Below are 57,174 nucleotides of genomic sequence, written 5' to 3'. Positions count from 1 at the left end.
GGCTCGGCGCGCACCCGGGCTCGCCGAGCGTCGTCGTGGCCCCGGCGGTGGTGGGCGGCGCCGACACCCTCGCCGACTGGTTCGCCGCCGAGCCGGCCCGGGCCCTCGGGCGCGACCGGGACCACCTGCCGTTCCTGCTGAAGCTGCTCGCGGCCGACGGCCCGCTTTCCATCCAGGCGCACCCGACCCCCGAGCAGGCCCGGGAGGGCTTCGCTCGCGAGGACGCCGCCGGCATCCCGCTCGACGCCCCCGAACGCAACTACAAGGACTCGTCGGCCAAACCCGAGATCATCGTGGCACTCAGCGACACCTTCGACGCCCTCTGCGGGTTCCGCGAGCCGGCCGAGACCCTGGCCGACGTCGACCTCCTCGACGACGGCTCGGGGCGCCTCGACCGGCTCCGTCGGCACCTGGGCGAGTCCCTGCGGTCGACCCTCGCGTTCCTCTTCCAGGCCGACGACGACTCGGCCGCGACCATCGCCGCGGTCAGCGAGCTCGCCGCCGCCCACCGGGCCGGCGGCGCGAGCGTCGCGACGGTCGTCGACCTGGCCGAGCGCTACCCGGGCGACCCCGGGGTCGTCCTCTCGCTGTTGCTCAACCGGGTGACGCTGCGGGCCGGCGAGGCCCTGTTCCTGCCCGCCGGCAACGTCCACGCCTACCTGGGTGGCTTCGGCGTCGAGCTCATGGCCCCCTCCGACAACGTGCTGCGCGGCGGGTTGACGCCCAAGCACGTCGACGTCCCCGAACTGCTGAAGGTCCTCGACTTCGAACCGCTGCCCGTGCCCCGCCTCGAGCCCACCACGGTCGCCCGGGGGGTCGAGCGCTTCGCGCCGTCCGGCACGGGGTTCGCCATGCTCAGGGTCGACGCCTCGGGACCGGGGGCCGTCGTCGAGATCGGCGGTCCGAGCATCGTCCTGGTCACCGACGGCGAGGTCCACGTCAAGGGGCAGGACGGCACCATCCGGCTCGGTCGTGGGGAGTCCGCGTTCGTGACGCCCGACGAGGTCCGGCTCGCGATGACCGGCGACGGCACCGCGTACGTGGCCACGCCGGCCTGAGCCGGGGGCGGGGCCGCCGACCGCCGCCGCGCGCCACGTGCCGGGCCCGCCACCACCCGCCGGGCACCCGGTAGGTTGGCCCCATGTCATGGTTGGTCACCGGCGGTGCCGGGTACATCGGTTCTCACGTCGTCCGCGAGTTCACGGGGGCGGGCATCGACGCGGTGGTCCTCGACGACCTCTCGTCAGGCCTCGAGGGCTTCGTGCCCGCCGACGTGCCGTTCGTCCGGGGCTCGATCCTCGATCGCGAGCTGATCGAGCAGACCATCGACCGTCACGGCGTCACGGGCGTCGTCCACGTCGCGGGCTACAAGTACGCCGGGGTCTCGGTCCAGCGTCCGCTGCACACCTACGACCAGAACGTCACGGGGACCGCCCGCCTCCTCGAGGCCATGTCGAGCCGGGGCGTCGACCGGATCGTGTTCTCGTCGAGCGCGGCCGTCTACGGCACGCCGCCGACCGAACTCGTCACCGAGGACACCCCCAAGGCGCCCGCGTCGCCGTACGGCGAGAGCAAGCTGATCGGCGAGTGGCTGCTGCGCGACCAGGCCGTGGCCGAGGGGCTGCGACACACGAGCCTGCGCTACTTCAACGTCGTGGGCTCGGGTCGACCCGACCTCTGGGACGCCAGCCCGCACAACCTCTTCCCGCTCGTCTTCGCGGCTCTCGTCGAAGGACGCGTCCCGCGCATCAACGGCGACGACTACGCCACCCCCGACGGCACATGCGTCCGGGATTACGTCCACGTCGCCGACCTGGCGGTCTCGCACGTCGCCGCGGCCCGCCGACTGGACGCGGGCGAGCCCGTCGAGCCCGCCTACAACCTCGGTTCGGGCGGGGGCGTCTCGGTCGCCGAGATCATGGCCGCGATGCGCGAGGGCACCGGCATCGACTTCACGCCCGAGATCGCTCCGCGTCGCCCCGGCGACCCGGACCGCATCGTCGCGGACGGCAGCCTGGCGGCCCGGGACCTCGACTGGGAGATGCGGCACACGCTCCTCGAGATGGTCACGAGCGCCTGGGAGGCCGCACCTCGCGGCTGACGGACGTCACCGCGCTCGACATCACCCGTTCCGCTCGAAACGTCCCCCGACACGCCGGGGCTCCCTTGCCCCTGATCGGGGGGTGGAGGGTTTATTGGCCCTCGACTTGACGGATGGGTAATGACACCGGTGTAATTACCTTGTCGCGTACATTCACGGGCGATCGACACGAGGGGAGATGCGCTGTGGGCATCCACGAGAACCGCGCCGGCGTCCCGGACGACTGGCACGTCGACCCGATCCAGCTGGGTGTCCCCGGCGTCGGATCGTCGGCGTCGCGAACCACCGTCGCCGACGACGAGAACCAGCTGGCCTGGCAGGCGGATTCGCTCTGCGCCCAGACCGACCCCGAGGCCTTCTTCCCCGAGAAGGGCGGCTCCACGCGGGACGCCAAGAAGATCTGCGCCTCCTGCGACGTCCGGGCCCAATGCCTCGAGTACGCCCTGCAGAACGACGAGCGATTCGGCATCTGGGGCGGGCTGTCCGAGCGCGAGCGTCGCAAGCTCCGCAAGCGGGCCTGACCCGCGCCTCCTCGGCTTCCGACGGCATCGACCCCTCCGGGTCGGTGCCGTTCCGTCGTCCCGGACGGGGGCGAGGGGCCGGGAGGCGCGGGTCGCCACGTCTCGCTCGTCGCGTCGGCGCGCCGAGCCGGTGCCCGCGTCGGTGCGACCTAGGCTGCACGAGTCATGCAGCCGAGAGTCACAGCGATCCTCGTCGCCCCTGGTGGAGCGACCTACCTCGACCGAACCCTCGACGGGCTGTCGCGTCAGACGCGGCCCCCGGAGGCCCTGGTGGTGGTCGACACCGGCGGCAAGGACTCGGCCGCGGGCCGGCTCTCGCTCAGCGGTGCCGCCCAGCTGGCCTCGCTGCCCGACGCCAAGACCTTCGGTGCCGCCGCCGCGCACGGCGTCCGGCTCTCCGACCCGGGCGACGGCGACCCCGACGAATGGGTCTGGCTGCTCGGCCACGACAACGCGCCCGCGCCCGAGGCGCTCGAGCACCTCATGACGACCGTCGAGGTGTCGCCGTCCGTCGCGGTCGCGGGGCCCAAGCTGATGCGGTGGGGTCAGCCCGGTGTCATCGCCGAGTTCGGCGAGACCGTCACCCGGTACGGCGCCTCGCTCGCCCGTGTCGAGAACGAGCTCGACCAGGGCCAGCACGACGTCACCGACGACGTGCTCGGCGTCGCGGCGGGCGGCATGCTCGTCCGTCGCACCGTCTGGACCGCGCTGGGCGGCTTCGATCCCGCGCTGCCGCACGTGGACGCGGCGCTCGACTTCTCCATCCGTGCCCGTCTCGCCGGTCACCGTGTGGTGCTCGTGCCCGATGCGAAGGTCGACAGCGCCGGACCGCCGGAGGAGTTCGGCCACGGACCCGTCGGTCACGCCCGTCGAGCGCGCCTCCACCGTGCGGCACAACTGCACCGGCGCCTCGTCTACTCGGCCGCCGTCCTGTTGCCGCTGCACTGGCTCAGCCTCGTGCCGTTGGCGGTCGTGCGCAGCGTGTGGCACCTGCTGACCAAGAACCCCGGAGCCGTGGTGGGCGAGTTCGCCACCGCGTTCCGGGCTGCCTTCGGCGGCTCGCACGTGCGGTCCGCCCGTCGGGCACTCGCCCGCACCAAGAGCGTCGGCTGGAGTTCGGTCGAGCCCCTGCGGGCGTCACGCGCGTTGCTGCGTGAACGTCGCGTCACCGAACGCGATGCGCAGGTCGCCGTCGTCGAGGACGCGCCCGATCCCCGGGCCAGCTTCGTCCACTCGGGCGGTCTCTGGGTCGTCCTGGTCGCCGCCGTCGTCGGCGTGGTCGCGTTCCTGCCGCTGCTCGGCAACCCGGCCGTGACGGGTGGCGGGCTCCTGCCGCTCAGCACCTCGGTGGGTCAGCTGTGGTCGTCGGTCGGCTACGGCTGGCGCGAGATCGGCACCGGGTTCCTCGGTCCCTCCGACCCGTTCGCCGCACTCGTCGCCGTCCTGGGCAGCCTGACGCCCTGGTCGCCGTCCACCGCGGTCGTCGGCGTCTACGTCGTGGCCCTGCCGCTCTCGGCGCTGGGGGCCTGGTTCGCCACCCGCCGCGTGACCCGTCGCACCTGGGTGCCGGCCGTCGCCGCCGCGCTCTACGCCCTCTCGTCGCCCCTGCTCTCGGGGCTGCAGTCCGGACACCTGGGCGCCGTCCTCGCGCACGTGGCGCTCCCGTTCCTGGTCTGGGCCATGATCGGCGCCGCGAGGTCGTGGACGGCCGGGGCCACCGCATCCTTGCTCTTCGCCGTCGTCGCCGCCGCTGCTCCGTCGCTCGTCCCGGCGCTGCTCGTCGGCTGGCTCGGGTCGATCGTCAGCCGCCCGCGCGGCACCCACCGGCTCGTCGCGGTGCCCCTGCCCGCGCTGGCCCTCTTCGCCCCGCTCGTCGTCGCCCAGCTGCAGCGGGGCACCTGGTGGGCCGTGTTCGCCGACCCCGGCGTCCCGACGAGGTCGGACCCCGCGTCGCCGCTGCAGCTGCTGCTCACGTCGCCCGAGACGGGCCTCAACGGCTGGACGGCCCTGATCGCCGGAACGGGCTTCTCGTCCGCCACGCTCGCCGTGCTGGTGGCCGTCGCGATCGCCCCGCTGGCGCTGCTCGCCGTGGCCTCGCCGTTCGTCGGCTCGCAGCGCCGCGCGGTCCCCGCCCTCGCGCTCGCCCTGCTCGGCTACCTCACGGCCGTCGCCGCGACCCACGTGTCCGTCACGGGCGTCGGCAGCGACACGACCACGATCTGGGCCGGCAGTGGGCTGAGCCTGTACCTGCTGGGACTCGTCGGTGCCGCGGCCGTGACCCTCGACCGGTTGCCGAGGATCGCCCCGCCGGCCGGTGCCCTGGTCGCCGTGCTCGCGGTGGCGGCCGCGGCCCCCACCGTCATCGCGTCGTTCGGCCCCGTGGCCGACGTCCGTCCGAGCTCGGGCCGCATCCTGTCGGCCTACGTCACGGCGGAGGCCGAGGCGACGCCCGACGTCGGGACGCTCGTCCTCACGCCTCAGCCGGACGGCTCGCTCGCCGTGTCGCTCGAGCACGGGCAGGGAGCGACGCTCGACGACCAGTCGACGCTCGACTCGACCGCCCAACGCCTCACCTCGGTCAACGAAGACCTCACCGTCCTGGCCGGGAACCTCGTCAGCCGCAGTGGTTTCGACCCGACCGACGACCTGCGTCGACTCGGTGTCGGGTTCGTGCTGCTGACGGCCACCGACGACGACGGCGACGCCGACCGGCTCGGCCAGCGCGCGGGCGAGGCCCTCGACGCCGACGCCGACTTCCTGCCCGTCGGCGACACGTCCAACGGCCTGCTCTGGCGCTACGTGGAGGCGCAGGACGAGCGCGACGCGCGTCCGGCTGCCGGACCCTTGCGTCCGATCGTCTTGATCAGCTGGGGGCTCGTCTTCGGTTCCGCCCTGCTGCTCGCCATCCCGACGTCGCCGCGGCGACGTCGATCCCGGGCCGGGACGCCCGAGGCCGAGCAGCCCGCCACGACCTTCGACGAGGAGCGAGATGAATAAGCGATCGGTCTTCTCCACGACGGGACGAGTGGCGGTCGGCGTCGTCGGCCTCGCCGTCGCCGCGGCGGTCGTCGGGGGTGCCGCGGTCGTGCGCCTTCCCTCGTTCGAGACGGTGCCGGCGGGCCAGCTCGTGACCCCGGTGCCCGTGGACCAGCAGCGGGTCTGCACCGGTGCGCTGTTGCAGCTCTCGGACGCCGAGGGTCAGCAGGCCACGACCGCGAGTTCGGTCGGTCGGGCCGCCGTCGCCCGGCAGTCGAGCGAGGGCGACGTCGACGTCGAGGAACTCGCCGGTGCCGACGGCAGCGACTCGCGGCCGTCCGTGGTCACCGCGCCCGTCGAGGGCAGCGACGTGCCCCTCGTCGCGGCGGCCCAGAGCCAGTCGGTCGACGAGGGCGACCTGCGTGGCTTCGCCTCGGCGCCGTGCACCGAGCCCACGAGCTCGACGTGGCTGATCGGCGGCTCGACCGAGACGGGGCGCGTGTCGCTCATCAGCCTCGTGAACCCCAGCGAGGTGAACGCCACCGTCGACCTCGACATCCGGTCCGAGACCGGCGAGGTGCAGGGCCCCGGCATCGACGGCATCGTCGTCGCGCCACGCAGCCAGAAGGTGGTGCCGCTCTCGGGCTTCGCGACCGGACTCGTCTCGCCGGCCGTCCACGTGTCGAGTCGTGGTGGGCAGATCGTCGCCACCCTCCAGCAGAGCGTCGTCCGGACCCTCGAACCGGGCGGCGTGGACATCGTGACCGGGTCCGCCGCACCCTCGCGCGAGTCGGTCGTCACGGGGATCGTCGTCCGCGATTCGGCGAACCTCGAGGGTGCGCTGGCCGATCCGTCGTCCTCCGACTTCCAGTCCGTGCTGCGCGTCCTCGTTCCGGGCCAGGATCCCGCTCAGGTGAGCGTCTCCTTGGCCACCGACGACGGTACCGGCACCACGTTCGAGACCCGGGTCGAGGGGGGTCGCGTGACCGACGTGCCGATCGACGGGCTCGAGGACGGTGTCTACACCGCCACCGTGCGGTCGTCCACGGCCGTGGCCGTCGCCGCCCGCACCTCCACCGTCGCCGCCGACGCAGGAGGCGTGGACCTGAGCTGGGCCGCCTCGTCGCCGCGCCTCTCGGGTGACACCGAGGCCGTCGTGCCCGACGGTGAGGGCGGACGCCTCTGGCTCGCGAACCCCGGTCAGGACGCCGTGACGGCCGAGGTCACGGTGGGTGACGGCGACGAGCGGGTCGTCGAGGTGCCCGGTGGGTCGACGGTCGGCGTCGACGTGGCCTCGGGCGACGCCGTCCGGCTCGAGGACGCCGACGGCCTGCGGGCGGGTGTCAGCTTCTCGGCACCCGCAGCCATCGCCGCCTGGCCGGTGACCTCGCCGTTCCCGGCGTCGACGCCCGTGACCGTCTACCCCTGACGGCCTGACGGCCTGACCGCCTGAAAGCCCGACGGCCTGACGGCCCGGCCTCCCCGACCGTCGGCGCGACCCCGACGGCAGACACGGCCCCGACGCTCGAGTGGGTCAGCCGTCGCGCCAGCGGTCGGGCGCGAGCTCCCACGGGTCCTTGCCGAGCAGATCGGCCACGGCGCGGAACACGTACCCCTCGACGAGCACACGGTGGTTCCACTCGTCCTCGGCGGCACCCCGTCGGTCGTGCGACGGTGCGAGCCGTTCGATCGGCAGGCGGTACAGCACCACCCGGCCGGCGGTCCGGTCGACCGACCAGCGTTCGACGCGGGTGCGGTCGGGTTCGGCGGGGAGGCCGGCGACCTCGAACGACGTGTCGGCGAGTTCGTCGGGCCATGCCTCGCGCAGGTAGTCGGCGGTGGCGGCCACGATGTCGTCGAAGAGATCGACCCGCGTGCGCAGGAAGGGCAGGTGGGGCCCGGCGGCCGACGACCGCAACCCGCGCCCGTGGCGGTCGCGCCGACGGGACCGGTCGGTGACGCGTGCGGGGCGGGCCTTGCTCATCCGCCCATCGTAGGCCCGGCGAGGAGGCGCGGGTCGGTCCCCGGGGGACCTCGCGATAGTCTGTCCGCCAGATGAACGGTCGACCCTGCAGCAAGGTGACGTGCCACGACGAGGCCGTCGCGACGCTGACGTACGTGTACGCCGACTCGATGGTCGTCGTCGGGCCCCTGAGCGACCGCGTCGAGCCGCACGGTTACGACCTCTGCGACCGCCACGCGGGCTCGTTGTCGGTCCCGCAGGGCTGGCAGGTCCTGCGCCGGGTAGTTTTGGGCCATGACCTCTGAGAACACCCCCGTCGACCTGACCGCCTTCGTCAAGACCTACGACGTCCGTGGGCTGGTCGGCAGCCAGCTCACCGACGAGGTGGTCGAGGCGTTCGGTGCGGCGTTCGCCGACGAGATCGACGGCGCCGGCCGCGACCTGGTCGTCGGCCACGACATGCGCGACTCCTCGCCGGGCTTCGCCGACGCCTTCGCCCGCGGCGCGCGCGCCCGGGGTGCGAACGTCGTCGCGCTGGGCCTGTGCTCGACCGACGAGTCGTACTTCGCCTCCGGCTCGCTCGACGCCCCGGCGGCCATGTTCACCGCGAGCCACAACCCGGCCACCTACAACGGCATCAAGATGAGCCGGGCCGGCGCCCAGGGCATCAGCCTCGACACGGGGCTGTCCTCGATCCGTGACCGCGCCTCCTCGTTCCTGGCCGACGGCATCGAGGCCGTCGCCGAGCCCGGCACCGTCCGAGAGCACGACGCGCTACCCGACTACGCCGCCTACTTGCGCGGACTGGTCGACCTCTCCGGCATCCGGCCCATCACGGTCGTCGTCGACGCGGGCAACGGCATGGGCGGCCTGACGGTCCCGGCGGTGCTGGGCGAGGCCGCGGGCCTGCCGAAGCTGCCGATCGAGATCATCCCGCTGTACTTCGAACTCGACGGAACCTTCCCCAACCACGAGGCCAACCCCCTCGACCCGGCGAACATCGTCGACCTGCAGAAAGCCGTCCTCGAGCACGGGGCCGACCTGGGGCTGGCGTTCGACGGTGATGCCGACCGCTGCTTCGTCGTCGACGAGAAGGGCGACGCCGTGACCCCGTCGGCCGTGGCCGCGATCGTCGCCGTCCGCGAGATCGCGCGCGTCCGTGCCGCCGAGCCCGACGCCGAGATCTCGGTGATCCACAACCTGATCACGTCGCGCGCGGTGCCCGAGGCCATCGAGGCCGCCGGGGCGACCCCGGTGCGCACCCGCGTCGGCCACTCGCTGATCAAGGACGAGATGCGGTCGACCGGCGCGATCTTCGGCGGTGAGCACTCGGCGCACTACTACTTCCGCGACTTCTGGAGCGCCGACAACGGCATGTTGGCCGCCATGCACGTCCTGGCCGAGTTCGGGGCGCAGGCGGAGCCGCTCTCGACCCTGACCGACCGCTACACGCCCTACGCGGCGAGCGGCGAGATCAACTCGACCGTCACCGACGTGCCGGCGGCGTACGCGCGCATCGTCGAGGCCTATGCCGGGGTCGGCGACTTCGACGAGCTCGACGGGCTCACGGTCAGCGGGACGTCCGACGACGGGTTCTGGTGGTTCAACGTCCGGCCGTCGAACACCGAGCCGTTGCTGCGCCTCAACGCCGAGGCGGCGACGCCCGCCGGCATGGAGCGCGTCCGTGACGACGTCCTCGGGCTGATCCGCGGCTGACGGCCGACCGAGCTCCGGCCGTGGGCGGGGCCGTTACCCCCTGGGGGTATCCTGGCGATCAGATGACACGGGCAGGAGGCGCGGGTGGCGCAGCAGGGTGAGCACACGACGACGAGGCACGTCGGCTACAGCGGCGACAAGGAGCAGATCGTCAAGCGTCTGCGCCGGGCCGAGGGTCAGGTGCGGGGCATCCAGCGCATGGTCGAGGACGACACGTACTGCATCGACGTGCTGACCCAGGTGAGCGCGGCCACGCGGGCCCTCGAGACCGTGGCGCTCCAGTTGCTCGAGGACCACCTCGCCCACTGCGTCGCCCAGGCCGCCCGCGAAGGAGGCGACGTCGCGGACGCCAAGGTCCGCGAGGCGTCGGCGGCGATCGCGAGGCTCGTCCGGTCGTGAACCCGAGTCGCGCGGCCGGCCACGACGGCGACGGTCAGCGGCGGGGGAAGCCCGGGACGGTCTCGGTCAGTGCCGGGGTCAGGCGGTCGAGCAGTGCGGACTCGCGGGCCAGGGCGGCGGACTCGCGCTGACGACGGAGCGCCGAGACGCCGGCCAGGAGGAACTCGGGTTCGCCGGACGGCACGGGCGAGACGTACGGCGTCGCCTCGGCCGCCAGCTCGTCGGCGACACGTCGTCGGCTGGCGGGGGAGAGCTGCGGTGCCTGCTGCAGGAACGACGCGATGCGACGGGCCAGGCCGTCGGGCAGGCGCCCGACGTCCGCGATCTCGGCCCAGCCCTGCAGGTGCGACGGCACGCCGTAGACCACGTGGGCGGCCTTGGACACACGCTCGTTGCGACTGTAGGTGCCGGCCATCAGGTCGCCCAGGCGGCGGGACGAGCCGTTCAGCAGGGCGACGACGACGGCCAGGCCGCCACTGGTCGAGACGATCTCGAGCAGCCCCACGAGTGCCCGGGTGAGGGCGTGGCGCAGGCCGATCGCGCCTCCATCGGTGCGGACGATGCGCGCACCGACGGCGAGCTTGCCCAGGGACCGACCGTGGCTCGCGGTCTCGACCACCGTCGGCACGACGATGAAGCAGATCGCGATCGACGCGACGAGGAAGGCCTGCGACAGGGCGTCGTCCAGCACCCCTCCCTCGTTGAGGAGCGAGACGAGCAGCAACGCGCCGACGAGCAGGAGGGCGTAGGCCAGGTAGTCGATGAGCACGCCGGCGGCCCGCAGCACGAAGCTCGTCGGCCGGAGGTCGAGAGCCACCGCCTCGCCCGTGACGAGCTCGTCCCCGCCCGCCGTGAAGGCGTCGACCTGGTCGGGGCGCAGCACCACAGGGGAGGCGCCTCGTGCCTTCGTGCGGGACATGCCTAGTATCTAAGCAGAATGGACATCGACGCCTACGCCGCCGCCCACGGCCACGACTGGGCCGAGCTCGACCGCCTCGCCCGGCACGGCCGACTGAGCGGGCCCGAAGCCGACGAGCTCGTGCGCCTGTACCAGTCCGGGGCCGGTCAGCTGTCGGCGCTGAAGACGGCGACCGGCGACTCGGTGGTGGCCGACCGGCTCTCGATGTCCCTGTCGCGAGCACGACTCCGCTTCACGGGTGCCGGCCGCAACCTGTTCAGCCAGCTGCCCACCTTCTTCGTCGCGCAGCTGCCGGCCGCCCTCTACCGGGTGCGCTGGCTGTCGCTCGTGCTGACGCTCGTGACGGTCGTCGTCGCGGCGGTGTTCGCGATCTGGGCGGCGAACACGCCGGCCTTGTTGGCCTCGTTCGGCAGCGACGAGTTCCGCCGGCAGTTCGCCGAGCAGGACTTCGTGAACTACTACTCCGAGAGCGCCTCGACCTCGTTCACCGGCCAGGTGTGGACGAACAACGCGTACATCGCGGCCCAGTGCGTGGCCTTCGGGATCACCGGGGTCTGGGTGCCTTACGCGATCCTCAGCAACGCCATGAACGTCGGCATCTCGGCCGGGCTCATGGCCGATCAGGGGCGGCTCGACCAGTTCTTCCTGTACATCGCTCCCCACGGCCAGCTCGAGCTCTACAGCATCTTCGTCGCCGGGGCGGCCGGTCTGATGATCTTCTGGTCCTGGGTGGCGCCCGGTGCCCGCACCCGGGGGCAGGCGTTGGCACAGGACGGCCGCGCACTCGTGACCATCGCCGTCGGGCTGATGCTCTCGTTGCTGGTCTCGGGCGTCATCGAGGGGTTCGTCACCCGGCAGGCGTGGCCGTGGCCGATCAAGATCGGCATCGGCACCGTGGCCTTGCTCGGCTTCCTGGCCTACCAGTGGTTGCTCGGCGGGCGGGCCCACCGGGCCGGGCAGACCGGCGACCTCGACGAGTTCGAAGCCGGGGCGACGCAGCTCGTCGCCGACTGATCCTGCGTCGCCGCCCCGCCCCGTGCCTCCGTCAGAGGCGACCGGCCGCCTTGAGCGCGAGGTAGCGGTCGGCCAGGGCGGGGGGCAGGTCGGCCGGCGCCCCGGTCACGACGTCGGCGCTGACCTGACGCAGGGCGGCGGCGACACGGCCCTGGTCGAGCCGGGCACGCTCGGCGGAGGCCGCCCGGTAGACCTCGTCGCGGGTGCCGCGTCGCGAGACCGTCTCGTCGAGGGCCGGATCGGTGACCGACGCCACGACGACGAGGTGCTGGCGGGTCAGCTGGGGGATCGCGGCGAGCAGCGATCGGGAAGCGCCGGGGCTGTCGACCGTCGTCGCCAGGACGACCAGCGCCCGGCGGGACGTCACCGAGCGGACGAGAGCAGGCACTGCGGACCAGTCGGTCTCGACGAGTTCGGGCTCGATCGGAGCCATGGTCTCGACCATCGACGACAGCAGGGCGGGTCCGGTCGCGCCCTGGACGCGGCCCCGGACCCGACGGTCGAACAGGACGACGTCGACCCGGTCGCCGGCCCTCGAGGCCAACGCCCCGAGCAGCAGGGCCGACTCGAAAGCGGTGTCGAGCCGGGGTTCGTCGTCGATGCGAGCCGCCGACGTGCGCCCCGTGTCGACCACGACGACCACCCGACGGTCGCGCTCGGGTCGCCAGGTGCGCACGACGAGGTCGTCGCGGCGTGCGGTCGCCCGCCAGTCGATGGAGCGGACGTCGTCCCCTCGCACGTACTCGCGCAGGCTGTCGAACTCGGTGCCCTGGCCGCGGATCATCACGCTCGTGCGGCCGTCGAGCTCGCGCAGCCGGGCCAGGCGGGAGGGCAGGTGCTTGCGCGACGAGAACCGCGGCAGCACGCGCACCGCGCCGGGCACCTCGTGCGTCGCCTGTCGACCGGCGAGCCGCAGCGGGCCGACGGTCCGGACGGTGACGCCTCCGGCGCGGCGCTCGCCCCGACGGAACGGGGTCAGCGTCACGGTGAGGGTCGCGGCCCGTCCCGGCCGCAGGGAGAGACGGCGGCGGGTGGGGGTGGCGCCGGCCGACGGCTGCCAGGCGTCCCGCAGGAGTCCGCGCAGGGTGCGTGGACCGTCGTTCACCACGGTCAGCCGGGCGGGTGCGCTCTCGCCGAGACGGATCGCCCCGGGCAACTCGCGCCGGATCGTGAGCGACCGGGGCGAGGCCGCGAGAGCCACGTCGACCACGGTCAGCGCCGTGACGACGCCGAGCCAGCCGACGATCGCCCAGCCGCTGCCCGTGACGACGACGGGCACGACGCCGAATGCGACGAGCACGACGAACCAACCGGTGATCGCCATGGCTAGAGCGGCACCCGGACCTGCTGCAGGACCGAGCGGACGATGCCGTCGGCGTCGACGCCCTCGAGCTCGGCCTCGGGTCGCAGCTGCAGGCGGTGTCGCAGCACGGGCAGGGCCATGGCCTGGACGTGGTCGGGCGTGACGTGGTCGAAGCCGGTCAGCCACGCCCACGCCTTCGAGGCGGAGAGCAGGGCCGTCGACCCGCGGGGGCTCACGCCGATCTTCACCGACGGGCTCTCGCGCGTGGCCCGGGCCAGGTCGACCATGTAGGCGAGCACGTCGGGGGAGGCGCCGACGCGGGCCACCTCGGCCTGGGCGCGGGCGAGGTCGTCGGGGCCGAGCACCGGGGTGACGCCGGCGGCCCGCAGGTCGCGGGGCGAGAAGCCCGCGGCGTGGCGGCTCAGCACCTCGACCTCGGCCTCGCGCGGCGGCAGGTCGAGGGTGAGCTTCATCAGGAACCGGTCGAGCTGGGCCTCGGGCAGCGTGTAGGTGCCCTCGTACTCGACGGGGTTCATGGTCGCCGCGACCAGGAACGGCGTCGGCAGTGCGCGGCTGACCCCGTCGACCGAGACCTGGCGCTCCTCCATCGCCTCGAGCAGCGCGGACTGGGTCTTGGGCGGCGTGCGGTTGATCTCGTCGGCGAGCAGCACGTTGGTGAACACCGGGCCGGCCCGGAAGTCGAACTCGCCCGACTTCGCGTCGTAGACGAGCGACCCGGTGATGTCGCCGGGCATCAGGTCGGGCGTGAACTGCACCCGGGCGGTGTCGAGCGACAGCGAGTGGCTGAGGGCGCGCACGAGCAGCGTCTTGGCCACGCCGGGGACGCCCTCGAGCAGGGCGTGCCCCTGCGCCAGCAGGGTGACGATCAGGCCCGTCACGGCACCGTCCTGGGCCACGACGGCCTTGCCGACCTCGGTTCGGACTCGGGCGAAGGTCTGCTGCAGTTCTGAGCTCATCTGGTGGGGTCCTCCGGGGTGGGGATCGGTGCGGGGGCGAGCGGACGAGGCGCAGGAGGCGCGGGTCGGGTCACGACGGAGCCACCGCCCGTCGCACCGCGCGCTCGAGGTCGAGCAGGCTGTCGCTCAGCGAGACGAGTTCGCGGTCGTCGGCCGGGTCGGCGTCCACGAGGACGTGCCGGAGGCCCCGGGGGTCGGCCGAGGTGAGAGCGGCCACCCGGGCGACGACCTCGTCGACCGAGGCGGTCGACGACAGGCCCGTCGCTCGCGCGAGTCGCCCGAACGTGCCGATGCGGAGCTGGTCGAGGGCGTGGCGGCGCTGCCCGGACCGTTCGTACAGCCGGGCGCGACCCTCGGTGGTCTCGGACGCCTTGACGGTCACCGGCAGTCGCTCGACGACGAGGGAGCCGAGGCGTCGACCCCGCCACACCATGGCAGCCACTCCGGCCAGGAGGAGCACCACCAGCGACGGCGTCACCCACGGGGGCGTGAGGGTGGCGAGCGTGCCCTGGCCCTCGGGCAGGTCGCCGGCCGAGGGCAGGTACCAGGTCAGTTCGGAGGACCCGCCGAGCAGGGCGAGCGCGAAGGCCGCGTCGTCGTCCGTGGCGATCGCGCCGTTGGTCAGGGCGCCCGTGGCACCCAGGACGGACACCCTCGCGTCGCCGTCGTCGAGCTCGACGAGTCCGTAGCCGTCGTCGGTGGGCAGGCAGCGGACGGCGTCCGGGGCGTCGACGGCGTAGGCGACCCCCGTGACGTCGACCCGGGACGCCTGCTCGAGGGCCGGTGACGAGCAGGCGGGTGCGGCCGTGCCGTCCTCGACCGGGGCGGCCACGGCCACGCCCGGGGCCACGCTGTCGAGCGCGGCGGACCCGGGGGAGAGGAGCACGAGGTGGGAGGCCGCCGTCGCGAGGCGCCGCCACTGGTCGCCGACCAGGAACCCGGAGGCGTCGTCGACGAGGAGCGTGCCGTCGCCCGACCCGAGCCGGTCGAGGGTGTCGTCGAGGGTGGTCGTCACGGTCACGTCGACGCCCTGCCGCCCGAGCACCTCGACGAGTGCCTTCGCCCCACCGGGGGCGGCGTTCGCGGGGCCGAGGGCGCGCCCCTCGCCCGAGCCCGAGCCGACGAGGAGTGTCGCCGTGACGCCGAGCGCCAGGACGAGGGCGAGGGCGACCCAGAACCGGGCACGTCGCAGCGACGCCGTGAATGTGGGTGTCGAGACCGTGCCGGTCTCGGCGGAGGGTGCGGTGACGGTCACGCGTCCACCCGCCGGGACGACGTCACTCGCCGGTCGAGCTCGACGACGGCTCGGTAGGCCTCGTCGGTGCCGACGCGGTCGAGGTAGCGGACGCCGTCGAAGGCCGTGGCGGCGTCGGCGAACCCGGCCCGGAGGTCGGGGAAGACGTCGCCCGCCCGGCGGGCCACGTCGCGGGCGGTGGTGCCGGGGGAGACCGCGACGTCGCCCCGCTCGGCCAGCGAGCGGGCGATCGCCCGGAAGGCCTCGGCGACGGCGAGCGTCAGGTCGCCGCGGGAAGCGGCCTCCCGGGCCGCGGCACGCATGGCGTCGCTGTCGCGGACGTCGTCGTCGCCGAAGAGGACGAGGTCGCGGGCGGACCGGCGGTTCAGCCGCGGCACGCCGTAGACGAGCAGCACGACCACGACGACCACCACGACGACCACGAGCAGCACGATCGCCGTGACCGCCGGCGCCCCCTCGGTCCCCCCGAACCGGATCGAACCGAGCCAGTCCCAGAACGCCTGCGCCGCACGGTCGAGCCACGACGGCTGCGCCGCCACGTACTCGGGCCCGGTGAGCTCGCGCAGGACCTCGCGCCGGGCGTCGTCGGCGTCGGGGGTCAGCGGGGGCCCGGCGGCGAAGGGCAGGGGACTCACCAGCGGGGTGCTCCCGGGTGCGTCGTCGGGGTGAGCGGGACCTCGGGCGTGCGGTACGGGTCGGGTTGCCCCTCGGCCGACCGTCCGCCGCGCTCGACGTAGCGGACGAGTTCGAGGTCGAGCCCCTCGGTGCGGATGCGCCGGTCGATGTAGACGAGGCCGGCCGACGCCGCCTGCAGCACGGAGCCGATCGCGCCGATGACCGCCGTGATGCCCAGGGTCACGGCGTAGGTGCCCGCCGTCAAGGCGAGGAAGGTCGGGTCGGTCACGTCGCCCGTGGGGGCGAGCGTGCCGGTCAGGACGCTGAACAGCACCGAGAAGGGCGTCGCGACGACCTGCGACGCGACCTGGATCATGAGGAACACCAGCGCGATCACGCCGAAGGTCCGCCAGAAGGAGGCGCGGGTCAGCGACCACGAGCGCCTCACCGCCGCGCCGAGGGTCATCCGCTCGAGCACGATCGCGCTCGGCACGAGGCAGGTCTTGACGGTCAGCCACACCCCGAGCACGAGGAGACCCAGCCCGAGCAGGACCCCGACCCCGATGCCGACGGCGATGCTCGGGCCCGAACCGACGGCCACGCCGACGACGACGACGCCGGCCACGAGTGCCAGCGCTACGACGTAGGCGGCGGTGAGCAGGGCGGACCAGCCGACGAGCGTGCCGAGGCGGCCCTTGGCCAGCGCCCAGAGGCCGCCGAGTCGCAGCTTCTCTCCGAGCGTCTGACGAGCGGTCTCGAGCACGAAGAGCCCCTGGAGCAGGGCCGTGACGATCACCTGCAGGGCGACCGGCACGAGGGCCGACGCGGCCACGATGGCGACGGCGCCGGCCAGCACCGCGTCACGGTCGCGGGGGAGGGCCTGTTCGACCCGCCCGAAGGCCAGGAAGGCGCTGCCGCCGGTGATCGCGACGGTCACGACGAGCAGGACGACCTGCGACAGCAGGGCCGTGCCGAACGTGGTGCGCGGGTTGCGGCGGAAGACCTGGAACGAGGCGCCCAGGATCTCGCCGAAGGTCAGAGGGCGCAGCGGCACGAGGCCCGGTTTCGGCGGCGGGGCCCAGCCGGGGGCGGTCGGCGGGGTGGACCCGCCCGGGGACGCCCCGGGGACGGGCGAGGGCCCGGCGGGGACGGGGCCGGCGGACGACGGGTCGACGCGCTCGCCCCAGCGCGGCGGGGAGGTGTCGCCTCCCGGTGTGCTCCAGGCGTTCGGATCGGTCATGGTCCCCCTGGTCGTCCTGACCGTGAGGTCGTCCTCACGGGTGTGTTCATGTTTCCACACCGGACCGGGCGCTGCCAGCCGATGCGCGCCTCCTGCACTAATCTGTCCTGACGTGCCGCCTCCCGAGCGGCCCAGCCCAGACGGAGAACATGAACCCGCGCATCCTCGTGGTCGACGACGACCCGGCGCTCGCCGAGATGATCGGCATCGTCCTTCGCGCCGACGAGTTCGACCCCCACTTCTGCGGCGACGGCGCGGGCGCCCTCGAGGCCTTCCACGAGGCCTCACCCGACCTCGTCCTCCTCGACCTGATGCTGCCCGGCCTCGACGGCATCGAGGTCTGCCGTCTCATCCGTGCCGAGAGCGGTGTGCCGATCATCATGCTGACCGCGAAGGGCGACACGGCCGACGTGGTCCGCGGTCTCGAGAGCGGGGCCGACGACTACGTCGTCAAGCCGTTCAACCCGAAAGAACTCGTCGCGCGCATCCGCACCCGGCTGCGCCCGGCCACCGAGCCGACCAACGACGTCCTCACCGTGGGCGACCTACGCCTCGACGTCGCGGCACACGAGGTGCGACGCGGTGACACGCCGATCGCCCTGACCCCGCTCGAGTTCGAACTGTTGCTCGCGCTCGCCTCGAAGCCGCAGCAGGTCTTCACCCGCGAGATGTTGCTCGAGCAGGTGTGGGGCTACCACTACAAAGCCGACACCCGTCTGGTGAACGTCCACGTGCAGCGGCTGCGCGCGAAGGTGGAGCACGATCCCGACGCGCCCCGCATCGTCACGACCGTCCGCGGCGTCGGGTACCGCGCCGGCGCGGGTTCGTAGCCCGGTCGGGTGGCGCTCGTGTCGACGGCTGCGGGGCCCGACGAGAGCGGGCCCGTCCGGTCGGGCGGTCCGTGGTCGTGGCGGGCACCGGCGTGGCGCACGTGGCCCACCCGGGTGGTCGGCTTCTGGCGATCGTCGCTGTCGTTCCGCACCGTCGCGCTCACGGTGGTGCTGTCGACCGTCGCCGTGACCGTGATCGGCACGCTCATCTCGGTGACCATCGGCACGAGCCTCTACGACCAACGCCGTGAGCAGGTCGAGGCCGAGAGCGTGCGGGCGACGCTGCTGGCGCAGAACATCTTCGACTCGGCCACCGCCACCGAGGACGCCAACCAGGTCGAGCTCGACGCGCTGCAGAACGAGGCGCAGACCGCCATCCTGGGCTCGACCTCGAGCCCGGGCGGGACGAGCATCGCGATCCTCCGGACACCGGGGCAGAACAGTCCGCAGACCATCCAGAACATCGCCAGCCCCGACTTCCCGGACTCCGTGATCTCGCCGGCCCTCCGCGAGGCGGTGGCCGCGGACGACGGACGCCTGTCGATGCAGTCGGTGTCGCTGCCCCCGACGTCGCTGGGCGGCGGCTCGCCCGGCATCGCGGTCGGTTCGACCCTGCAGGTGCCCACCGCGGGCCAGTACGAGCTCTACCTCGTCTACGACCTCAGCGACGCGCAGGCCACGCTCGACCTGATGCAGCGGACGCTCGGCATCGGCTCGCTCGCGCTCGTGCTCTTGATCGGCGCGATCACCTACCTCGTCGTCCGTCTGGTCGTGGGACCCATCCGCACGGCGGCCGAGACCAGTCAGAAGATCGCGGCCGGCCACCTCGAAGAACGCATCCCCGAGAAGGGGCAGGACGTCGTCGCCACGCTCGGGCGCTCCTTCAACGGGATGGCCGACGCCATGCAACGCCAGATCTCGCAACTGGCCGAGCTCTCGCGCGTCCAACAACGCTTCGTGAGCGACGTCTCGCACGAGCTGCGCACGCCGCTGACCACGATCCGGCTGGCCGGTGACGTGCTCTACGACCAGCGCACGTCGTTCACGCCCTCGGCCGCCCGGACGGCCGAGCTGCTGCACACCCAGGTCGACCGGTTCGAGTTGTTGCTCGCCGACCTGCTCGAGATCTCGCGGTTCGACGCGGGTGCCGTCGAGCTCGAGACCGAGCCTGTCACGGTCGTGCGCCTCGTCGAGGACGGCGTGGACGAGTTCGGTCCCCTGGCCGCCGAATCGGGCAGCGTCGTGTCGGTCGTCGCCCGGGGCGGCTACTTCGAGGCCGAGATCGACCCGCGACGGCTGCGCCGCATCCTGCGCAACCTGCTGGGCAACGCCATCGAGCACGGCGAGGGGCGGCCGATCGAGGTCGAGGTCGACAGTGACGCGACGGCCGTCGCGGTCGCCGTGCGCGACAACGGCGTGGGCATGAGCCCTGCCGACGCCGCGCGGGTGTTCGACCGGTTCTGGCGGGCCGACCCCTCCCGCAAGCGCACCATCGGAGGCACCGGGCTGGGCCTGGCGATCAGCCTCGAGGACGCGGCCCTGCACGGCGGCCGGCTCGAGGTCTGGTCCGAGCCGGGCTCGGGCAGCCGGTTCGTCGTCACCCTGCCCCGGGTGGCCGGCGGTCGCATCGAGGGATCGCCCCTGCCGGTCGTGCCGCCGGACCGTCGGGGCGAGACGACCGTCCCGGTGACCGGCGAACCGTGGTCGGGTTCGGTCCCGGCCGTCGAGGCGCCGGGCGCGTCGACCCCGTCGTCGTCGACACCGTCGTCATCGTCGTCGGAGAGAGGGACCGACGATGACTGAACGGCGACGGAACCACCCGTCGGGCCGTCGCACGGCGGTCCTGGCGACCCTCGTGGTCGCCGCGATCGCCCTGACCGGGTGCGTGGGCATCCCCGACGGTGGTCAGGTGCAGCGGGGCGACACCGTCAGCGACGACGTGGTGAGCGACTTCGTGTTCCGGCCCAACGGTCCGGTCGCCGGCAGCTCGCAAGAAAGGCTGCTGCGGGACTTCCTCTCGGCGGGCACCGGGTCCCAGGACAACTACGGGGTGGCGCGTCAGTTCCTCAGTGCCGGCTTCGCCGACGAGTGGGAGCCACGGGCCAGCGTCACCATCCGCCCCGGGGTCGGCTCGACCTCGAGGGTCGGCGGGTCGACGCTCGACTACGCCTTCGTGGGCTCGGCGACGGTCGACTCGGCGGGGCACTACACCCCGGCCACGTCGTCCACGACGACGTCCCTGGCGTTCTCGTTCGTCCGTGAGGGCGGCGAGTGGCGCATCAGCGACGCCCCCGACGGCATCATCCTCTCGCCGGCCACCTTCGACTCGGTCTTCCGGTCGCACGCCGCGTACTTCTACGACCCCACGTTCACCTATCTCGTGCCGGACGAACGCTGGTTCCTCGCGCGGTCGTCGACGAGCACGCGCCTCGCGACGGCGCTGCTCGACGGGCCGTCGGACTGGCTGCAGGGCGCCGTCGTCTCGGCCTTCCCCGAGGGGACACAGCTGTCGCTGACGGCCATCACCGTGGACGACGGGACGGCCCGCGTCGACCTCACCGCCGACGCCCTCGAGGCGACGCCCGACGCCCGGGCCCGGATGCAGGCACAGCTGCTGGCGAGCTTCTCGACCCTCGCGACCGTGACCGCCGTCGAGCTCAGCGTCGAGGGTGCCCCTCTGTCCGTGCCGGCCATGCAGCAGCCCGCGCCCGTGCGTGACCCCGCGGTCGACGCCCGGCCCCTCGTGCTGACCGACGGCGTGCTCGGTTTCGCCACGACGAGCGCCACGAGCCAGCTCCCGGGGCTCTCGGACGCGGTCGAGACCCTCCGGCCCCGGTCGGTCGAGCTGTCGGCAGACCAGACGAGTGCCGCCGTCGGCACCTCGTCGGGCACGTACGCCGTCACGGCCTCGGGCGGAGCCCGCCTGGTCGACGCCCGGACCGGACTCGTCGCCCCCTCGCTCGACGACGCGGGCTTCGTCTGGTCGGTCGTCGCCGACGACCCGTCGAGCCTCACGGCGTACGCGCTCGACGGCACGCCCCACGCGGTGGCGACGTCGCTGCCGGCGGGTCCGAGCGTCACGACGTTCCGCATCTCGCGCGACGGCACCCGCGCGCTCCTGTTGCTCGACGACCAGGGCGAGTCGCGCCTCCTCGTGGCCGCCGTCGTGCGGGACGCCGACGGGGTCCCCCTCCGGCTGGGGCAGCCCCTCGAGCTGTCGGCTCCGGACGGTGCACCCGTCGACGCGACCTGGGCCGATCAACTGACCGTCGCCGTCCTGACCTCCGTGGGCGAGTCGTCGCGGGTGACGATGTCCGAGGTCGGCGGGGACTCGTCGAGCGCCGGCCGTCCGTCGGGCGAGGCGGTCGCGATCGTCGGCGGCAACGGTTTCGACCGCCTGCTGCTGTTGGGTGCCGACGGCGACGTGCTCGAACCCCGAGGCAGCAGTTGGCAGGCCACGGGGTTGACGGCGGATCTGGTGGCGACCCAGCGCTGACGCCCCGGGGTCGCCTCCTCCCCAGGGCGGAAGGTGGCCTGACCGTCCCCTTCGGACGGCGGAGGCGCGGCGCGCGTGTCCAGGCGGGTCCACGCTGTCGGGATGCCCCGGCCTCCTCGTCCCCGATCGGTCGTCCTCGCACGGGACGCTCTCGCGAGTGCCGTCCGCGAGGCGCTGTCCGTCGTGTCACCCGTCTCGTGCGCGGGATGCCACGAGCCCGACGTCGGGCTGTGCGACGACTGCCGACGTCGGCTCGTCCCCGAGGTCGTCCGGGTCGACCTGCCCGACGGGCTCCCGGTCTTCGCCGGGCTCGTCTACGCCTTCGAGGCGCGGGGTGTCGTGCTGGCCTTCAAGAACGGCGGTCGGGTGCGCCTGGCCGAGGTGCTCGCCCCGGCCCTCGCCGCCGCCCTCGAGTCCTGTGCCCGTCACGGGTCGTACGAGGGGGCGTCCGTCGTGGACGGGGGCACGGGCGATCGGTCGCTGCTCGTCGTGCCGGTGCCGCCGTCGCGACGGGGGCGGCGTCGGCGGGGCTACGACCCGGTCGACCTGGTGCTGCGCCGGCTCGGGCTCGTGGTCGGCACGCGGGTGCTCGTGCCGACGGCGCGGGCCGGCGGCGGCCAGAAGGGCCGCGACCGGCAGCAGCGTCTCAGGGGACGCGAGGGCAGCCTGCGTGCCACCCGCGACCTCCGGGGGTCGCGGGTCGTCCTGGTCGACGACGTCGTGACGACAGGTGGCACCCTGCAGGAGGCGCGGCGTGCGCTGACCGCCCGGGGCGCGGTCGTGGTCGGTGCGGCCTGTCTCGCTGCCACCCCGTTGCGGTCGGGCGCCGACCGCCCCTGAGCGAACGGTGAACGGTACGTGACACGGGGGTGTCCGGGTCGCTACGGTGGGGCGAAAGGCGTGAAAGGACATCCGCCTGGCTGACAGGCGGCACGTCGATAGCCACAGGAGGTCGTCATGGAAATTTCCGTCACGGGTCGAAACGTCGGCATCACCGATCGTTTCCGCGAGTACGCCACCGAGAAGGCAGACAAGGTCGCCGCGCTGGCCACGAAGGCCCTGGCCCTCGAGGTCAAGGTCTCGCGGCACCACGAGAAGTCCGGCGGGCAGGCGGGCGACGACCGGGTCGAGATCACCCTGATCGGCCCCGGCCCCCTCGTGCGGGCCGAGTCCACGGCCGCCGACAAGTACGCGGCGTTCGATCTCGCGATCGGTCGCCTCCTCGAACGGGTGCGCCGGGCGAAGGACCGGCAGAAGATCCATCGCGGGCAACACCGACCGACGTCGCTGCGCGAGGCAGCCACGGCCGACTTCAGCGGGGTCGGCGTCACGCCCGCCGCGGCCGAGACGCTCGACCAGGTCCGTACCGGCGCCGTGACGGTGGTGGGCGACGAGGCCCCCGCCGACGAGGTCGAAGAGGACTACTGCCCCGTGGTCATCCGCGAGAAGGTCTTCGCGTCGACACCCATGTCCGTCGACGACGCCCTCTACTACATGGAGCTCGTCAGTCACGACTTCTACCTCTTCATCGACGCCGAGACCGAGCGCCCGAGCGTCGTGTACCGGCGCAAGGGCTGGGACTACGGCGTGATCGGGCTCGACCAGGACTCGCCCGACCTGCAAGAGACCGCGACGGCGCTGCGGGCGGGCCTGGTGAGCTGACCCCCGGGTCGTCGGTGGCCGACACCCCGGGAGGCGCGGGCACGTCCCTGCCGCCTCCCAGGGGGGTCGGCCACTACGCTTGCTAAGATCGTGGGCCGGTCCAGGACGGACCGTCGACACCTCGGTGCTCCGATGCGGATCACCTCAGCGAGACCGCGGAGCGTTCTGCGGGTTCGACCGAACACATGGGAGCACACCAGTGGCCAACGTCCTCGAGAAGGTCCTCCGCGTCGGCGAGGGCCGCACGCTGCGCAAGCTGAAGGCCTACGCCAAGGCGGTCAACGAGCTCGAGGACGACTTCACGACCCTCACCGACGACGAGCTGCGCAACGAGACCGTCGAGCTGCGCGAGCGCTACGCCTCGGGTGAATCGCTCGACGACCTGCTGCCCGAGGCCTTCGCCGCCGTCCGTGAGGCGTCGAAGCGCACCCTGGGGCTTCGGCACTTCGACGTGCAGCTCATGGGTGGCGCGGCCTTGCACCTCGGCAACATCGCCGAGATGAAGACCGGTGAGGGCAAGACCCTCGTCGCCACCACGGCAGCGTACCTGAACGCCATCGCCTCCCGGGGTGTGCACGTCATCACGGTCAACGACTTCCTCGCGAGCTACCAGTCCGAGCTGATGGGGCGCGTGTTCCGGGCGCTCGGCATGACCACCGGCTGCATCCTGTCGGGTCAGACCCCGGCCGAGCGTCGCGAGATGTACGCCGCCGACATCACCTACGGCACGAACAACGAGTTCGGCTTCGACTACCTCCGCGACAACATGGCCTGGCAGGCGCAGGACATGGTGCAGCGGGGCCACTTCTTCGCGATCGTCGACGAGGTCGACTCGATCCTCATCGACGAGGCCCGCACGCCGCTCATCATCTCGGGCCCGTCGTCGGGCGAGGCCAACCGCTGGTTCACCGAGTTCGCCACCATCGCTCGGCGTCTCGTCTCGGGCACCGACTACGAGGTCGACGAGAAGAAGCGCACCGTGGGCGTCCTCGAGCCCGGCATCGAGAAGGTCGAGGACTACCTCGGCATCGACAACCTGTACGAGTCGGCCAACACCCCGCTCATCTCGTTCCTCAACAACGCCATCAAGGCCGACGCGCTCTTCAAACGCGACAAGGACTACGTCGTCATCAACGGCGAGGTGTTGATCGTCGACGAGCACACCGGTCGCATCCTCAGCGGCCGCCGCTACAACGAGGGCATCCACCAGGCCATCGAGGCGAAAGAGGGCGTGTCGGTCAAGGCCGAGAACCAGACCCTCGCGACGGTCACGCTGCAGAACTACTTCCGCCTCTACAAGAAGCTCTCCGGCATGACCGGTACGGCCGAGACCGAGGCCGCCGAGTTCATGAGCACCTACAAGCTCGGCGTCGTGCCCATCCCGACCAACCGGCCGATGCAGCGCATCGACCAGACCGACCTCGTCTACAAGAACGAGACGAGCAAGTTCGACCAGGTCGTGGAAGACATCGTCGAACGGCACGAGAAGGGCCAGCCCGTGCTGGTCGGTACGACCAGTGTCGAGAAGAGCGAGTACCTCTCCCGACTGCTCGCCAAGAAGGGCGTCAAGCACGAGGTGCTCAACGCCAAGAACCACGCCCGAGAGGCCGCCATCGTGGCCCAGGCCGGTCGTGCCGGCGCCGTGACCGTCGCCACCAACATGGCCGGTCGCGGGACCGACATCATGCTCGGCGGCAACGCCGAGTTCCTCGCCGTCGCCGAGATGAACGCCAAGGGGCTCAGCCCGGTGGACACCCCCGACGAGTACGAGGCCGCGTGGGACGACGTCTTCGCCGCCCAGAAGGCCGCCGTGCAAGAAGAGGCCGAGAAGGTCATCGAGGCGGGCGGGTTGTACGTCCTCGGCACCGAACGTCACGAGTCCCGTCGCATCGACAACCAGCTGCGCGGTCGGTCGGGTCGTCAGGGCGACCCCGGTGAGAGCCGGTTCTACCTGTCGTTGACCGACGACCTGATGCGTCTGTTCAACTCGGGCGCCGCCGAGTCGCTCATGGGTCGCGGCAACGTGCCGGACGACCTCGCGATCGAGAACAAGATCGTCGGGCGGGCCATCCGCTCGGCGCAGTCGCAGGTCGAGTCGCGCAACGCCGAGATCCGCAAGAACGTCCTCAAGTACGACGACGTCCTCAACCGTCAGCGCGAGGCCATCTACGGTGACCGCCGACACATCCTCGAGGGCGACGACCTGAAGGACCGCAGCCAGAAGTTCCTCGAGGACGTCGTCAACGAGGTGATCGACCAGCACACGGGTGACGGCAGCCCCGACGACTGGGACCTCGACGCCCTCTGGACCGAACTCGGCACCCTGTACCCGATCTCGATCACCATCGACGAGGTCATCACCGAGGCCGGCTCCAAGGGCAAGGCGACCCGGGCGTTCCTCGGGCAAGAGATCCTCTCCGACGCCAAGGTCGCCTACGAGGCGCGTACCGAGACCCTCGGCGAGCCCGCCATGCGCGAGCTCGAGCGTCGAGTCGTGCTGTCGGTCATCGACCGTCGTTGGCGCGACCACCTCTACGAGATGGACTACCTGAAGGACGGCATCGGTCTGCGGGCCATGGCCCAGCGCGATCCGCTCGTCGAGTACCAGCGCGAGGGGTACGCGTTGTTCCAGAGCATGATGGGGCAGATCCGCGAAGAGACCGTCGGGTTCCTCTTCAACCTCGAGGTCGAGGTCCAGGGTCAGGTCGGTGCCACCGAGGCTCCCGTCATCGCGGCCAAGGGTCTCGAGGCCGAGAAGCAGCCGCAGGCGCAGCTGGCCTACTCGGCTCCCAACATCGACGGCGAGGTCGAGGTGCGCAACCAGCGCGGTCAGCTCGAGAAGGGTGCGACCGCCAAGGCGCAGAAGGCGCAGGACGAGGCCGAGCGCTCCGAGTCGCCCGAGATCGCCGCGGCACGGGCGTCCGGTGGCCCGTCGGCACGTCAGGCGGACGACGGCAAGGTCGGCGCCTTCGGTCAGAAGACCGGTGGCGGTGAGGCTCCGGTCAACCGGGCCGAGCGTCGGGCGTCCGGCAAGAAGAGCCGCTGATCGGCTCGTCCGATCGACAGACGACGCGCCCCCGAGCTCGGCTCGGGGGCGCGTCGTCTGTCGTCGGCGTCTCGGTCGACCGTCAGAGCACGTGCACGGCGGCCGCTCGCCATCGGCTGTCGTAGGTCTCGAGTCGGACGGCGACCGCTCGACTGCGACCGCGCCCGTGCAGGACGACGACCGATTCGATCACCCCGTCGGCGGGCGAGCTCGACCGGATGCTGCCGATCGTGAAGACCGGACGTTGCGTTCGAGTGCCGTGGGCCGACCGGGCCCGGGCCGCGAGGACGACGCGCTTGTGCAGGGTGCGGTAGACGTCTTCGGTGACCCATCGCGAGACCTGGTCGAGCTCTCGTGCCCCGGCCAGGATCTCGACGACGCAGCGCACCAGGTTCTCGACGAGCAGGTCCGGATCGTCCGGGAAGGGTGACTCGTGCTGGGTGCCGACCGGTGGGACGGGCCGCACGTGGGGCGTGGCACCGGACGGTCGATCGCCGGGTGAGGGTTTCGACGTCGGCACGGCCGGCACGGCCGGGCCCGGGTCGCACAGGGGCGGGACGGGTCTCAGGTGCGGCCGAGGCGACGCCGTGGGCCCGAGGGGCTCGAGGGGCTCGGCGAGGGCGAGGGCGTGGGTGTTCGAGGGCATGGGCAGTCTTCCTGTTCACGTGCGTCCGGGCATGACTAGAAGATATGACATGTGGAATGGCAAAACCAGACCGACTCGACGGTCTGTGGAGAATCGGCGGGCATGCGGTCCTGCTCGGAGGCGACCGACGCCTCCGGACGGGTCGTCGACCTAGACTGAACGGGTGTCGACGCTCAGTGATCTCGTTCTCGCCCAGGGCCTCTCGAGCGAGGTGGACGTCGAGTGGCTGCACCTGCTGGTGGGGGACTGGCAGCTGCTCGCGGACCTCGCGTTCGCCGACATCGTCCTCTGGGTGCCCACGCAGGCCGGCAGCTTCGTCGCCGTCGCCCACGCGCGGCCGTCGAGCTCGGCCACGTTGTTCTACCGGGACTTCGTCGGACAAGAGGTGCGCCCCGAGTGGCGCGAGCAGATCGAGCAAGCCTTCACGACGACCCGCATCGTCGACTCGGCCGCGCCCGACTGGTACGAAGAGACGCCGACGCGCGTCCGGGCCGTGCCCGTGCTCCGTCGCCTCGGGGCCAGCCGACCCGACGTCACCGACGCACCGATCGCGATCATCACCCGGCACACGAACCTCAGCGAGGCCCGCACCCCCAGCCGCCAAGAGCTGACCTTCAACCAGTGCTCCAACGACCTCTTCGCCATGATCGCCGCCGGCGACTTCCCCGACCTCGGGGCTCCGACGGGTCCGCGACGAGGCGCACCCCGCGCCTCCGACGGGCTGCTCCGCCTCGACGTCGACGGCATGGTGACCTTCGCGAGCCCCAACGGCCTGTCGGCCTTCAACCGCATGGGGTTCGCCGGCGAGCTCGAGGGCGAGTCGCTGGCCGAGGTCACCACCGGGTTGCTCGCGGGCAAGCTCGTGATCGACGAGTCCCTGCCGCTGGTCGTCACGGGTCGGGCGCCCTGGCGCACCGACATCGAGGCGCGGGGGGTCACGGTGTCGTTGCGGGCGATCCCGCTGCGCGATCGCGGTGAGCGCGTCGGGGCGATCGTGCTCTGCCGCGACGTGACCGAGCTGCGTCACCAGGAGCGCGAGCTGATCACCAAGGACGCCACGATCCGCGAGATCCACCACCGGGTCAAGAACAACCTGCAGACGGTCGCGTCGCTGTTGCGCATCCAGGCGCGACGCACCCGCACCGACGTCGCCCGCGAGGCTCTGACCCAGGCCATGCGCCGCGTGCAGTCGATCGCGGTCGTGCACGACACGCTGTCCGAGGGGCTCAGTCAGAACGTGGACTTCGACACCGTCTTCGACCGGGTGCTGATGCTCATCGCCGAGGTCGCGTCGAGCCACAACACGACGGTCCGCCCCACCATGACGGGCAGCTTCGGCGCCCTGCCGAGCGAGTACGCGACGCCCCTGGCCCTCGCGCTGACCGAGCTCGTGACGAACGCCGTCGAGCACGGTCTCGACGGCCGCGACGGCGAGGTCGAGATCGTCGCCGACCGCCGGGCCGAAGAGCTCACGGTCAAGGTTCGCGACAACGGCGTCGGGCTGCCCGAGGGCAAGGTCGGCTCGGGCCTCGGCACCCAGATCGTCCGCACCCTGATCCAGGGTGAGCTCGGCGGCACCATCGACTGGCACACCCTCGTCGGCAACGGCACCGAGGTCACCATCGAGATCCCGTTCCGCTGGCTCACCCAGCCCTGAGCCCGCGCGCGGCCCCGGACGCGACGAAGCCCGGCACCTGTGATCAGGTGCCGGGCTTCGTCATCGGCCGTGAGGGCCGGAGGTCGATCGCCGAGGGCGGTCGACGAGGGGTCAGCTGGCGCGGCGGGCGCGGGCGGCGCGACGCTTCAGCGCACGACGCTCGTCCTCGCTCAGACCGCCCCAGACGCCGGAGTCCTGCGACGTCTCGAGCGCGTACTGCAAGCAGGTCTCGGTGACGGTGCAGCGCCCGCACACGGCCTTGGCCTTGTCGATCTGGTCGACGGCGGGACCCGTGTTGCCGACGGGGAAGAAGAGCTCCGGGTCAGCCTGCAGGCAAGCGGCTTTGTCGCGCCAATCCATCGATGGGTACTCCTTAAAAGTGCAGAACCAGGCACGACGAAGCGCCTGGTTCGGGATGGGGAAAGAGAAGAATGCGGGAGGCGCGCACCGCAATGTACGCGTCACTTCGACCTCGAATATGGTCGCATACTGGTACGGCCAAATCAAGGATTTTTCGGAGGCTCACACGTGACCACAGCAGGCTCTGACGGCCCCCGAGACGAGACCGGTCGGTCTGCCGAGACCCGTCGACCCGCCCTGCTCTGGGTCGTGATCGTCCTGCTCGCGGCGGAGTTCCTGCTCGTCGCCGCGACGGCCGTGTTCCTGCTCGTCGAGCTGCTCGTGGCCCGCCCCGACTCGTATCCCTCGGCCGTCGCGATCTTCGTGTTGACCCTGCTGGCGACGGCGTGGCTCGGAGCGATCGTGCTCGGCGCCCTGCGGGGCCGAGCCTGGATCAGGGGGGCGGCGATCGTCTGGCAGGTGCTGCAGTTCGCGGTCGGCATCGGCAGCCTGCAGGGCGTCTTCGCGAACCCGACCATCGGCCTCGCGCTCCTCGTGCCGGCCGTCGCCGTCGTGGTCTTGTTGCTCGTGCCGTCCGTCGTCGCCGCCACCTCGGCGCGCGACCAAGAGCCGCACGTCTACTGACCGCGACCGACCCGCCCCGAGGGGCGAGGCGACACGCAGGAGGCGCGGTGCCGGTCTCGAGGACCGGCACCGCGCCTCCTGCGCTCGCGTCGACGACCGGTGTCAGTCGAGGCCGAGCTTCTTGCGGAGCGACGCCACGTGCCCCGTCGCCTTGACGTTGTAGAGCGGCAGCTCGACGGCGCCCTGCTCGTCGACCACGAACGTGGACCGGATGGTGCCCGTCACGATGCGGCCGTAGTTGTTCTTCTCGCCGTAGGCGCCGTACGCCTGGTGGACCGTCAGCTCGGGGTCGCTGAGCAGCGGGAAGTTCAGCCCCTGCTCGTCCTTGAACTCGAGCAGGGCGGCGGGCTCGTCCTTCGAGACGCCCAGCACCTGGTAGCCCGACGACTTCAGCGAGTTGATGTTGTCGCGAAAGTCGCACGCCTCGGTCGTGCAGCCCGGCGTCGACGCCGCCGGGTAGAAGTACACGATGACCTTCTGCCCCGAGTAGTCGGCGAGCGAGACGGGCCAACCGTTCTCGTCGTCGAGGGTGAACGTGGGCGCGGCAGCGCCCTTCTCGAGCTTCGTGGGCATGGTGCTCCGATCTGCGGGCGCCACGACGGCGCCGGTGGTTCTGAGGGGGTCAGAACTCATGCTAGAGTCATTCCTCGTTGCGGCACGCGCCGCAGCTCGCACCTCTAGCTCAATTGGCAGAGCAACTGACTCTTAATCAGTGGGTTCTCGGTTCAAGTCCGAGGGGGTGCACCACAGAAGGCCCGGTCAGACGCATCATCTGACCGGGCCTTCGTCGTCGGCGGACACCGGGGTGGCTTCACCCCGGCGATCGACCCGCCCGAGGACCTCGTCGACGACGACGGAGGCGCGGGCGACCTCGAGGGCCGGCCCGCGCCTCCTGAGTCCGCGGTGGTGGGGCTACTGGCCGTCGCGGGGGACCTGCGAGGCGGCGTCGCGGCCGGTCACGGGGTACGGGCCGGTCATGCCCTCGCGCAGGCGGGCGGCGGCCAGGATGCGGTCGCGCTGCAGGTGCCAACCGAGCATCAGCAGGGGGATGATCACGACGAGCGACATGACCGTGAACGACCCGATCGGCCAGTCGATCGCCATCAGCACGACCACCGCGGCCAGGAACGCCAGCGTCAGGTAGCTCGTCACCGGCGCACCCGGCAACTTGAACGAGGGTTCTTTCGCCTTGCCCTCCTTCGCCCACTGACGAAGCCGCATCTGGCAGAGGATGATCGTGCCCCACGCCGTCAGGATGCCCAGCGACGCGATGTTCAGCACGATCTCGAACGCCGTGTTCGCCCCGACGATCGCGTTGAGCACCACGCCCAACAGGGTGATGCTCGCGGTCAGCAGGATGCCGCCGAACGGCACCCCGCCCTTCGACATCTTCGTCGTGAACTTCGGGGCCGACCCGTTCATGCCCATCGAGTGCAGCACCCGACCGGTCGAGTAGAGCCCGGCGTTGAGGCTCGACAGCGCCGCCGTGACGACGACGAAGTTCATGATCGACCCCGCGATGTCGCCCACCTCGGGGCTGCCGATGCTGCTGAAGAACGTGACGAACGGGCTCTCGCCGGCCTTGTACGCCGTGTAGGGCAGCAGCAGCGACAGCAGCACCAGCGACCCGACGTAGAACACGGCGATGCGGATGATGACCGTGTTGATCGCGCGCGGCACGACCTTCTCGGGGTTCTGGGTCTCGCCCGACGCCGTGCCCACCAACTCGATCGCGGCGTAGGCGAAGACGACGCCCTGCACCACGATCACGGCGGGCAGCAGGCCGTTCGGCAGGATGCCCGACGACGCCACCAGGCCCCAGCCGGTGTCGACCGCTGCGCCGTCGTGCGTGACGGGGAACGCCGCCGCGAGCCACACGACGCCGACCACGAGGAACACCACGAGGGCGGCGACCTTGATGATGGCGAACCAGAACTCCATCTCGCCGAAGACCTTCACGGCCAACAGGTTGACCGAGAGCACCACGGCGAGGGCGACGAGGGCCAGCAGCCAGTCGGGTGCCGCCGTGAACGCCGACCAGTAGTGCAGGTAGAGGGCCACCGCGGTGACGTCGACGATGGCCGTCATCGCCCAGTTCAGGAAGTACATCCACCCGGCCGCGTACGCGAACTTCTCACCGAAGAACTCGCGCGCGTACGAGACGAACGACCCCGACGACGGGCGATGCAGCACCAGCTCGCCGAGGGCGCGCAGGATGAAGAAGGCGAAGACGCCGCAGATCGCGAACACGATCGCGAGCGCCGGGCCGGCCGACGCCAGCCGACCGCCGGCACCGAGGAAGAGCCCCGTGCCGATCGCACCGCCGATGGCGATCATCTGCAGCTGACGGGGCTTCAGACCGTGTTGGAAGCCCTCTTGCTCGTGCGAGAAGTCTTGCGGGAGGTGGGTCTCGGTGGAGGCGTCGCCGCCCCCGTTCGTGGGACTCGTCATCGGTCGACCGTAGCCCCTATCGGTTTCGTCCGCATCACGGCCGTGAGACGGGTGAACCCCCAGGAGGCGCGGTGCCGATTCACATCCGCATAACGAATGGGTGACGATCGACATCCCCGGAGGCATGGGCGACACGCCGGGGTGGGGTGCACCAGGGGTTCCTCCTGGACGGGTTCGCAATTCGGATGAACGACGGATGTCGGCTACGGTCGTGGAGGCCCGGGAGACCGGGCCCGTCATCATCAGGACGCGCCGACCGATGGTCCGACCAGTTCGGGTTCCGGTCGTCGTACGGTCTGGTGGCGCGAGGGTCCGGTCCCATGACCGACCCGGCGGAGGTCAGGTTCGCCCCGTGACATCACGGTGGGCTTGAGCCGACACGGTCCGCACGCGTCGTCGACCCGTCCGCCCGACCCGATCGCCGCCGACGGCGAGCCGGCCCGAGCGGCCGGTGCCCCCTCGGCGTGCCTGGAGACACCTGTGACCACTACGCCAGCCGTGCGTGCCCGGAACCTGTACAAGGTGTTCGGCCGCCGACCCAAGGACGCCGTCGCCCGACTCGAGGCCGGCGCCTCACGTGCCGAGGCCGCGGGCCTCGGCACCGCCGCCGTCATCGACGCGTCGTTCGACGTCCAGCCCGGCGAGATCTTCGTCGTGATGGGGCTGTCCGGCTCGGGCAAGTCGACGCTCATCCGCATGCTGAACGGCCTGCTCGAGCCCACGTCCGGTTCGGTCGAGGTCGCGGGCTCCGCGATCTCGGACGTCCCGGCCAAGCGGCTCCGCGAGGTGCGTCGGAAGAACGTGTCGATGGTGTTCCAGCACTTCGCGCTGCTGCCGCACCGCACCGTCATCGACAACGTCGCCTACGGCCTCGAGGTGCAGGGGGTCGCGAAGGCGGCCCGTCTGGCCAAGGCCCGCGAGGTCACCGAGATCGTCGGCCTCGCCGGCTGGGAGGACGAGCTGCCGAGCCAGCTCTCGGGCGGCATGCAGCAGCGCGTCGGCCTGGCCCGCGCCCTCGCCGCCGAGACCGACATCCTGCTGATGGACGAGGCGTTCTCGGCCCTCGATCCGCTGATCCGCCGCGAGATGCAGGAGCAGCTCGTCGAGCTGCAGGCGAAGCTCGGCAAGACGATCGTCTTCATCACCCACGACCTGAACGAGGCGATGTTCCTCGGGGACCGCATCGCCGTGATGCGCGACGGCCGCATCGTGCAGATCGGCACGCCCGAGGACATCCTCACCGACCCGGCCAACGACTACGTCGCCCAGTTCGTGCAGGACGTCGACCGGGCGCGCGTCCTCACGGCGGCCAGCGTCATGGAGCCCGCCCGGGCGGTCGTCCCGCTCACGGTCGGCCCCCGGGGCGCCCTGCGGTCACTGCGCGACCTGCAGACCGCCGCCCTGTTCGTCACTGGCCGCGACCGCAAGCTCCTCGGCTGGGTGCGCGACCGTCACGTCATGCGCCAGGTCAAGGCCAACGACACCGACCTCGCGGCCATCGTCAACGCCGAGTTCTCGAAGGTCGGGCCCGAGGCGGCCCTCGTCGACCTCTTCGAGCTGGCCGTCGAGAGCCCGCTGCCGATCGCCGTCGTCGACGACGCCGACCGCCTGCTCGGCGTCATCCCGCGCGTGACCCTGCTCGCGGCGCTCGGCAACGTCGACACGACCACCTCGCCCATCCCCGTGCTCGAGCCCGTCACCCGCATCTCGGACGTCGAGCTCGACGCCACCCTCGAAGGAGCCACCCGATGAACGAGTACCTCCGCATCCCCTTCGGCTCCTGGGTCTCGGACGTCGTCGACTGGATCACCACCAACCTCGGCGGCTTCTTCGACGTCATCCGCCTGGTCTTCACGTTCTTCTACGAGTGGGTCGCGTACTTCCTGAGCGCGCCTCCGTTCTGGGCGGTCGTCATCGTGATCGCGGCCCTCGCCTTCGTCGCGAAGGGCTGGAAGTTCTCGGTCGGCACCGCCGTCGGCCTGCTGTTCATCGGCACGGTCAACCAGTGGGACAACGCGATGTCGAGCCTCGCCCTCGTGCTCGTCGCGAGCACGCTCGCGATCGCGCTGAGCATCCCGCTCGGCGTGCTCGCCGCGAAGTCGACCGTGGCGTCGCAGATCATCCGGCCCGTGCTCGACTTCATGCAGACGACGCCCGCGTTCGTCTACCTCATCCCGGCCCTGCTGCTGTTCCGCGTCGGCGTCGTGCCCGGCATCGTCGCGACCATCGTCTTCGCCATGGCCCCCGGCGTCCGCCTGACCGAGCTCGGCATCCGCGGAGTCGACAAAGAGGTGGTCGAGGCCGGCCAGGCGTTCGGCTCGTCGCCGTGGCGGATCCTGCGACAGATCCAGCTGCCGCTCGCGAAGCCCAGCATCATGGCCGGCGTCAACCAGGTCATCATGCTCTCGCTGTCGATGGTCGTCATCGCCGGCATGGTCGGCGCGGGCGGGTTGGGCGGCGACATCGTCGCGAGCCTCAACCGCATCGACGTCGGATTGGGTGCCGAGGCCGGCATCTCGGTCGTCATCCTGGCGATCGTGCTCGACCGCATGACCGCGGCGCTCGGCTCCGACCGTCACGGTCGGCGGGTGGCGCGGGCGCAGAACCGCCGGTCGGTCCCGCCGACCCCGGCGCCCGACCGTGCAGAGGCCGAGCAGCCCCTGCCCCCCGCCGACCGCCGCGAACCCGCGACGGCCTCGGCCTAGACCCCGACCACCTGCGGGACGGGAGCAGCACCCGCCCACCCGACCCGCGCCTCCTGCACCACCCGAAAGGACCACATGAAGAAGCGCACCATCGCCGCATCGATCGCCCTCGGCACCACCGCCGTCCTCGGACTCGCAGCCTGCTCGCCCCCCGGCAGCAGCTCGTCGGCCGACGCCGAGACGCTCGACAACGGCGACCAGGCCGTCGTCGACCTCGCCGTGTTCAACGGCTGGGACGAGGGCATCGCGGCCTCGTGGCTGTGGAAGACCGTCCTCGAGGAGAAGGGCTACACGGTCAACCTCGAGCCGGCCGACGTCGCTCCCGTCTACAGCGGCCTCACCACCGACGACTACGACGTCGTGCTCGACACCTGGCTGCCCACGACCCACGCGTCGTACATCGAGCAGTACGGTGACGACCTGACCGACCTCGGCGCCTGGAACGACGGCGCCAAGCTCGCGGTCGCCGTGAACGAGGACGCCCCGATCGACTCGCTCGACGAGCTGGCGGCCAACGCCGACCTGTTCGGCGGCAAGATCGTCGGCATCGAGCCGGGGGCCGGCCTCACCGCCGCGGTCCAGGACGAGACGATCCCCACCTACGGCCTGGACGACATGCAGCTGCAGACCTCGTCGACCGCCGCCATGCTCACCGAGCTGAAGAGCGCGACCGACGCGGGCGAGAACATCGCGGTCACGCTCTGGAGCCCGCACTGGGCCTACGACGCCTTCCCGATCAAGGACCTCGCCGACCCCGAGGGCACCCTGGGCGACGCCGAGGGCATCCACTCGTTCGGTGGCAAGAGCTTCACGGCGAACTTCCCGCAGCTGACCGAGTGGCTGCAGGGCTTCGACATGGACACCGAGACCCTGTCGTCGCTCGAGAACGCCATGTTCAACGGTGACGCGGTCGACGGCGACGACTACGCCCCCGTCGTCGAGAAGTGGATCTCCGAGAACCAGGACTACGTCGACGGCCTCACCAGCTGATCCGATCCCTGCACGACGTCGCCCCGGCCGAGCCCCGCTCGCCCGGGGCGTCGTCGTGCCGGGCGATCGGCCGGGTGACGCGGAGCCGGGTGAAAGCACAGCCGGACGACACCCGACGCACAGCCAACCCCGAGGTCATACCCCGGGAGGCGCGGGTAGCGTCGTCGGCGGACGTCACCGAGACGCCCGCGCACCATCAGCACCTGCACCACGAGAGGCACCACCCGTGAGCACCACCGCACCGACCGACGTCCTGAGGAGAATGGCCCGCGTCATCACGCGCACCGTCTCGTCCGACCTCGTCCAGGTGTCGACCCCCGACCGCGTGCTCGGCCACGTCCGGGCCGAGCAGGGCACCTTCGTCGCCCTGCGCGGTGCCGACCCCCGCTGGGGCGAGGTCGTCGGGCGGTACCCCTCCGAGGGACTGGCCCTCGAGGCCCTGCGGCAGCGCAAACGCTCGATCTGATCCACCGCTGCGTCGGGTCGCTCCCGAGCGGCCCCTCGGTCAGGCCTGACGAACGCGGGGGAGCCTAGCCACCGACGCCGGCGAAGAACGATGTGAGCTGGCGCGTGATCCGGTCGCGCGCCTCCTCGTCCGAGATGGTGGCCGAACCGTCGTCCGACTGCTCGCCGTAGCTGCCGAACTGCGCGTGGTTCGACCCGTCGATCTCGACCACCGACGCGCTGCCCGGCAGCATGTCGCGGTATTCCGCGATCTTCGCCGGGGTGCTCAGACCGTCCTTGGAACCCCCGAGGCTGAGGACCGCCAGCTCGTCGTCGTCCGAGAGGTCGGTGGTCGCGCAATACGAGCCGAGGAGCACCAGCGCGTCCACCGTCCGGTCGTCGGCGGCGTACTGACAGGCGCGCACGCCGCCGAGCGAGTGGCCTCCGACGGCCCACGTGTCGACCTCCGGGGCGAGGTCGGTGAAGGTCGAGAGCGGACGGGGGTCGAGGATGCCGAACCCGAGGGTGGGTCGTTCGACGACGACGGTGATGCCGGTGGCGACGAGCCCCGCGAAGGTCTGCTCGTAAGCCTGCGGGTCGACCCGGGCACCGGCGACGAAGACGAGACCCTGGCCGGTGGCCGTCGTCTCGGCCGGTCGCATCACGACCGTGTCGGGCCTGCTCGTCACCTCGACCCGTTCGTCGGCGGACACCGAGGCGAGCGAGGCGGCCGTCGCCGACATCGGCGTCTTGGCCCACACGAAGAAGCCCGTGACGGCGAGCACCACGACGGCGAACAGCGCGAGTGCCACCCCCTTGAGCACGCGTCGCCGTCGTGACCGGTGACGCGGGGGCGTCGACGGTGTGGCGGGCTCGTGACGGGAAGCTGTGGATCGTCTCACCGTTCCATCGTCCCAGGGCCGAGCCCGGACGGAGCCGTGCGTGATGCGACAGGCTCGAGGGATGCCCTGGATACAACTCGTCATCTCGCTCGTCGCCGCCGTCGTCCTCACCTTCGTCGTCTCGGCCGTCGTCGGTGCGGTCGTCGGCGTGGTCGCGAAGCGCAAGGAATGGGCGCAGGCGTTCGTGAAGCGCATGCGTCGCCCGTTCCGCGCCACGCTGCTCGTCGTGCTGCTCGTCGTCGCCCTGACCACGTCGTTCGACTCGCTGCTGCCCGCCGACTACCCGGGTGAGGGCTGGGTCTCGCAGTCCTTCCGGTGCGCCATCATCGTCGTCGTGGCCTGGTTCGTGGGCGCCCTCGCGATCTTCTTCGAAGACCTCGGGCTGTCGCGCTACCGGGTCGACACCCCCGACAACCGGGTGGCCCGTCGCGTCCGGACGCAGGTGCTCATCCTGCGGCGGCTGACCGTGGCCCTGATCGTGATCCTCGCCGCGGGCACCGTGCTGCTCGGGTTCCCGGGCGTCGAGGCGGTGGGCGCGAGCGTCCTCGCGAGCGCGGGACTGGTCTCGGTCGTCGCGGGCCTCGCGGCGCAGTCGACGCTGGCCAACGTCTTCGCCGGCATCCAACTGGCCTTCAGTGACGCGATCCGCATCGACGACGTCGTCGTGGTCGAGGGGCAGTGGGGCCTGATCGAAGAGATCACGCTCTCGTACGTGGTCGTGCACGTCTGGGACGACCGCCGACTCGTGCTGCCGTCGACCTACTTCACGACCACGCCGTTCGAGAACTGGACGCGGCGCAACAGCGAGCTGCTCGGCGCGGTCGAGTTCGACCTGGACTGGCGCGTCGACCCGGGCGCCATGCGGAAGGAGCTCGACGTGATCCTCGCGGGCACCGACCTCTGGGACGGGCGCACCAAGGTGCTGCAGGTCACCGACGCCCAGGCCGGCTACGTCCGCGTCCGCGTGCTGGTCACGGCGAAGGACGCCCCGACCTTGTTCGACCTGCGCTGCCTCGTCCGCGAGGACCTCATCGCCTGGCTGCACGCGAAGAGCCCGCAGTCGATCCCGCGGACGCGCGTGCAGATGGTCGAGGCCGAACCGGTGCCGACCGGGCGGGCTCCCCGCTCGACGTCGGACGCCTCGGGTCTGTTCAGCGGCGACAACGCCGACTCCGAGCGCACCGCGCTCTTCACGGCGGCCATCCCGATCCACGACATCGCCGAGTACGAGGCCTCGCTCGGCGCCGAGGCGGAACACGACCCGCACGTCGCGGGCCGACCCGGCGGCCTGCCCGTCGGCCGTCCCGACGGTGACCCGGCCGGGCCGACGCCCGGCGTCGGCGAGCGTCGCTGAGGCGACCACACGGACGAGGAGGCGCGCCCCGCCAGAGCGGGACGCGCCTCCTCGGTGTCTCGGCGGACGTCAGTCGTCGTCGTTCGCGGCCTCGATGACGTTGCCCACGGCGATCGCGGTGGACGCCGCCCAGCTGATCGCCATGAGGGCGAGGCGCCAGTCACGCGGCCCGGCGCTCAGGCTCTTGAGGAGGCTGATGCCGGAGAAGATCGCGCTGATGATCGCGCCGTTGAAGAGGAATTTGCGCACGGTGGGGCTCCCAGGGGTCGTTTCGACCACGGTACCGCGTGACGTCGCACGAGTCCGGGTGGGGGTAGGTTGAGCTGCCCGGCGTCCCGTGCCGGTGCGTCCCGCGGTCGGAGGAGGATGCCGTGCGCACTGCCGTGCTCGGAGGAGTGTTCGTGGCGATCGGCCTTGTGGCCGTGCTCACCGGGGTCCTCACCGGCGACGAACTGCTCGCCCTCGTCGAGCGGGTCGCGCCCGTGCTGGGGTTCGTCGTCGGCCTGACGATCGTCGCCGAGCTGGCGGCGGAGGCCGGACTCTTCGCCTGGCTGGCGTCCGCCTCGGCCCGACTCGCCGGCGGCCGGGTGGTCGTGTTGTGGCTCCTGGTCGTGGCGCTCGCCGTGCTGTGCACGGTGTTCCTCTCGCTCGACACGACGGCCGTGTTGCTCACGCCGGTGGTCGTGATCGTCGCCCGGCACGCGGGCCTGCCGCCGATGCCGTTCGCCCTGACCACGGTGTGGCTCGCGAACTGCGCCTCGATGCTGCTGCCCGTCTCGAACCTCACCAACCTGCTCGCCCTGCACGAGCTCGGCTCGCCGGCCCCCGTGCAGTTCGCCGCCCTGGTCGCGCCGGCCGCCGTGGTGGGCGTCGTCGTCCCGGTCGTGGCGATCGGACTGCGCTACCGCCGTCAGCTGGTCGGCCGGTTCGAGGCGCCGTCGTCCGAGCCCGTGGCCGATCGCGTGCTCTTCGGTGTGGCCGCGGTCGCGACGGGACTGCTCGTGCCGGCTCTCGTCTCGGGCGTCGAGGTGTGGATCCCCGCAGCGGTCGCGGCGCTCGTGCTCGTCGTGGCCACGGCCGTACGGCGTCGGGGCGTCCTGCGGCTCGGTCTGGTGCCGTGGGGCACCCTGCTCTTCGCCGGCGGGCTCTTCCTCGTCGTCGAGGCCGCCCACTCGCTCGGCCTCGCCGATCTGCTCGGCGCCGTGGTGGGCACGGGTGACCAGCTGCCCGACCTGCTGCGGCTCGCGGGTGGCAGCGCCGTCGCCGCGAACGTCGCGAACAACCTGCCGGCCTACCTCGCCCTCGAGCCGGTGGCCGGATCACCGTTGCGGCTCGTCGCCGTGCTCGTCGGGGTGAACATCGGCTGCCTCGTCACGCCGTGGGCCTCGCTCGCGACGCTGCTCTGGCACTCCCGCTTGTCGTCGATGGGCGTCGAGGTCGCGTGGGGACGGTTCGTGCTCGCCGGGCTCGGGGTGGCGGCGGTGGCCGTGCCGCTCGCGGTCGTCGCGACGGTCCTGGTCGTCTGAGGGGGCCGGGCGCTCACACCCGACGCGGGTGCGGTCGCGAGGTGACGACGCGCGAAGGCGAGCGTCCGCCTCAGCTGGCCGAGCCGCGCCTCCTCGTCCCCGGCGGTGTGCACCTCGGCGGCGACGACGCCGGACCAGCCCGACCGGGCCAGGTGGGTGAGCACCTCGGCGACCGGCTGCGTCCCGCGACCCGGGACGAGGTGCTGGTCGTGCAGCCCTCCCGGCCGGGACGACACGACGCCGTCGGTCAGGTGGACGTGGCGCAACCGGGGCCCGAGCGCCAGGGCGAGGTCGAGGGCGTCGCGACCGGCGACGGCGGCGTGCGAGAAGTCGAGGGTGGCCGCGTCGACGTCGCTCGCCACGGGGTCGGGCCCGGGGCGGTAGGCGTCGAACCCCACCGGCCCGAACCGGAGGGGGAACATGTTCTCGACCGCCAGGGTGACGCCCGTCGCCGCGGCGATCTCGCGGACGACGTCGACGAAGCGGGCCGCGAACGACCTCTGCCAGACGAACGGCGGGTGGACGACGACGGTCGAGGCGCCCAGCTCGCGGGCCAGCTCGGCCGACCGGCGGAGCTTGTCGACCTGGTCCCGGCCGAAGGCGAAGTGGGCGACGGGCAGCACGGGGGCGTGCACCGAGAGCACGGGCAGGCCCCAGCGCGCGGTCGTCGCACGGAGGAGGTCGGCGCGCCGGGTCGTCCGGTCGGCCGTCACCATCACCTCGACCCCGTCGAAGCCGGTGAGCCGAGCGAGCCGGAAGGCCTCGTCGGTCGACAGCGGGAAGACGCAGGACGTGCTCATTCCGACCGTGATCACGCGGCCAGGCTACGACCGGTACGGCAGGGCGGCGTCGACCCCGCGGTGAACAGTGCGGGAACGGCGGACTACAGCCAGTCGCGGCGCTTGAACTGCCACCAGAGCAGGCCGCCGATCGCCACGATCAGCACGCACGACGTGACGAAGCCGGCGGGGGACTGGAACCCCGGGTACGGCACGTTCTGCCCGTAGAACCCCGTGATCGCCGTGGGGACGGCGATGATGGCCGCCCAGCTCGTCACCTTCTTCATGATGAGGTTCATGCGGTTGGACTGCAGGTTGAGGTTCGTGTCGAGGATGGTCGAGACGAGGTCGCGCAGCGAGTCGTTCTGCTCGGCCACACGCAGGACGTGGTCGTAGACGTCCTGGAAGTACGGCTGCATGTCGGAGTCGACCTCCTTCAGGTCGCGGCGCAGCAGGGTGTTCAGCACCTCGCGCATCGGCGACGCCACCCGCCGCAGCTGGACGAGGCTCTTGCGCAGGGCGAACGAGCGCTTCTGCACGTCGATGGTGCGGGGAGCCGGGTCGAAGAGGTCGTCGGCGATGCCCTCGATCTCGTCGTCGAGCGCGTCCGTGGCGTCGAAGTGCCGGTCCACGACGCAGTCGAGCAGCCCCCAGAGGAAGTACGAGACGCCGTGCGACGCCAGGTCGCGGTTCTGGTCGAAGGTCGCCTGCAGCCGGGCGACGTCGAACTCGGGATGGTGGATCGTCACGAGGGCGCGCTCGGTGATGAACGCCTTCACCTCGCTCGTGTCGAGCACGCCGCTGGCACGGTCGAAGCGCACGTCGTAGAGGGCCGTGAACAGATGGTTGTCGTAGCGGTCGATCTTGGGCCGCTGCCCGTCCTGCAGGGCGTCCTCGACGGCGAGCTCGTGCAGGCCGAGCTCGTCCTCGAGCGCGGCGAGGTCGGCGGCGGTCGGGTCGGTGAGATCGATCCACACGTGGCAGCCGTCGGTCTCGAGGTGGTCGCTCACCTCGTGCAGCGGGAAGTCGTGGGCGATCAGCTCGCCCCCGCGGTAGGCGCGCGTGACGATGGTCGTGTCGGACTCGTGGCCCTCGTCGGCGGTGTCGTGGGGCCCCTCGGTGCGCGGGGGACGGGTGTCGGTCATGAGGCGCATGCTATTCCCGTGACCTCGTACACGAAGCAGCGTGCCGACGCCCCCGCAGGGTTCTTCGAGGCCGAGGCGGCCGGGCTCGCCTGGCTCGCCGAGGCCACGCCCCGAGGAGGCGCGCGCACCGTGGGCGTGCAGTCCGCGTCCCCGGGGCGCATCGACCTCGATCCCGTGCACGAGGTCCGCCCCACGGCCGATGCCGCCCGGGCCTTCGGTGAGGCGCTCGCGGTGACCCACGCGAGCGGCGCGGACGCGTTCGGCGCGCCTCCTCGGGGATGGACGGGCCCGTGCTTCATCGGCAGCCGGTCGATGCCCGTGCGACCGAAGGCGACCTGGGGCGTCTTCTACGCCGAGCAGCGGGTCCTGCCGTACGCCCGCGTCGCCGTCGAGGCGGGCAACCTCGACCGGGCGGGCCTCGAGGTCGTCGAGCGTGCGTGCAGCGTCGTCGCCGACGGCGCCTTCGACGACGAGGTTCCGCCGGCTCGCCTCCACGGCGACCTGTGGGCCGGCAACGTGCTCTTCGACGGCGGCGGAGTCGTGCTCATCGACCCGGCCGCCCACGGCGGGCACCCCGAGACCGACCTGGCGATGCTGGCGTTGTTCGGCTGCCCGCACCTCGAGGACGTGCTGTCCGGTTACGAAGCTCGCTCGCCGCTGGGGGAGGGGTGGCAGGGACGCGTGCCCCTGCACCAGCTGCATCCGCTGGCCGTGCACGCCGCCGGTCACGGGCCGAGCTACGGCGTGGCGTTGGTCAGGGCGGCTCAGGCGACCCTGCGCCTCGCCTGACCCGGTCGCGGCGGGGTGCCGCCGGTCGACCGGGAGCGCGGGGGACACCGCTGATAATCTGGCCGTCCCGCGCTCGTGCGGGCGATCCGACAGGAGCTGACCCACCCCCATGCCTGACACCCCCGAACGTTACGGCTTCGTCGTCGTCTCCAACCGCCTGCCCGTCGACCGGGTCGTCGCCGACGACGGGTCGGCGTCGTGGCAGCACTCGCCCGGCGGTCTCGTCACGGCCCTCGAGCCCGTCATGAAGGCCAACGACGGTGCGTGGGTGGGCTGGGCGGGGCAACCCGACCTCGAATTCGAGCCCTTCGAGGCGGACGGGATCGAGATCGTGCCCGTTCCGCTCAGCGCCGACGAGGTGCAGCGATATTACGAGGGCTTCAGCAACGACACGCTGTGGCCGCTCTACCACGACGTCATCGCGGCCCCGACCTACCACCGGGTCTGGTGGGAGTCCTACGTGCAGGTCAACCAGCGCTTCGCCGACCGGGCCGCCGAGATCACCGAAGAGGGCGGCACCATCTGGGTGCAGGACTACCAGCTGCAGCTCGTGCCGAAGATGCTGCGCGAGGCCCGACCCGACGTCACCATCGGGTTCTTCGCCCACATCCCGTTCCCGCCGCTCGGCATCTTCTCGCAGCTGCCCTGGCGGCAGCAGATCGTCGAGGGTCTGCTCGGTGCCGACGTCATCGGCTTCCAGCGGGCCGACGACGCGTCGAACTTCTCGCGCGCCGTCCGCCACCTGCTCGGCTACTCGACGACGCGCCCCTACATCGAGGTCCCGGTCGACGACGAGTCCGCGCCGGTGTCGCGCCGCGGCACGAAGGTGCGCCGCGTGCTGGCGAAGCACTTCCCGATCTCGATCGACGCCGCCAGCTACGAAGAGCTCGCCGCCCGACCCGACGTCCAGGCCAGGGCCCGCGAGATCCGCGAGGGCCTCGGCAACCCCAAGACGATCATGCTCGGCGTCGACCGGCTCGACTACACCAAGGGCATCCGGCACCGCATGAAGGCGTTCGGCGAGCTGCTCGCCGACGGTCGGCTCAGCGTCGAGGACGCCACGCTCGTGCAGGTCGCGAGCCCGAGCCGCGAGCGGGTCGAGACGTACAAGCAGCTGCGCGACGAGATCGAGCTGACCGTCGGCCGTGTGAACGGCGACTACGGCACCATGAGCCACACGGCCATCAGCTACCACCACCACGGCTACCCCCGCGAAGAGATGGTGGCGCTGTACCTCGCCGCCGACATCATGCTGGTCACGGCCCTGCGCGACGGCATGAACCTGGTCGCGAAAGAGTACGTGGCGGTGCGTCGCGACAACGACGGCGTGCTCGTGCTCAGCGAGTTCGCCGGTGCGGCCGACGAGCTCAAGAGCGCCCTGCTGATCAACCCGCACGACATCGGCGGCCTCAAGAACACGATCATGCGCGCCATCGAGATGCCCAAGCGGGACCGCACCACGCGCATGCGGGCCCTCCGCCGTCGCGTGCTCGAGAACGACGTGGCCAAGTGGTCCGCGTCCTTCCTCCAGGCCCTCGAGAACGTGCGACCGGGGCAGCAGATCACGCCGGCCCCGGCCTCGGGTGCGAAGGGCGGCGACGCCTCGTGACCGGTTCCGACTCCCGGGCGCTCAGCGACGCGCTCGGTCGTCTCGCCACGACCCCGCGCCTCCTCGTGGCCCTCGACTTCGACGGCACCCTGGCCCCCGAGGTCGACGCGCCCCTGCAGGCCCGGGCGCTGCCGGCGGCCCTGGACGCGATCACGCGTCTCTCGGCCCTCGACCAGACCACGGTGGCCCTGGTGTCCGGACGCGACCTCGCGTCGTTGGTCGAGGTCAGCCAGACCCCCGACGAGGTGCTGCTGGTCGGCTCGCACGGCATCGAGGTGCGGGTCGACGGCCACGAGACCTCGCTGACCGACGACGAGCAGGCTGCCCGCGCGCGCCTGTCCGACGCCGTCCACGGTGCGGCCGAGGGGCGTGAGGGCGTCTTCGTGGAAGAGAAGCCCGCAGGCCTCGCCCTGCACACACGGCTCGCGGACGTCGCGACGACCGAGGCCGTCCACACGGCGGCCCGCGAGGCCGTCGGCGCCCTCGGCGGCATGCACGAGCGGGTCGGCAAGAACGTCCTCGAGTTCGCCGTCCGGGCGACCGGCAAGAACGACGGCATCGACCGACTCCGTGAGGCCGTCGAGGCCACGGGCGTCCTCTACGCGGGGGACGACGTGACGGACGAGGACGGCTTCCGGGCGCTCGGCGAGGGCGACCTGTCGATCAAGGTCGGCCCGGGCGAGACCGGGGCGATGCACCGTGTCGCCGATCCCGCCGCGATGGCCGACCTGCTCGTCGAACTGGCCGGTCTGCGCGAGCACCTGGGGCATGCCTGACACCGCATGACTTGCACGGGTGTGATGCCCGGGTCTGAGCATTCCCAGCCGACTGCAAGGTAGTCTGGACCCCCCGCCGCGACTCCCCGCCGCCGCTCAGCCGAGCCGGTTCGACGAGGTCGCCAGCCGACGGAGGTCCCCGTGATCGTAGTCCTGACAACGTTCGCCGTGGCGGCCGTCGTCGTGGCCTGCGTCGGCGGGCGTCTCGGCCGCTCGCTCTTCCTCTGGGCGTCCGTCGTGCCCTTCGCCGCCTTCGTCGTCACGGCGTTCCAGGGGCCCGCGGTGCTGTCGGGCGAGGTGCCCACCGAGGCCGTTCCGTGGATTCCCCAGCTCGCCATCTCGCTCACGTTGCGCATGGACGTGCTCGCCTGGGTGCTCGCGCTCGTCGTGACCGGCGTCGGCGGCCTCGTGCTCGTCTACTGTGCCCGGTACTTCGAGCGCGACGAGGCCGGCCGCGCCCGGTTCGCCGCCGTGCTCGTCGCCTTCGCCGGGGCCATGTACGGTCTCGTGACGAGCGACGACGTCTTCGTCCTGTTCGTCTTCTGGGAGGCCACGAGCGTCTTCTCGTACCTGCTGATCGGGCACTACACGGCGAAGCAGGCCAGCCGTGGGGCCGCCTTGCAGGCCCTCATCGTCACGACCGCCGGTGGGCTCGCGATGCTCGTCGGCCTCGTGATCCTCGCCGTCCAGGGCGGCACGAGCTCGTTGTCGCAGCTCGTCGAGCAGCCACCCACCGGCACGGTCGTCACGGTGGCCGTCGTGCTCGTGCTCGTCGGAGCCCTCTCGAAGTCGGCCCTCGTGCCGTTCCACTTCTGGCTCCCGGCCGCGATGGCCGCACCGACGCCGGTCAGCGCCTACCTGCACGCCGCCGCGATGGTCAAGGCGGGCATCTACCTCGTCGCCCGGCTCGCCCCCGGCTACCACGACCAGCCCGGCTGGCGGGAGATCATCGTGACCGTCGGGGTCGTCACGATGATCCTGGGCGGGTACCGCGCCCTCCGCCAGCACGACCTGAAGCTCGTCCTGGCCTACGGCACGGTGAGCCAGCTCGGCTTCCTGACGATCGTGGTCGGTTTCGGCACCCGAGACGCCGCACTCGCCGGGCTCGCCCTGCTGGTCGCGCACGCCCTGTTCAAGTCGACGCTCTTCCTGGTGGTCGGCGTCGTCGACCACCGGACCGGCACACGTGACCTCCGCAAGCTCTGCGGGCTGGGTCGCCAGGCGCCCGTCCTCCTCGTGGTCACGATCCTCGCCCTCGCCTCCATGGCCGGCGTGCCGCCGACCTTCGGCTTCGTCGCGAAAGAGGCCGTGCTCACGGCGCTCTACGACGACGCCGTGACCGGGTCGGCCTGGGGCGTGATCGCCCTGGTCGGCGTCGTCGTCGGTTCGATCCTGACCACCGCGTACAGCCTGCGCTTCCTCTGGGGGGCGTTCGGCCGCAAGAAGGGCGTCGAGCCGGTCGACTTCGTCCGCGAGCACGTGGACTTCCTCGCGTCACCGATCGTCCTCGCCGTCGCCGGCGTGGTGCTGGGTCTGGTCTCGTACCAGGTCGGCCCGGTGTTCGCGCGCTACGCCGACACGCTCCCCGCCGCACCGGGCGAGCACGAGCCGTACTACCTGGCGCTGTGGCACGGACTCGAACCCGCGCTCGGCTTCACCGCGATCTCGCTCGCCGTCGGCGGCCTGCTCTTCTGGCAGCGCGACCGGGTGTCGCAGGTGCAGAAGGCCGTCTCGTTCCTGCCCCGCGCCTCCGACGGGTACGTGCGCATCATGGCGACCATCGACCGCACCGCGTCCCGGACGACCGCGACGACGCAGCGCGGCTCGCTGCCGTTCTACCTCGCCACCATCCTCATCGTCTTCATCGCCTCGTCGGCGGTGACGCTGGCGCTCAACAGCGATTGGCCGACCACCGCCGTGCTCTGGGACTACCCGGCCCAGCTCGCCATCGGCGCGTTGATGATCATCGGCGCCATCGCGTCGGCGCTGTCGAACAAGAGGTTCCAGGCCGTCGTCCTCGTCGGCGTGACCGGCTACGGCATGGCCGCGCTCTTCGCCCTGCACGGGGCTCCCGACCTGGCCCTGACACAAGCCCTCATCGAGACCATCACCCTCATCGCGTTCGTCCTCGTGCTGCGTCGGCTGCCGGCCCGCCTGGGCGAGCGCAACGGGCGCACCCACCGGGCGGCCCGAGCCGTCATCGGCATCTCGGTCGGATCCGTCATGGCCGCCATCGCCGTCGTCGCCCTCGGGGCGCGATCGATCCCCACCATCTCCGGCGCCTTCCCCGATCTCGCCGTCGACGGTGGTCACGGCCGCAACGTCGTGAACGTGACGCTCGTGGACATCCGCGGGTGGGACACCATGGGCGAGATCGCCGTCCTCATCGTCGCCGCCACGGGCGTGGCGAGCCTCGTCTTCCTGACCTCCCGCGCCGACGTCCTGCCCCGGCCCGAGCGGCGCACGCGGGCGCAGCGCTTCCTGGCCCGGGTCCGACCCGTGCGCGAGCCGGCCCCGGTCGTGCCCGTCGGCGGGGCGACGGCGCAGATCGGCGACAGCACCGAAGGCGACCGGCGGGCCTGGCTGCTGGCCGGGCGCAAACTCGCTCCGCAGAACCGGTCGATCCTGCTCGAGGTCGTGGTCCGGCTGATCTTCCACGCCATCATCGTCGTCTCGATCTACCTGCTCTTCGCCGGTCACAACCTGCCCGGCGGTGGTTTCGCCGGCGGTCTGGTCGCGGGCTTCGCCTTCGTGGCGCGGTACCTCGCCGGCGGGCGGTACGAACTCGGCGCGGCCGCGCCCCTCGACGCAGGCAAGCTCCTGGGTGCCGGTCTCCTGACGGTCGCCGCGACGGCACTCGTCCCGCTCTTCTTCGGCGTCGACGCCCTCACGTCGACCTGGTTCGAGGCCGAGGTGCCGCTGCTCGGCCACGTCGAGTTCGTCACGTCGACGTTCTTCGACGTCGGTGTCTACCTCGTCGTCGTCGGACTCGTCCTCGACGTGCTCCGCAGCCTCGGAGCCGAGGTCGACCGGCAAGAAGAAGAGGACGCGTTCGGCCACCCGAGCGAGGTGTCCGAGCCCGAAGAGGAGCAGCTCCCCGTGTCCGTCGCCGGTACGCCCCCGACCGAGCGGGGGCGCGCATGAGCGTCTCCCTCGTCCTGATCGTCGTCATGGCCGCGCTGTACGCCTGCGGCGTCTACCTGTTGCTCGAGCGCAGCATGACCCGGGTGCTGCTGGGCTTCCTGCTCGTCGGCAACGCCACGAACATCCTCATCCTGCTCATGTCCGGCCGACGCGGTGCGGCCCCGGTGGTCGACGGCCAGGCCGATCCGGCCGACTTCGCCGACCCGCTGCCGCAGGCCTTCGTGCTGACGGCCATCGTCATCACCTTCGGCATCTCGGCCTTCATGCTCGCGCTGATCTACCGGTCGTGGCGGCTCGCCCAGGGCGACACCCTCGCGGACGACGCCGAAGACCTCGAGATCGGACGTCGAGGGGTGCCGGCCGAAGAAGAGTCCGAGCAGGGCGACGGTGACGACGAGGCCGGTGGCGACAGCGAGTTCGGCAGCCGGGCCGAGGCGGCCGTCCCGGCCGACGACCGGCGGGCGGGCGACGGCCGGCTGCCCCACGACGACCGGCCGCACCACGACGAGAAAGGGCAGCGAGCATGACCACCAGCTACCTCGTCCCGCTCGTCGTCCTGATCCCGCTGCTCGGTGCCGCGGCGGCACTGATCGCCGGTCGGCGGCCCCGGTTGCAGGCCGTCGTCTCGATCGTCGCCCTGGCCCTCGTCGTCGTCATCAGCCTCGTGCTGCTCGTCGTCGTGGACACGCAGGGAGCCATCGCCGTACAGGTGGGCGGTTGGCAGGCGCCGTTCGGCATCACGCTCGTCGTCGACCGTCTCGCCGCGCTCATGCTCAGCATCTCGTCCATCGTCCTGCTGGCGGTCTTCGTGTTCTCGGTCGGGCAGGGCCAAGCGGACGGTGACGGCGAGGCGCCGGTCTCGATCTACAACCCGACCTACCTCATCCTCGCCACGGGCGTGTTCAACGCCTTCATCGCGGGTGACCTCTTCAACCTCTACGTGGGCTTCGAGATCCTCCTGGTGGCCAGCTACGTGCTGATCACCCTCGGCGGCACCGAGCAGCGCATCCGGGCCGGCGTGGTCTACATCGTCGTCAGCCTGGTGTCGTCCGTGCTGTTCCTCGCCTCCATCGCGATGATCTACGGCGCGCTCGGCACGGTCAACATCGCCGACATCGCCCAGAAGATGGACACCATCCCGCCCGACGTGCAGACGATCATCCACGTCATGCTGCTGACGGCGTTCGGCATCAAGGCCGCGATCTTCCCGCTGTCGTTCTGGCTGCCCGACTCGTATCCGACCGCTCCCGCCCCCGTGACCGCCGTGTTCGCCGGGTTGCTGACCAAGGTCGGCGTGTACGCCATCATCCGCACCGAGACGGTGTTGTTCGTCGAGAGCAACGTCAACGTCTACCTGTTGATCATCGCGTTGCTGACGATGATCGTGGGCATCCTCGGAGCGGTGGCCCAGGCCGACATCAAGCGACTGCTCTCGTTCACCCTGGTCAGCCACATCGGCTACATGATCTTCGGCATCGCCCTCGGCACCGTCGAGGGTCTCGCGGCGACGATCTACTACGTCGTGCACCACATCACGGTGCAGACCACGCTCTTCCTGGGGGCGGGGTTGATCGAACGACGAGGCGGCACGGCGTCGATCACCCGTCTGGGCGGTCTGCTCAAGGCGGCGCCGATCGTGGCCGTCCTCTTCTTCATCCCGGCCCTCAACCTGGGTGGCATCCCGCCGTTCTCGGGCTTCATCGGCAAGGTCGCGCTCTTCGAGGCCGGCGCCCGGCTCGACGATCCGCTCGTGTACGTGCTCATCGGCGCCGGGGCGCTCACGTCGCTGCTCACGCTCTACGCCCTGATGCGTGCCTGGAACCTCGCGTTCTGGCGACCCAAGGCCGACGTCGACGACCACGAGTCGCCGTTCACCGAACACCTCGAGGAGGCCCCGGGTCGGGTGGCCGTCCAACAGCGTCGCACCAACCCGCGCACCATGGTGGGCGCGACCGCCGGCATGGTGCTCGTCTCGCTCGCCCTCACCTTCGCCGCCGGCCCGCTCTACGGCGTCGCCGAGCGCGCGGCCGGTCGGGTCTACGGATCGAACGACTACGTGCAGACGGTCTTCCCCGACGGGCAGGGCGAGACGACGTCCGACCCCTCGTCGCCCGAGCCCGAACCCGCCTCCGACTCCGCCGACGAGGGGAGCACACCGTGACCGGTCGTCCCACCCGTGGCGAGGTCGGCCGCAGCCTCGCCCGGCAGCTGCCCCTGCTCGTCGGACTGGTCGTCCTCTGGATGGCCCTGTGGAACCAGTTCACCGTCCTGGCCTTCGTCACCGGCGTCGCGGTGGCGCTGCTCGTGACCCGGGTGTTCTTCCTGCCGCCGGTCGAATTGAGCGGCCGGTTCAATTTCTGGTACGCCGTGGTCTTCCTGGCGCACTTCGTGGTCGACCTGGTGCGCGCCTCCGTCATCGTCGCCTGGCAGGCCGTACGTCCGCGCGGGGTGACCTCGAACGCCATCGTCGCCGTCCAGCTGCACACGAGGTCGGACTTCATCATGACCCTGGTCGCCGAGGCGATCTCGCTCGTGCCCGGGTCGCTCGTGGTCGAGGCCGACCGCGAGAGGTCGATCCTCTACCTGCACGCCCTCGCCGTCGAGGACCTCGCCGGGGTCGAGGACGTCCGCGACGGCGTCCTCGTCGTGGAGGCCCGCCTCGTCCGGGTGCTCGGCAGCGACGACGACCGACGTCGCATCGCCGACGGCACGCCTGCCGCCGCCGAGGTCCACGACCCGGTGAGCCCGTCCTCGTCCCACGAAGGAGGTCCCTCGTGACCGTCGTCGCCTACGTCGTCGGTGCGCTGTTCGCGTTCGCCGGACTCGCGTCGGTCATCCGCATCGTGCGGGGGCCGTCGATCCTCGACCGCATGATCGCGTCCGACATGCTGCTGACCACGCTGATCTGCGTGCTCGCCGCCGACATGGTCTTCAACGGCCACACCCGGACGATCCCGGTCATCCTCGCCCTCGCGCTGACGGCCGTCCTCGGCTCGATCACGGTGGCGCGTTACGTCTCGAAGCAGGACCCGTCGTGATCCCCGAGACGGTCTACGAGGTCGCTGCCTCGATCATGCTGATCGGCGGCGCGCTGCTGTCCGTCGCGGCGGGCATCGGCCTTCTGAGGTTCCCCGACGCCCTCTCGCGCATGCACGCCGCGACCAAACCGCAGATCTTCGGCCTCATCCTCGTGCTCGCGGCGATCGCGCTCGACCAGCACACGGTGGGCACGATCGCGTCCCTGGTCGTCGTCCTCGTCTTCCAGATGCTCACCGCCCCCATCTCGGCCCACATGATCGGGCGGGCGGGGTATCGCAACGGCGACCTGCTGCGGGACCAGCTGGTCGTCGACGAACTCGACGACGCCGTGGCCCGGGCGGCGGGCGAGATCGCCGAGACCACCGAGGGCGACGTGGCCGATCTCGACGTGTCCGACCTGCCCGTCGGGTCGGCCGACGCCCTGGCCGTCGAGATGGACAGGGTGGGCGACTCGTCCGGGCTGGACGACAGCGAGGGCGACGACGAGGCCCGCGACCACGAGGGCCGGCGCACGCGGTCACGGGATGCCGCGGCGGGGGAGCCGGGCGAGCTCTGAGGCCTCCGGCCACGGTGGACGGCGCGGGCCCGGCCACGGCCTAAACTCGACCCATGCCAGAGAAGCCCACCCCGGACGGGATCGACATCAAACCCCGCAGCCGCGTCGTCACCGACGGCGTCGAGGCCACCACGTCGCGAGGCATGCTCCGTGCCGTCGGCATGGGCGACGAGGACTGGAGCAAGCCCCAGATCGGCATCGCCAGCAGCTGGAACGAGATCACCCCCTGCAACCTGTCGCTCGACCGACTGGCCCAGGGCGCCAAAGAGGGCGTCCACGCCGGCGGCGGCTACCCGCTCCAGTTCGGCACCGTCTCGGTGTCCGACGGCATCTCGATGGGCCACGAGGGCATGCACTTCTCGCTCGTCTCGCGCGAGGTGATCGCCGACAGCGTCGAGGTCGTCATGAACGCCGAGCGACTCGACGGGTCGGTGCTGCTCGCCGGCTGCGACAAGTCGCTGCCCGGCATGCTGATGGCCGCGGCCCGGCTCGACCTCGCCAGCGTCTTCCTCTACGCCGGCAGCGTCGCCCCCGGTTGGGTCAAGCTGAGCGACGGCACCGAGAAGAACGTCACGATCATCGACTCGTTCGAGGCGGTCGGCGCCCACAAGGCCGGCAACATGAGCGACGAAGACCTCAAGGCGATCGAGTGCGCCATCGTCCCGGGCGAGGGCGCCTGCGGCGGCATGTACACCGCCAACACCATGGCCAGCGTCGCCGAGGCCCTCGGCATGAGCCTTCCCGGTTCGGCATCCCCGCCGTCGGCCGACCGCCGCCGCGACTACTTCGCGCACCGCTCGGGCGAGGCCGTCGTCGAGTTGCTCCGTCAGGGCATCACGACGCGCGACATCCTCACGAAGAAGGCGTTCGAGAACGCCATCGCCGTGGCCATGGCCTTCGGTGGCTCGACCAACGTCGTGTTGCACCTGCTCGCCATCGCGTACGAGGCCGAGGTCGACCTCACCATCGACGACTTCAACCGCATCGGCGACAAGGTGCCGCACATCGGCGACCTCAAGCCCTTCGGCAAGTACGTCATGAACGACGTCGACCGCATGGGCGGTGTACCCGTCGTCATGAAGGCCCTGCTCGACGCGGGCCTGCTGCACGGCGACTGCCTGACCGTCACGGGCAAGACCGTGGCCGAGAACCTCGAGTCGATCAAGCCGAAGCCGCTCGACGGCGAGGTGCTCCGCACGCTCGACGACCCGATCCACGCGACCGGCGGCCTCACGGTCCTCAGCGGCTCGATGGCACCCGAGGGCGCCGTCGTCAAGACGGCCGGCTTCGACGCCTCCGTGTTCGAGGGCCCGGCGAAGGTCTTCGAACGCGAGCGTGGCGCGATGGACGCCCTCACCGAGGGGCGCATCGAGGCCGGCGACGTGGTCGTGATCCGCTACGAGGGCCCGAAGGGCGGCCCGGGCATGCGCGAGATGCTCGCCATCACGGCAGCCATCAAGGGCGCTGGGCTCGGCAAAGATGTACTACTCTTGACGGACGGACGATTCTCAGGCGGCACAACCGGCCTGTGCATCGGCCACATAGCACCCGAAGCGGTCGACTCCGGTCCGATCGCCTTCGTGCGCGATGGTGACTTGATTCGGGTCGACATCGCCGCTCGCTCGATCGACCTACTCGTCGACGCCGCAGAGCTGGACGCCCGCCGAGACGGCTGGGCACCGCTTCCCCCGCGCTACACACGCGGTGTCCTCGCGAAGTACGCACGCCAGGTCCGTTCCGCGGCCGAGGGCGCCGTCACCTACTGACGTCTCCCGCCCCCGGGCCGAGCCGACGCGTCGTCTCACCCCCGTGCACGGCCGCGTCCCGTACCGTCACCATCGATCACCGACCACGAACAGGGAACCGGCACTGATGCCTGCAGAGTCCACCCCCACGCCCGGCACCGCGACACGGACGGCCCGGCCGAGCGCCGGCGCGTCCGTCGGGTCGCCCCCCGCGCCTCCCGTGCTGACCGGGTCGGGTGCCATCCTCAAATCGCTCGAGCACCTCGGCGTGACCGACGTCTTCGGGTTGCCCGGCGGCGCCATCATCCCGTTCTACGACGAGTTGATGGCCTCCACGGCGATCCGGCACATCCTGGTCCGCCACGAGCAGGGCGCCGGCCACGCCGCCGAGGGCTACGCGGCCGCGTCGGGCCGCGTCGGCGTCGCGATCGCGACGTCCGGCCCCGGTGCGACGAACCTCGTCACGGCCATCGCCGACGCCTACATGGACAGCATGCCGCTGCTGGCCATCACCGGGCAGGTCTTCTCGACCCTTATGGGCACCGATGCCTTCCAGGAGGCGGACATCGTCGGCATCACGATGCCGATCACGAAGCACTCGTTCCTGGTGACGAAGCCCGAGGACATCCCGGCGACGCTCGCCGCGGCGTACCAGATCGCGAGCACGGGTCGTCCCGGCCCGGTGCTCGTCGACATCACGAAGGACGCGCAGCAGAACAGCGCCCCCTTCATCTGGCCACCCGTCGTCGACCTGCCGGGCTACCGGCCGGTCACGAGGGCACACGGCAAGCAGATCACCGCCGCGGCCCAGATGATCGCGGACGCGAAGAAGCCCGTCTTCTACGTCGGGGGCGGTGTGATCCGCGCCGGTGCGTCGGCCGAACTGAAGGCCCTCGTCGAGCTCACCGGGGCTCCCGTCGTCACGACCCTGATGGCCCGCGGTGCGTTCCCCGACACCCACCCGCAGCACCTCGGGATGCCCGGCATGCACGGCACGGTCCCGGCCGTGCTCGGCCTGCAAGAGAGCGACCTCATCATCGCCCTCGGCGCTCGGTTCGACGACCGGGTCACCGGCAAAGCCGAATTGTTCGCGCCCGATGCGAAGGTCGTCCACGTCGACATCGACCCGGCCGAGATCTCGAAGATCCGCATCGCCGACGTCCCGATCGTGGGTGACGCGAAGATCGTCATCCCCGACCTCACGAACGCGTTCGCCGAGGTCACGGGCGGCGTGAAGCCCGACATCGCCGCCTGGTGGGAGCACCTCGACGGGCTGCGCGAGCAGTTCCCCCTCGGCTACACCCAGCCCGACGACGGCCTGCTGTCCCCGCAGGCGATCATCCAGCGCATCGGACAGCTCTCCGGCCCCGAGGCGATCTACGCCTCCGGCGTCGGCCAGCACCAGATGTGGGCGGCCCAGTTCATCCAGTACGAGCGGCCGCACGCCTGGCTCAACTCGGGAGGCGCGGGCACGATGGGCTACTCGGTACCGGCCGCCATGGGGGCCAAGGTCGCCCAGCCCGACCGCGTGGTGTGGGCGATCGACGGCGACGGCTGCTTCCAGATGACCAACCAAGAGCTGGCGACCTGCGTCATCAACGACATCCCGATCAAGGTCGCGATCATCAACAACTCGTCGCTCGGCATGGTGCGGCAGTGGCAGACGCTCTTCTACGAGGGGCGCCACTCGTTCACCGACCTCAACACCGGTCACGAGACGCGCATGGTGCCGGACTTCGTCAAGCTCGCCGACGCCTACGGTGCGCTCGGCATCCGGGTCCGCACCGAGGACGAGGTCGACGCGGCCATCGAGCTCGCCCTCGCGACCAACGACCGACCGGTCGTCATCGACTTCGTGGTCAGCCGCGACGCGATGGTCTGGCCGATGGTGCCGCAAGGGGTCTCGAACTCCGAGATCCAGCACGCCCGTGCCCTCGCTCCCGAGTGGGACGACGAGGCGCCCGGCACGAGCGCCTCCGACACCACCCGTGACGGCGACATGACCGGAGAACACGCATGAGCCACGTCCTGTCCCTGCTCGTCGAAGACAAGCCCGGTCTGCTGACCCGCGTCGCCGGGCTCTTCGCCCGGCGCGGGTTCAACATCGAGAGCCTCGCCGTCGGCAAGAGCGAGGTCGAGGGCCTGAGCCGCATCACGGTCGTCGTCGACGTCGAAGAACTGCCGCTCGAGCAGGTCACCAAGCAGCTGAACAAGCTGATCAACGTGATCAAGATCGTCGAGCTCGACTACTCGCAGTCCGTGCAGCGCGAGCACCTGCTGATCAAGGTGCGCGTCGACAACACGACCCGCTCACAGGTGCTCGAGGCCGTCACCCTCTTCCGCGCCTCGGTCGTCGACGTGTCGACCGACGCCCTCGTCATCGAGGTCACGGGCGACACCGGCAAGACGACCGCGTTGCTCCGGGTGCTCGAGCCCTACGGCATCAAGGAGATCTCGCAGTCGGGCCTGCTGGCCATCGGCCGCGGCGCGAAGTCGATCACCGACCGCGTCTTCAAGAACTGACCCCGCGAGGGGCCGCGCACCGCGCCTCCTCGCCCCGACACCCCACCGTCACCACCCAAGGAGAACCCACACCGTGACTGAAATCGTCTACGACAACGACGCCGACCTGTCGATCATCCAGGGCAAGAAGGTCGCCGTCATCGGCTACGGCTCGCAGGGCCACGCCCACGCGCTGAACCTCCGCGACTCCGGCGTCGAGGTCGTCGTCGGGCTGAAGGAGGGCTCGAAGAGCCGTGCCAAGGCCGAGGAGGCCGGCTTCACCGTGCAGACACCGGCCGAGGCCTCGGCCTGGGGCGACGTCATCGTGATCCTCGCCCCCGACCAGGTGCAGCGCCACGTGTACGCCGACGACATCGCCCCCAACCTCGCCGACGGCAAGGCCCTCGTCTTCGGGCACGGCTTCAACATCCGCTTCGGCTACATCGAGGCGCCCGAGGGCGTCGACGTGGTCCTCGTCGCCCCCAAGGGTCCCGGCCACACCGTCCGTCGCGAGTTCGAGGCCGGCCGTGGCGTTCCCGTCATCGTCGCCGTCGAGAAGGACGCCTCGGGTTCGGCCTGGGACCTCGCGTGGTCGTACTCCAAGGGCATCGGCGGCCTGCGTGCCGGCGGCATCAAGACGACCTTCACCGAAGAGACCGAGACCGACCTCTTCGGCGAGCAGGCCGTGCTCTGCGGTGGCACCTCGCAGCTGATCCAGTACGGTTTCGAGACCCTGACCGAGGCCGGTTACCAGCCGCAGATCGCCTACTTCGAGGTGCTCCACGAGCTGAAGCTGATCGTCGACCTGATCTGGGAGGGCGGCCTGGCCAAGCAGCGCTGGAGCGTCTCCGACACCGCCGAGTACGGCGACTACGTCTCGGGCCCCCGCGTCATCACCCCCGACGTCAAGGACAACATGAAGGCCGTCCTCGCCGACATCCAGTCGGGTGCCTTCGCGAAGCGCTTCATCGACGACCAGGACGCCGGCGCCCCCGAGTTCCAGCAGCTGCGCAAGAAGGGCGAGGAGCACCCGATCGAGGCCACCGGCCAAGAGCTGCGTGCCCTGTTCGCCTGGAAGCAGCAGGACTCCGACTACGTCGACGGCAGCGCTGCGCGCTGACGTCGACGCAGCCGGGGCGACGCAGGCCATCTCGGTCGGCTTCGCCGACGGGCGACGGCAGCGCCGCCCGCTGACGTCGACGCAGCCGGGGCGACGCAGGCCATCTCGGTCGGCTTCGCCGACGGGCGACGGCAGTGCCGCCCGCTGACCCGAGGCGACACCGGAACCACCCGAGAGGGCCCCGCACCACCCGGTGCGGGGCCCTCTCGCCGTCCGTCGGCCAGGTGACCTCGTGGCATGATCTAAGGCATGGCTCAGAGCAAGAAAGCAGTGCACTT

Annotated in this window: 51 protein-coding genes, 1 tRNA gene and 1 pseudogene (2 of these 53 only partly in view); 38 read left to right on the top strand and 15 right to left on the bottom strand. The window is 71.4% G+C overall.

All coding sequences use genetic code 11. The features are described from left to right. The 5 genes from manA to AC1MBW_RS01565 form a co-directional block, all read left to right on the top strand. On the top strand, positions 1–1,058 hold the 3' portion of the coding sequence (manA, locus tag AC1MBW_RS01585; RefSeq protein WP_480025242.1) for a mannose-6-phosphate isomerase, class I. Its footprint begins 109 nt before the window's first position; only the last 1,058 of its 1,167 coding nucleotides appear in the window; the start codon falls outside the window, past its left edge; the stop codon is at positions 1,056–1,058. Between the two features lie 83 nt (positions 1,059–1,141). Further along, positions 1,142–2,101: a UDP-glucose 4-epimerase GalE gene (gene galE / locus AC1MBW_RS01580; protein WP_480025241.1), complete on the top strand. Its 960-nt coding sequence runs from the start codon at positions 1,142–1,144 to the stop codon at positions 2,099–2,101. A gap of 185 nt (positions 2,102–2,286) precedes the next feature. Continuing rightward, positions 2,287–2,622 carry a WhiB family transcriptional regulator gene (locus AC1MBW_RS01575; protein WP_167599050.1) on the top strand — a complete coding sequence of 112 codons (336 nt, stop codon included), beginning with the start codon at positions 2,287–2,289 and terminating at the stop codon, positions 2,620–2,622. 165 nt (positions 2,623–2,787) lie between these two features. Further along, complete coding sequence (locus AC1MBW_RS01570) at positions 2,788–5,619, top strand: glycosyltransferase family 2 protein (protein ID WP_480025240.1); 2,832 nt, start codon at positions 2,788–2,790, stop codon at positions 5,617–5,619. After that, entirely contained in the window at positions 5,612–7,027 is a 1,416-nt protein-coding gene (locus tag AC1MBW_RS01565) for a DUF5719 family protein (protein WP_480025239.1), read from the top strand. Before AC1MBW_RS01570 ends, AC1MBW_RS01565 begins: the two co-directional genes overlap by 8 nt. Before the next feature lie 105 nt (positions 7,028–7,132). Here the strand turns inward: AC1MBW_RS01565 and AC1MBW_RS01560 are convergent, their stop codons facing one another. Continuing rightward, positions 7,133–7,582: a metallopeptidase family protein gene (locus tag AC1MBW_RS01560; RefSeq protein ID WP_480025238.1), complete on the bottom strand. Its 450-nt coding sequence runs from the start codon at positions 7,580–7,582 to the stop codon at positions 7,133–7,135. A 71-nt stretch (positions 7,583–7,653) separates the two neighbouring features. Here AC1MBW_RS01560 and AC1MBW_RS01555 point away from each other — a divergent pair, with 71 nt between their 5' ends. The 3 genes from AC1MBW_RS01555 (at position 7,654) to AC1MBW_RS01545 (ending at position 9,676) form a co-directional block, all read left to right on the top strand. Then, the gene (locus tag AC1MBW_RS01555; protein ID WP_480025237.1) at positions 7,654–7,866 is read left to right on the top strand and encodes a DUF3499 family protein; all 213 of its coding nucleotides are present in this window, start codon (positions 7,654–7,656) and stop codon (positions 7,864–7,866) included. Next, entirely contained in the window at positions 7,856–9,277 is a 1,422-nt protein-coding gene (locus AC1MBW_RS01550) for a phosphomannomutase/phosphoglucomutase (RefSeq protein WP_480025236.1), read from the top strand. Before AC1MBW_RS01555 ends, AC1MBW_RS01550 begins: the two co-directional genes overlap by 11 nt. A 147-nt stretch (positions 9,278–9,424) precedes the next feature. Further along, positions 9,425–9,676 (top strand): metal-sensitive transcriptional regulator, encoded by a 252-nt coding sequence (locus tag AC1MBW_RS01545; RefSeq protein WP_233568399.1) that lies wholly within the window; start codon positions 9,425–9,427, stop codon positions 9,674–9,676. Between the two features lie 34 nt (positions 9,677–9,710). On the opposite strand, the gene AC1MBW_RS01540 is transcribed toward AC1MBW_RS01545, so the two are convergent. Next, entirely contained in the window at positions 9,711–10,595 is an 885-nt protein-coding gene (locus AC1MBW_RS01540) for an RDD family protein (RefSeq protein ID WP_480025235.1), read from the bottom strand. Positions 10,596–10,613: 18 nt separating this feature from the next. On the opposite strand from AC1MBW_RS01540, the gene AC1MBW_RS01535 reads away from it, so the two are divergent. Continuing rightward, positions 10,614–11,609 carry a stage II sporulation protein M gene (locus AC1MBW_RS01535; protein WP_480025234.1) on the top strand — a complete coding sequence of 332 codons (996 nt, stop codon included), beginning with the start codon at positions 10,614–10,616 and terminating at the stop codon, positions 11,607–11,609. Positions 11,610–11,640: 31 nt separating this feature from the next. Here AC1MBW_RS01535 and AC1MBW_RS01530 read toward each other — a convergent pair whose 3' ends face one another. The 5 genes from AC1MBW_RS01530 to AC1MBW_RS01510 all read right to left on the bottom strand — a co-directional run bounded on the left by AC1MBW_RS01530 (position 11,641) and on the right by AC1MBW_RS01510 (position 16,999). Next, positions 11,641–12,933 carry a DUF58 domain-containing protein gene (locus AC1MBW_RS01530; protein WP_480025233.1) on the bottom strand — a complete coding sequence of 431 codons (1,293 nt, stop codon included), beginning with the start codon at positions 12,931–12,933 and terminating at the stop codon, positions 11,641–11,643. 2 nt (positions 12,934–12,935) lie between these two features. Continuing rightward, complete coding sequence (locus AC1MBW_RS01525) at positions 12,936–13,889, bottom strand: AAA family ATPase (protein WP_480025232.1); 954 nt, start codon at positions 13,887–13,889, stop codon at positions 12,936–12,938. Between the two features lie 70 nt (positions 13,890–13,959). Beyond that, entirely contained in the window at positions 13,960–15,144 is a 1,185-nt protein-coding gene (locus AC1MBW_RS01520) for a DUF4350 domain-containing protein (protein ID WP_480025231.1), read from the bottom strand. Further along, complete coding sequence (locus AC1MBW_RS01515; protein ID WP_480025230.1) at positions 15,141–15,779, bottom strand: DUF4129 domain-containing protein; 639 nt, start codon at positions 15,777–15,779, stop codon at positions 15,141–15,143. The genes AC1MBW_RS01520 and AC1MBW_RS01515 overlap by 4 nt, the downstream gene beginning before the upstream one ends. Further along, positions 15,776–16,999 carry a DUF7847 domain-containing protein gene (locus AC1MBW_RS01510; protein ID WP_480025229.1) on the bottom strand — a complete coding sequence of 408 codons (1,224 nt, stop codon included), beginning with the start codon at positions 16,997–16,999 and terminating at the stop codon, positions 15,776–15,778. Before AC1MBW_RS01510 ends, AC1MBW_RS01515 begins: the two co-directional genes overlap by 4 nt. Positions 17,000–17,148: 149 nt before the next feature. Between AC1MBW_RS01510 and mtrA the strand changes: the two genes are divergently transcribed. From mtrA to secA, 6 genes are all read left to right on the top strand, one after another. Next, a complete protein-coding gene (gene mtrA / locus AC1MBW_RS01505; protein ID WP_043594311.1) occupies positions 17,149–17,829 on the top strand; it encodes an MtrAB system response regulator MtrA in 681 nt (226 codons plus the stop codon). Positions 17,830–17,838: 9 nt separating this feature from the next. After that, entirely contained in the window at positions 17,839–19,632 is a 1,794-nt protein-coding gene (gene mtrB, locus AC1MBW_RS01500) for an MtrAB system histidine kinase MtrB (protein WP_480025228.1), read from the top strand. Continuing rightward, a complete protein-coding gene (locus tag AC1MBW_RS01495; RefSeq protein WP_480025227.1) occupies positions 19,625–21,325 on the top strand; it encodes an LpqB family beta-propeller domain-containing protein in 1,701 nt (566 codons plus the stop codon). The genes mtrB and AC1MBW_RS01495 overlap by 8 nt, the downstream gene beginning before the upstream one ends. A 102-nt stretch (positions 21,326–21,427) precedes the next feature. Next, entirely contained in the window at positions 21,428–22,165 is a 738-nt protein-coding gene (locus AC1MBW_RS01490) for a ComF family protein (RefSeq protein WP_480025226.1), read from the top strand. 117 nt (positions 22,166–22,282) lie between these two features. After that, a complete protein-coding gene (gene hpf / locus AC1MBW_RS01485) occupies positions 22,283–22,987 on the top strand; it encodes a ribosome hibernation-promoting factor, HPF/YfiA family (RefSeq protein WP_480025225.1) in 705 nt (234 codons plus the stop codon). Positions 22,988–23,186: 199 nt separating this feature from the next. Next, positions 23,187–26,033, top strand: a complete 2,847-nt coding sequence (gene secA, locus AC1MBW_RS01480) for a preprotein translocase subunit SecA (protein WP_480025224.1) — start codon at positions 23,187–23,189, stop codon at positions 26,031–26,033. An 82-nt stretch (positions 26,034–26,115) separates the two neighbouring features. On the opposite strand, the gene AC1MBW_RS01475 is transcribed toward secA, so the two are convergent. Next, on the bottom strand, positions 26,116–26,679 hold the full coding sequence (locus AC1MBW_RS01475) for an Rv3235 family protein (protein ID WP_480025223.1): 564 nt from the start codon (positions 26,677–26,679) through the stop codon (positions 26,116–26,118). A gap of 163 nt (positions 26,680–26,842) precedes the next feature. Between AC1MBW_RS01475 and AC1MBW_RS01470 the strand changes: the two genes are divergently transcribed. Continuing rightward, positions 26,843–28,336, top strand: a complete 1,494-nt coding sequence (locus tag AC1MBW_RS01470; protein WP_043594002.1) for a sensor histidine kinase — start codon at positions 26,843–26,845, stop codon at positions 28,334–28,336. Between the two features lie 111 nt (positions 28,337–28,447). On the opposite strand, the gene AC1MBW_RS01465 is transcribed toward AC1MBW_RS01470, so the two are convergent. Beyond that, on the bottom strand, positions 28,448–28,696 hold the full coding sequence (locus tag AC1MBW_RS01465; protein ID WP_043594001.1) for a WhiB family transcriptional regulator: 249 nt from the start codon (positions 28,694–28,696) through the stop codon (positions 28,448–28,450). Positions 28,697–28,864: 168 nt separating this feature from the next. Here AC1MBW_RS01465 and AC1MBW_RS01460 point away from each other — a divergent pair, with 168 nt between their 5' ends. Further along, positions 28,865–29,320 carry a hypothetical protein gene (locus AC1MBW_RS01460; protein WP_480025222.1) on the top strand — a complete coding sequence of 152 codons (456 nt, stop codon included), beginning with the start codon at positions 28,865–28,867 and terminating at the stop codon, positions 29,318–29,320. Between the two features lie 102 nt (positions 29,321–29,422). On the opposite strand, the gene bcp is transcribed toward AC1MBW_RS01460, so the two are convergent. Continuing rightward, positions 29,423–29,893, bottom strand: a complete 471-nt coding sequence (gene bcp / locus AC1MBW_RS01455) for a thioredoxin-dependent thiol peroxidase (protein WP_480025221.1) — start codon at positions 29,891–29,893, stop codon at positions 29,423–29,425. Between the two features lie 98 nt (positions 29,894–29,991). Here bcp and AC1MBW_RS01450 point away from each other — a divergent pair. Beyond that, positions 29,992–30,067: transfer RNA gene (locus tag AC1MBW_RS01450), tRNA-Lys, on the top strand. A gap of 165 nt (positions 30,068–30,232) precedes the next feature. Here the strand turns inward: AC1MBW_RS01450 and AC1MBW_RS01445 are convergent. Beyond that, positions 30,233–31,771: an amino acid permease gene (locus tag AC1MBW_RS01445; protein ID WP_055971753.1), complete on the bottom strand. Its 1,539-nt coding sequence runs from the start codon at positions 31,769–31,771 to the stop codon at positions 30,233–30,235. 480 nt (positions 31,772–32,251) lie between these two features. On the opposite strand from AC1MBW_RS01445, the gene AC1MBW_RS01440 reads away from it, so the two are divergent. From AC1MBW_RS01440 to AC1MBW_RS01425, 4 genes are all read left to right on the top strand, one after another. Further along, positions 32,252–33,523: a quaternary amine ABC transporter ATP-binding protein gene (locus AC1MBW_RS01440; RefSeq protein WP_200908319.1), complete on the top strand. Its 1,272-nt coding sequence runs from the start codon at positions 32,252–32,254 to the stop codon at positions 33,521–33,523. After that, the gene (locus AC1MBW_RS01435) at positions 33,520–34,476 is read left to right on the top strand and encodes an ABC transporter permease (protein WP_480025220.1); all 957 of its coding nucleotides are present in this window, start codon (positions 33,520–33,522) and stop codon (positions 34,474–34,476) included. The genes AC1MBW_RS01440 and AC1MBW_RS01435 overlap by 4 nt, the downstream gene beginning before the upstream one ends. 75 nt (positions 34,477–34,551) lie before the next feature. Next, positions 34,552–35,466 (top strand): glycine betaine ABC transporter substrate-binding protein, encoded by a 915-nt coding sequence (locus AC1MBW_RS01430; RefSeq protein ID WP_480025219.1) that lies wholly within the window; start codon positions 34,552–34,554, stop codon positions 35,464–35,466. A 226-nt stretch (positions 35,467–35,692) separates the two neighbouring features. Then, complete coding sequence (locus tag AC1MBW_RS01425; RefSeq protein WP_143048533.1) at positions 35,693–35,932, top strand: hypothetical protein; 240 nt, start codon at positions 35,693–35,695, stop codon at positions 35,930–35,932. 64 nt (positions 35,933–35,996) lie between these two features. Here AC1MBW_RS01425 and AC1MBW_RS01420 read toward each other — a convergent pair whose 3' ends face one another. Next, positions 35,997–36,812 carry an alpha/beta hydrolase gene (locus AC1MBW_RS01420; RefSeq protein ID WP_480025218.1) on the bottom strand — a complete coding sequence of 272 codons (816 nt, stop codon included), beginning with the start codon at positions 36,810–36,812 and terminating at the stop codon, positions 35,997–35,999. 61 nt (positions 36,813–36,873) lie between these two features. Between AC1MBW_RS01420 and AC1MBW_RS01415 the strand changes: the two genes are divergently transcribed. Then, the gene (locus AC1MBW_RS01415) at positions 36,874–38,166 is read left to right on the top strand and encodes a mechanosensitive ion channel family protein (protein ID WP_480025217.1); all 1,293 of its coding nucleotides are present in this window, start codon (positions 36,874–36,876) and stop codon (positions 38,164–38,166) included. Positions 38,167–38,235: 69 nt separating this feature from the next. Here the strand turns inward: AC1MBW_RS01415 and AC1MBW_RS01410 are convergent, their stop codons facing one another. Next, positions 38,236–38,415, bottom strand: coding sequence for a hypothetical protein (locus AC1MBW_RS01410; RefSeq protein WP_043593989.1), 180 nt, complete (start codon positions 38,413–38,415; stop codon positions 38,236–38,238). A gap of 122 nt (positions 38,416–38,537) precedes the next feature. Between AC1MBW_RS01410 and AC1MBW_RS01405 the strand changes: the two genes are divergently transcribed. After that, positions 38,538–39,692, top strand: coding sequence for an SLC13 family permease (locus AC1MBW_RS01405; protein WP_480025216.1), 1,155 nt, complete (start codon positions 38,538–38,540; stop codon positions 39,690–39,692). A 74-nt stretch (positions 39,693–39,766) separates the two neighbouring features. Here the strand turns inward: AC1MBW_RS01405 and AC1MBW_RS01400 are convergent. Together AC1MBW_RS01400 and AC1MBW_RS01395 are read right to left on the bottom strand one after the other, a co-directional pair. After that, positions 39,767–40,492 (bottom strand): annotated as a pseudogene (locus AC1MBW_RS01400) (sugar phosphate isomerase/epimerase family protein); the annotation flags it as partial. Between the two features lie 83 nt (positions 40,493–40,575). Then, positions 40,576–41,616, bottom strand: a complete 1,041-nt coding sequence (locus AC1MBW_RS01395; protein WP_480025215.1) for a magnesium transporter CorA family protein — start codon at positions 41,614–41,616, stop codon at positions 40,576–40,578. A gap of 18 nt (positions 41,617–41,634) precedes the next feature. Here AC1MBW_RS01395 and AC1MBW_RS01390 point away from each other — a divergent pair, with 18 nt between their 5' ends. The 14 genes from AC1MBW_RS01390 to AC1MBW_RS01325 form a co-directional block, all read left to right on the top strand. After that, positions 41,635–42,405, top strand: a complete 771-nt coding sequence (locus AC1MBW_RS01390; protein WP_480025214.1) for a fructosamine kinase family protein — start codon at positions 41,635–41,637, stop codon at positions 42,403–42,405. 109 nt (positions 42,406–42,514) lie between these two features. Continuing rightward, the gene (otsA, locus tag AC1MBW_RS01385; RefSeq protein WP_480025213.1) at positions 42,515–44,014 is read left to right on the top strand and encodes an alpha,alpha-trehalose-phosphate synthase (UDP-forming); all 1,500 of its coding nucleotides are present in this window, start codon (positions 42,515–42,517) and stop codon (positions 44,012–44,014) included. Continuing rightward, positions 44,011–44,790: a trehalose-phosphatase gene (gene otsB, locus AC1MBW_RS01380; RefSeq protein WP_480025212.1), complete on the top strand. Its 780-nt coding sequence runs from the start codon at positions 44,011–44,013 to the stop codon at positions 44,788–44,790. The genes otsA and otsB overlap by 4 nt, the downstream gene beginning before the upstream one ends. 141 nt (positions 44,791–44,931) lie before the next feature. Further along, on the top strand, positions 44,932–47,934 hold the full coding sequence (locus tag AC1MBW_RS01375) for a Na+/H+ antiporter subunit A (protein ID WP_480025211.1): 3,003 nt from the start codon (positions 44,932–44,934) through the stop codon (positions 47,932–47,934). Further along, entirely contained in the window at positions 47,931–48,461 is a 531-nt protein-coding gene (locus AC1MBW_RS01370; protein WP_480025210.1) for a Na(+)/H(+) antiporter subunit C, read from the top strand. Before AC1MBW_RS01375 ends, AC1MBW_RS01370 begins: the two co-directional genes overlap by 4 nt. Next, positions 48,458–50,095: a Na+/H+ antiporter subunit D gene (locus tag AC1MBW_RS01365; protein WP_480025209.1), complete on the top strand. Its 1,638-nt coding sequence runs from the start codon at positions 48,458–48,460 to the stop codon at positions 50,093–50,095. The genes AC1MBW_RS01370 and AC1MBW_RS01365 overlap by 4 nt, the downstream gene beginning before the upstream one ends. Beyond that, the gene (locus AC1MBW_RS01360; protein WP_480025208.1) at positions 50,092–50,712 is read left to right on the top strand and encodes a Na+/H+ antiporter subunit E; all 621 of its coding nucleotides are present in this window, start codon (positions 50,092–50,094) and stop codon (positions 50,710–50,712) included. The genes AC1MBW_RS01365 and AC1MBW_RS01360 overlap by 4 nt, the downstream gene beginning before the upstream one ends. Further along, on the top strand, positions 50,709–50,972 hold the full coding sequence (locus tag AC1MBW_RS01355) for an MrpF/PhaF family protein (protein ID WP_054145652.1): 264 nt from the start codon (positions 50,709–50,711) through the stop codon (positions 50,970–50,972). Before AC1MBW_RS01360 ends, AC1MBW_RS01355 begins: the two co-directional genes overlap by 4 nt. Then, entirely contained in the window at positions 50,969–51,529 is a 561-nt protein-coding gene (gene mnhG, locus AC1MBW_RS01350) for a monovalent cation/H(+) antiporter subunit G (protein WP_480025207.1), read from the top strand. Before AC1MBW_RS01355 ends, mnhG begins: the two co-directional genes overlap by 4 nt. A 53-nt stretch (positions 51,530–51,582) precedes the next feature. Continuing rightward, positions 51,583–53,295, top strand: a complete 1,713-nt coding sequence (gene ilvD / locus AC1MBW_RS01345; protein ID WP_480025206.1) for a dihydroxy-acid dehydratase — start codon at positions 51,583–51,585, stop codon at positions 53,293–53,295. Between the two features lie 106 nt (positions 53,296–53,401). Next, entirely contained in the window at positions 53,402–55,294 is a 1,893-nt protein-coding gene (locus AC1MBW_RS01340) for an acetolactate synthase large subunit (RefSeq protein WP_480025205.1), read from the top strand. Then, a complete protein-coding gene (ilvN, locus tag AC1MBW_RS01335) occupies positions 55,291–55,797 on the top strand; it encodes an acetolactate synthase small subunit (protein ID WP_043593980.1) in 507 nt (168 codons plus the stop codon). The genes AC1MBW_RS01340 and ilvN overlap by 4 nt, the downstream gene beginning before the upstream one ends. Positions 55,798–55,870: 73 nt before the next feature. After that, the gene (gene ilvC / locus AC1MBW_RS01330) at positions 55,871–56,896 is read left to right on the top strand and encodes a ketol-acid reductoisomerase (protein ID WP_054145650.1); all 1,026 of its coding nucleotides are present in this window, start codon (positions 55,871–55,873) and stop codon (positions 56,894–56,896) included. 249 nt (positions 56,897–57,145) lie between these two features. After that, positions 57,146–57,174, top strand: the 5' end (the start) of a protein-coding gene (locus AC1MBW_RS01325; RefSeq protein WP_480025204.1) for a mannitol-1-phosphate 5-dehydrogenase. The gene runs 1,111 nt beyond the window's last position; 29 of the gene's 1,140 nt are visible here — the first part of the coding sequence; the start codon lies at positions 57,146–57,148; its stop codon lies off the right edge, out of view.

The organism is Frigoribacterium sp. AP1 (assembly GCF_056680555.1).
The sequence above is the reverse complement of the archived record's forward strand: the minus strand, read 5'-3'. Positions and strand labels throughout refer to the sequence as shown.

What these genes read in the sequence shown, in the direction of transcription:
- mtrA (WP_043594311.1), top strand. Translation starts at nt 17,149, where the DNA reads ATGAACCCGCGCATCCTCGTGGTCGACGACGACCCGGCGCTCGCCGAG.
- AC1MBW_RS01530 (WP_480025233.1), bottom strand. Translation starts at nt 12,933, where the DNA reads ATGGCGATCACCGGTTGGTTCGTCGTGCTCGTCGCATTCGGCGTCGTG.
- AC1MBW_RS01560 (WP_480025238.1), bottom strand. Translation starts at nt 7,582, where the DNA reads ATGAGCAAGGCCCGCCCCGCACGCGTCACCGACCGGTCCCGTCGGCGC.
- AC1MBW_RS01395 (WP_480025215.1), bottom strand. Translation starts at nt 41,616, where the DNA reads ATGACCGACACCCGTCCCCCGCGCACCGAGGGGCCCCACGACACCGCC.
- AC1MBW_RS01365 (WP_480025209.1), top strand. Translation starts at nt 48,458, where the DNA reads ATGACCACCAGCTACCTCGTCCCGCTCGTCGTCCTGATCCCGCTGCTC.
- AC1MBW_RS01535 (WP_480025234.1), top strand. Translation starts at nt 10,614, where the DNA reads ATGGACATCGACGCCTACGCCGCCGCCCACGGCCACGACTGGGCCGAG.
- AC1MBW_RS01525 (WP_480025232.1), bottom strand. Translation starts at nt 13,889, where the DNA reads ATGAGCTCAGAACTGCAGCAGACCTTCGCCCGAGTCCGAACCGAGGTC.
- galE (WP_480025241.1), top strand. Translation starts at nt 1,142, where the DNA reads ATGTCATGGTTGGTCACCGGCGGTGCCGGGTACATCGGTTCTCACGTC.
- AC1MBW_RS01475 (WP_480025223.1), bottom strand. Translation starts at nt 26,679, where the DNA reads ATGCCCTCGAACACCCACGCCCTCGCCCTCGCCGAGCCCCTCGAGCCC.
- otsA (WP_480025213.1), top strand. Translation starts at nt 42,515, where the DNA reads ATGCCTGACACCCCCGAACGTTACGGCTTCGTCGTCGTCTCCAACCGC.
- AC1MBW_RS01445 (WP_055971753.1), bottom strand. Translation starts at nt 31,771, where the DNA reads ATGACGAGTCCCACGAACGGGGGCGGCGACGCCTCCACCGAGACCCAC.
- AC1MBW_RS01540 (WP_480025235.1), bottom strand. Translation starts at nt 10,595, where the DNA reads ATGTCCCGCACGAAGGCACGAGGCGCCTCCCCTGTGGTGCTGCGCCCC.
- ilvD (WP_480025206.1), top strand. Translation starts at nt 51,583, where the DNA reads ATGCCAGAGAAGCCCACCCCGGACGGGATCGACATCAAACCCCGCAGC.
- AC1MBW_RS01510 (WP_480025229.1), bottom strand. Translation starts at nt 16,999, where the DNA reads ATGACCGATCCGAACGCCTGGAGCACACCGGGAGGCGACACCTCCCCG.
- AC1MBW_RS01430 (WP_480025219.1), top strand. Translation starts at nt 34,552, where the DNA reads ATGAAGAAGCGCACCATCGCCGCATCGATCGCCCTCGGCACCACCGCC.
- AC1MBW_RS01415 (WP_480025217.1), top strand. Translation starts at nt 36,874, where the DNA reads ATGCCCTGGATACAACTCGTCATCTCGCTCGTCGCCGCCGTCGTCCTC.
- hpf (WP_480025225.1), top strand. Translation starts at nt 22,283, where the DNA reads ATGGAAATTTCCGTCACGGGTCGAAACGTCGGCATCACCGATCGTTTC.
- AC1MBW_RS01570 (WP_480025240.1), top strand. Translation starts at nt 2,788, where the DNA reads ATGCAGCCGAGAGTCACAGCGATCCTCGTCGCCCCTGGTGGAGCGACC.
- AC1MBW_RS01495 (WP_480025227.1), top strand. Translation starts at nt 19,625, where the DNA reads ATGACTGAACGGCGACGGAACCACCCGTCGGGCCGTCGCACGGCGGTC.
- AC1MBW_RS01550 (WP_480025236.1), top strand. Translation starts at nt 7,856, where the DNA reads ATGACCTCTGAGAACACCCCCGTCGACCTGACCGCCTTCGTCAAGACC.
- AC1MBW_RS01370 (WP_480025210.1), top strand. Translation starts at nt 47,931, where the DNA reads ATGAGCGTCTCCCTCGTCCTGATCGTCGTCATGGCCGCGCTGTACGCC.
- AC1MBW_RS01435 (WP_480025220.1), top strand. Translation starts at nt 33,520, where the DNA reads ATGAACGAGTACCTCCGCATCCCCTTCGGCTCCTGGGTCTCGGACGTC.
- bcp (WP_480025221.1), bottom strand. Translation starts at nt 29,893, where the DNA reads ATGCCCACGAAGCTCGAGAAGGGCGCTGCCGCGCCCACGTTCACCCTC.
- AC1MBW_RS01465 (WP_043594001.1), bottom strand. Translation starts at nt 28,696, where the DNA reads ATGGATTGGCGCGACAAAGCCGCTTGCCTGCAGGCTGACCCGGAGCTC.
- ilvN (WP_043593980.1), top strand. Translation starts at nt 55,291, where the DNA reads ATGAGCCACGTCCTGTCCCTGCTCGTCGAAGACAAGCCCGGTCTGCTG.
- AC1MBW_RS01565 (WP_480025239.1), top strand. Translation starts at nt 5,612, where the DNA reads ATGAATAAGCGATCGGTCTTCTCCACGACGGGACGAGTGGCGGTCGGC.
- AC1MBW_RS01490 (WP_480025226.1), top strand. Translation starts at nt 21,428, where the DNA reads ATGCCCCGGCCTCCTCGTCCCCGATCGGTCGTCCTCGCACGGGACGCT.
- AC1MBW_RS01340 (WP_480025205.1), top strand. Translation starts at nt 53,402, where the DNA reads ATGCCTGCAGAGTCCACCCCCACGCCCGGCACCGCGACACGGACGGCC.
- AC1MBW_RS01555 (WP_480025237.1), top strand. Translation starts at nt 7,654, where the DNA reads ATGAACGGTCGACCCTGCAGCAAGGTGACGTGCCACGACGAGGCCGTC.